Below are 57,116 nucleotides of genomic sequence, written 5' to 3'. Positions count from 1 at the left end.
GAGCATGTCTGGATTGGAGTTGCTGATCCTACGCCTCAGGCAGCAGGGGGAGCTGCACGTCTTCAGGAAATGCCGGGAGGACGTGATGTCACATTCCTGAAGGATGTTCCGGAACTGGCAGATCTTTATCGCGACTGCCGTGCATTGCTGGCCCCTTTTCAGAGCCGCGTAACGCGCCATCGGCCCTGGATCAGCGTGAAGCAGGCTTTGGACAGAGACAGCTCCATGATCCCCCCTGTCGGTCAGACGACTTTTACGTCCGAGGCCTCCCTGATGCTTGCACACAGGCTTCGCCGCGCAACAGATGCCATCATCACGGGCGTCGGCACGGTCCTTGCGGACAAGCCGCGCTTCACGGTGCGTCGGGTTCAGGACCATGTCGGTCGTGCAAAACGTCTGCTGGTCGTGTGCGACCGGCATGGACGCCTTCCAGCGGACTGGAAAGCCGAAATGGAGCAGTCCGGGTTCGATGTTCTGACCAGTACGGACCTTCTGGCTGTTCCCGCCATGCTGGCGGATCGCGGTGTGAACTGGGCCATGGTGGAAGCTGGACCAGCTCTTCTGAAAACCGTGTCGGAGGCTGGTCTCTGGGATGACTGGCTAACCATTCGCAAGGATGGCGACACCGATCACATTACACTTCAATCGCGGGACGAGAGCCCGCTTCGACTGCTGAGGGAAAACGCATGTTCTCTGGAATCGTAGAGCGTCTGGGCACTGTCCGATCCGTCTCCCTCCGGGACAAGGCCATGGACCTGACCATCGAGACGGGCTTTCCCGATCTGGAACTCGGTGAGAGCGTGGCGATCAATGGTGTCTGCCTGACGGTCGAGACATTCGATGCCACTGGGCTCGCAACATTCCATCTGAGTGGCGAAACATTATCCCGCACGCCGCTGGATCAGCTCAAGGCCGGCTCGAAGGTCAATCTCGAGCGTGCCGTTGCAGCCAGCACCCGACTTTCCGGGCATATCGTGCAGGGGCATGTCGATAATGTCGCGACCCTCGCCAGTATCCAGAAAGCTGGCGATTCCTATGCTCTGCGCGTCTTTGTGCCACAGGATCTGCGGCAGTACGTCGTGGAGAAAGGGTCCATCACCTTTGATGGTATCAGCCTGACGGTCAACGAACTACATGACGGAATTGTCCGGGGAAACCAGACGGGGTTCGAGGTGGGTCTGACCATCATTCCCCATACCTGGGAACACACAAACCTCTCTTCCCTGGAAATCGGTACCCGGATGAATGTGGAGGTCGATGTGCTGTCCAAGTACGTTGAGAACCTGCTCCGCTTCTCTCCTGCATTTGGAAAGGTTGCATCATGAAGCCATCGCTGAAAGCCGCCATTGAGGCAATCCGCGCAGGCGGAATGGTCGTCATGGTGGATGACGAAAACCGCGAGAATGAGGGTGATCTGGTTATGGCGGCACAGTTCGTCACACCGGAAGCCATCAACTTCATGGTGCGCGAAGCGCGCGGACTCGTCTGCCTTCCTCTGGAAGCCGAGCAGGTAGATCGTTTGGGACTGCCCCCAATGGTCAGCCGCAACCGTGACCCACGCGGTACAGCCTTTACGGTTTCCATTGAAGCGGCCACGGGTGTCACAACAGGCATTTCCGCTGCGGATCGTGCCCGGACAATTGTGATCGCGGCCAATCCGGATGCAACAGCTGAGGACGTTGTTTCTCCTGGTCACATCTTTCCCCTTCGCGCTCATCCAGAAGGTGTGGTTGCGCGTAATGGGCACACAGAGGGCTCGATCGACATCGCGCGCCTCGCAGGCCTTGAGCCAGCAGGGGTGATCTGTGAGATCATGGCAGATGACGGCAGCATGATGCGTCTGCCGGAGTTACGGCGGTATGCGGCAAAACACGGCCTGCCGATTGTTAGCATCGCGGATCTTCAGGAATGGTGCCTTGAGCATGGACGTGGTCCTGTAGAAGACGCCCAACTCATCAGCACACCTGTCCCAGCCGCTGGGGAAATGATTGCGGCGTCGGCTCTGCCCAGCATTTTTGGCGGCCATGATCTGCGTATTCATGCCTTCCGGGCCGTTGACGGCGTGGAGCATGTAGCACTGGTGAAGGGCGATCCGTCCAAAGGGGTGCCGCTTGTGCGTCTGCACTCCGAATGTGTAACAGGCGATGCACTTGGCTCCCTGCGTTGCGACTGTGGCGCCCAGCTTCGGGAAGCTCTGGAGCGCATCTCCGCTGCAGAGTGTGGCGTGCTGGTCTATCTGCGAGGCCATGAAGGTCGTGGTATCGGCTTGGCCAACAAGATCCGCGCCTATGAATTACAGGATGCCGGCATGGATACCGTCGAAGCCAATGAAGCTCTCGGTCTGCCTGCCGATGCGCGGGAATGGGATGCCGCAGCCGATCTGCTCCGACATCTGGGCGTGACCTCCCTGCGTCTTCTGACAAACAACCCGGATAAGGAATCCAACCTTGTCCGCTTCGGATTTGACGTTCAGTCTCGTGAACGACTGGAAATCGAAGCCAACCCTTTCAACCGGGCCTATCTCGCTACCAAGCGGACACGGATGGGTCATTTTCTTCAGGAACAACCCGCATGAGCAAGCATATTCCCGTCGCCCCTGACCTGCGCCTTTCGCCTGCACCGAAAATGGCCATCATCGTCAGCCGCTTCAATACAGAGATTACGGGCGGCCTGAAGAACGGCGCGCTTGAGTGGATGGAAGAGCGCGGCATCACAGATGTGGATGTTTATGATGCTCCTGGCGCGTTCGAACTGCCACTTCTGGCGCAAAAGCTGGCAAAGTCGGGAAAGTATGAGGGTGTGATCTGCCTTGGTTGTGTCATCAAGGGCGATACGGCGCATTTTGAATTCATTTCTCTGGGTGCCACCATCGGCATCATGCAGGCCCAGCTTGCAACGGAAGTGCCAATCGCTTTCGGCATTCTGACGACTTACACGGAAGCACAGGCCGTGGCCCGCTCCCGTCATGATGCAGAAAACAAGGGGCGGGAAGCAGCGGCGGCGTGTGTCGAAAGTGTTGCTTTCCTAAGAAATTAATATGACATTTGTAGGGATTCTCTTGTTATTAATTTAACAATAAGAGAATCCCTACTTTATTAGCATACGGCATTACTTATTATTATATTAATATTACTTTATAAACCCAAAAGATTGCGACTCTCTGGAAACCAGATTAATGTAAGATTAATTCGTGCGGTAGTGCCATGGTGAAGCTCCCAAAGCTTCATTCTGGATCAAGGGAAACAAGTAATGTCAGAACGCCTAGCCCTCGCTATATTTGTCAAAAATGAAGAGCGGGATATCGCTTGGTGGTTAGGGTGGCATATCGCCCTCGGGTTCACGACGATCTGCGTTTACGATGATGACTCAACAGACAGGACAGCGGAAATCGTCCGCGCGGCCTCAAAATCGTTTGATGTTCGACTAGAGACATCCGAAAAAGCTGTCCGGTTTAATCACCGTCAAAGATTAACTTACGAGAAAGCAATTTCTGACGCAAAAAACAAGTTTGAATGGCTAATGTTCCTCGATTCAGATGAATATCTTGATCTTGGAAAAGATCAAAATCTTTCTGCTTTTCTAAAAAAATTCCCCGATGCGTCGGCTATTGCAATCAACTGGTGTTGCTTCGGAAGCAATCACCATATCGTTAGGCCAACAAACTCGTCTCCATTGGAATCATATGTACGTAGGTCAAATCCAAATTCTACTGACGCCAACAAAATTGTAAAATCAATATTTAGACTCGATAAAACGAGCAGCAGATACATTAATCCGCATCATTTTGATGTAGATGGGCTGTATATCACTTCAGACGGCACCGAAATACAGTGGGACGCCACCCACCCCGAAAGAACACAGGACTACCCATCTTGGACGAATGCTTGTGTGCGGCATTATGCCTGTCGCAGTCTGGCTGATTTTCTGGATAAGGTTGAACGGCGCAGCGATATTCGCGACCTACCTGATCCAATGAATTATTTCAAAATTTTTGATATCAACGAAACGCTCGACGTACCAGATGAAGGTTTTCTATTAAAGGTCAGAAAAATTGTCCGGCAAATACGCCAAAATTACGAACAGATCCTTTATTCTAAAATAACAAAAAAACAGCCATGGAAAATTTATAACGGTCATGTTGGTTTTGAGATTTGTGAAATCCAAACCGTTCATGGATCTCGTGCGTGTCTGGATCGGGAAAGTGGAAATTTGGTAAGCATTATGGATGGTGCAAACGCTGATCGTTTTGCACCTATCTATGGGATTTTAGTAAATGATGACCCCGACACTCTCTATCTAACCACCGCGACAGAAACAGACATTCTTCATGTGCCTTTTGACGATCGTTTTGGAACAATCATTCCATTCAAGATCGAAACAACAGGAGAAGGTACATCTGATATCGGGCTGCGCAATCCTCATTCAGGTCGCGCTATCTGTTGGCTCCTTCCAGATCAGGAAACACGTTCAGGAGCCATTGAATGTGATCGACAGTGGATGCATGGATGGGAGATGATCCACCTCCACAAGCTAGATATATTTCCAAACAGACTTGCAGAGATAGTTGCGAAACTAACACATTTTTCTTTGCCGAATGCATACTCGAATGAGGTATATACCAACGATATGGATATAGCATTTGCATTTTTGTCATCCAGAACTCAAAGTGAACAGAACATTTGGGCTCAGGAAAATAATGTGACGTTGCCAACCTGGATGACAAATGCCCCCAAAATCACACTTTAGATATGAATATCGCTAACAAAATGTTTCAAAAAATTCTTAATTATAGATAAAGAATTACCTTGCCCTGAGCATCCTATTTTGTTAGAAAGCAGTATTATCAAATTCAACTAATTTTATTTCTCAGCCACCTCAAAGAGGTGGCTTTTTTTTTGCGAGTTTGAGTCATGAAAAAAAATGCCATTCTGACGTATATTTTGAGCATTCTTTTTTTTCCCGGGATCTGTCTGGCTTCCCCTCAGACAACATACCGCGATAACTCCGGAGCTACTAAATCCATCCTGTTTACGACGTCTCTTAGCAATACCAATCTTATGAAATCATTATCTTACAAAGATAATACAGGGCAATGGAAACCTGTCACTGTTACACAACAAATATGTGGAACCGATGGCAATAATTATCCCGTAATATGTAACCCTTTAGAAAAAAACATGATTGGCACAGCCAATGGAGTTGCGGGACTAGATGAAAATGCACGAGTTACTTCTTCTATTCTTGGAGAATCTATTATTACTGGACCTCGTATCAGCGGTATAGTTCTTCCTACCGTATATAACAATGTCAATCCACAGTTGACAGCAAACGGCAAAGGACCATTTTACTGGTGGGACGGAAATTCCACGATGCGCGTTGGCGGAACTCCTATTACCCTACCTCATAGCCCATATGGAAATCAGGCTGGGACCTACGAAAGCCTTGTTCTGAACGGCGTTCCAACTGGTGGCTATACGGCTGGTTGTGTATTATGCCTTTTCATGGAGCCTAGTGACATCAAGCAGGCAGCCGTATCAGCCGTAAATGTTCAAGGTGGAACCATCCCTAGCGCCGATGGTGTTCAGCTTTATGCAGGTCCAGTAAATGCAAATTTTGATCTAATCCTGCCAGCTGCCACATACACAGCTACAAGCGTTACCCTTGCCGGGACTTTGACTGCGGCTGAACTTGCTCATATTCAACCCATGATGACGATTTTCACCAACTCTCAAATTCCAGGTATTTCGGCATCGAACAACGAAATAGCTGATTACTACATGGGTGTGATTAAATCTATTTCTACCGATAAAAATGTAACTACAATCACTGTCTATGGTTGGGGACAACAACTTACACAGTCTACTGGAGCCATCCCTTCCACAACATCTCTGGAAAGCTATTTCTGGGCTAATCAGACAACGCCCGTTGTGGGAATTGGCGGATTTAACAAAACTTTCGCCCGTAATATATTCATGAGCTACGATGGCGCAAAATCTGGCGCAACAGGTAATGCGGCGACTTCTCTCATTCATTCTTTTGCTGGTGAGGAACTTGATTTCAACGTTCGTAACGAAACCCGTAAAGGTGCTGTTCAGTTTACCGGCTACACACTTAACGTGAGCATGGATCCACTCCATACGAATTCTTTAACCCATAACAGTCTCGGATTTTATGCGGGAGGCAACACGCCTCATCACTTCCTTGCAGGAGACAGTTGTTATCCGGACGCCTCAGGTTATTATGACCAGAGTGCTTTTGAAAGTGCAGGCTCCTGGATTGGTGGAGGATGCCGTCTCGGAGAGTTGGAAACAGTTCTCAAACGACAGGACCAAGAAATCTTTGAATTCGATGGCTTAACGCAACAGTCTCCAAACTGGCGGTTAATGTACCACCTGGCAGAGCGTGTTTCGGGAGAAGGAACCGGGATTCAAAACGTGACCCCGAAATTTGGCATTGTTCTGGATGGTGAGAAAGGCGCAGGGGTCAGTTACGGTTCTCAACAGGCCGATTTTGAATGGAATTGGAACGGCTATTGGGGTGGGCTGGCTCTTTGTGGTTATGGCACAAATTGTGGCTTCATAATGGATGGTAACGGGGTGTCGCACATGGCACCGCTAGGTCTGACAGGTGGAAACGCTCTGACGATTGGCACACAGCCGTCAGGACACGTCGCAGGATTAGGCGAATATGTGGACGCAACCTATAGTAATAATCTGCTTGAAATTATGCGAGGAACAACCGCTAACCTTAGCCTTGACGCAAATGGTAATTTAACTTTATCGGGAAATATCGCTGCAGGTGCGGGCGGACAATTTATCTTGGCCCCCGCAAGCGGGGCAGGAGCGGGTGTAGGAAATTACATGACCACAGATGGCTATGCCAACCTGACGGTTCACGCCTCCAACGGTGGAACGGCCACGATAAGTGCAGGTCATATAATTGAAACTACGACTTATTCACTAAATTCCATGCCTAACGCGTCTCAGGACGGAGAACATGTATGGTGTTCTGACTGCAAACTAAACGGTATCATAGGCGTTGAAGCCTACTGGCACAGTTCAGCATCCAAATGGACAGATAGCCAGAATAATGATCTGGCTAAATAATTTTTGATATCTAGGATTTTGATAACACTTTATTTAAAGACACCATTTGAAAAAGAAAAATTTATGATATATTAAAAGTAATTGAAATTTTGGATTAAACTTTAGGAAGCTCCATAATGTCAGAAGTCATTCTTGATAACGATAACTATGAAGTTTCCTATTGGAACAGAGAATCCTGCAATGTCACTATTGTTTTCTCCAGCGCTGGAGCATTGGCTTTAGCGCAGCCTGTAGAAGAATTTAAAAATACCATAAAAAACTTTAATACATCTTATATTTTCGTTAGATCAAAACATCTAGATTGGTACAATAACATAAATTCTATTAAAATGTTCCGTTTTCTTAGTTATTTTTGTAAAAAATACCAATTTATTTACTCTATGGGCGAAAGTCTTGGCGCATCTGGAGCACTTTTATTTTCAAAATACTGTGAAAAAATCACCCGAATACTGGCTTTTAGCCCGCAGTATTCCGCGCTTCCAGCTTTTTGTAAATGGTTCGGGCCGCTTAGTCCTCTGGATGGTGCCATTAGCACATTCGCATTTTCTGATTACGCTCCAGAAAGTGCCGCCTCTAAAGCTGTTTTAATTTACCCCTCATGTTCATATGAAGATAATCTTCATGCAAAATTTTATAAATCTGAGAATTTTAATGTTGTTACCATTAACACTCGCCATCATGATATCGCCAGGCATCTTAAAAAAGATTATGGTACCAATTATCTAAATATAGTTCTTGATGCTTTCTATAATAATAGGATAGATTTTTCTGCCGATACATTTGAAAAAATTCTATGCAATATTGTAGAATATAGCCCAAAATCTTTTGTGAAATGGATTGGGGATCAAACATTTAAATATGATCATTTTATCGAAATACCAAATTTTCATCTAGTCTCTCATGATGGGAAAGCTACACAAAGTAGTGTCTGCGAATACTCATTTCACAGAGACAGTACTGAGGCAGAAGCACAACGAGCAATTGATGAGCCTCTGCGTATGATTCCAGCGTTCCATACAGGTTTCGAAAAAAATCCTTGGTGGAGCATTGAACTGAAACAACCTGCTCATATCAAGCAGATCATCATTTTTAACCGTTGCGATAATGAAGAGTTTGCGCGCAGATTTAACAAATTCTCCTTACTCAAGTCAGATGATGGTATATACTGGGAGGAATTTTACGAAAAAAATGATGCGCGATACATTGGAGGTGAGTTTGGAGAGCCTCTTCAAATAGAGACCGATTTTACGGCTCGATATATCAAAATTTTTCTAAACGAAACCAATTTTCTTCATCTCAGCAGAGTCAGTATTTATGGAAACTATCTCTGATAGTTTCCATAAATTTTTAAAAACGCCGATAAAATAATGTGTCTTTCGGAACACCATTATTATCAGCAATTTTCACTATCTGCTCATGAAACGGCGACTGGCTGCACACCGGATCCATGTTCGCCGCATCTCCTGTCAATGCTAGAGCCTGACAACGACATCCGCCCCAGTCGATTTCCCGACGATCACAGGCGCGACAGGCTTCCGGCATCCACTCTGTTCCACGGAACATGTTGAACAGGTGGGAGTTGTTCCAGATATCCGCCAAAGACTCATCTCGAACATTGGGAAACGTGACGTTCGGGATGATTTCTGCCGCGTGACAGGGAAGAACACGCCCCGACGGCGAGATATTCACAAACCTTTGCCCCCAACCGCCCATGCAAGGCTTGGGCCTGTCTGCGTGATAATCAGGCGTTACATAATCGATGGCGAGGCCACCTTTAGCGCGCTCTGCCTCAACCGACCGGGTAGATTCCTCAAGCTGCTCCCGGCTTGGTAAAAGAGCATCGCGGTTCTTCAGGCCCCAGCCATAATATTGGGTATGCGCAATTTCGACGCGGCCAGCTTTCAACTCACGGGCCAGCTCAAACATCTGCGGAATCCGGGCCACATTTTCCCGATGAACGACGAAATTCAACGTCATGGGAATGCCGGATTCCTGAATAAGCCTAGCGGCCTTCAATTTGCGCTCCTGCGCGCCCTTCAAGCCACCAATGCGCTCAGCGCCCTCTGTCGTGACATCCTGAAATGAGAGCTGGATATGATCTAGTCCGGCCTTATCCAGAGCCTCCAGCTTGCTCGCATCCAGCAGGACGCCGGATGTAATGAGATTGGTGTAAAGGTTCAGCTTTCGCGCCAGCGTGACCAGTTCGACCAGATCCGACCGCGCCATAGGTTCGCCGCCAGAGAAATGGACCTGTAGAACGCCCATCTCCGCTGCCTGCTCCAACACCCGACGCCACCCAGCCGTATCCAGCTCTGCCGCCTTCCGCTCCAGATCCAATGGATTAGAACAATAAGGGCAGGCAAGCGGGCAGCGGTGAGTCAGCTCAGCCAGAAGGCTCATCGGAGGCTGGGGTAAGGTCATGCGCGAAGAACGCCCTTTTCCGTCAGATCAGAAAGAAGCGCGAGAACGTCCGTTGAGATGACCTCGCGGGGAGCGGAGAACTGTTCCGTCAATACCTCAATGATCGTACCGACAGTCCTCTCTCCGTCCACAAGACCCAAAATATGTGGGGCGGCACCTTCGATAATAAAAGCCTTCTCGGGAGCCTGGACGAGCCAGAGATCCCGAACGCGGTCTTGTTGAAGGCGATGACCGCGCGCGAAAGACAGCACGGTGTCTTCCGTCACACTCATGGGACAAAAGCACCCGGCGGGATATGATCTTCCACATACGCATAATCCAGCGCATCCAGCATGGACCACAGAACGGAACACTTGAACTCCAGAGCGCCCAGAACTTCGCGCTGTTGTTCCGGTGTAAGAGCATTTTCCCGCACATAGGCTAACGCGAAATCGGAATCCCGAGGAGCCTGCGTGAGACGCGGCGTGAAATAGGCCAGCGTTTCTTCGGAAATGAAGTCGTAGTGACGCAGCATCCCCGAAACCCGTTCGCTGATAATCGTCGGGGAAAACAGCTCGGTCAGTGAGGAGGCAATGGCGGCCAGTATGGACTGGTCCCGTACGAAATTCACATACGCATCCACGGCAAAGCGCGTCGCGGGCAACAGGCCCTCGGTGCTCTCTACATAGTCCCGATCAAGACCCAGACCATCCGTGAGCACAAGCCACCGGGCAACACCGCCTGTTCCAGGCTCCGTACCGTCATGATCCTCGATACGGCGACGCCATTCGCGGCGCAGCTCGGCGGTCGGCAGGCGAGCAAGGAGCGTGGCATCCTTAGCCGGGATCTTTGCCTGATAATAATAGCGGTTAAGAGCCCAAGCCTGAACCTGCTGCTTCGTCAGCAGACCGTCATGCAGCTTGCGGTGGAACGGATGACGGTTGTGATAGCGCTCAGCCCCGATCTGACGGAGGCGGGCTTCAAGCTGGTCAGGGGTCAGGAGTGTCATGGTGTTTCCAGTCTGAAAGTCATGCCATCTTCGGACACGGTCCACCCCGCGTTCTCGATGTCTTTGTGTTCCGGACTGTCTTCCATCAGAACCGGGTTCGAGTTGTTGATGTGAATCAAGACTTTACGCGGTTTTGAACAGGACGCGAAACTCTCGACAGGGCCACCGCTGTCGCGAATAGAAACATGCCCCATACGCTGACCTGTTTTCGGGCTCAGACCGGCACGAATCATTTCATCATCGCGCCAGAGCGTTCCATCGAAAAACAGGAGATCCGCCTGAGACGCACGCTCTATGATGTCTGGGGTAATGTGAGCACAGCCGGGAATGAAAAGAACCGTTTGCGTCCCATCCGTGATCGAGACACCCAAAGTTTCATCAGGCCGCGACCCTTCAGCCTCAGCGTAAAGCGGGGCCTTCCCCGGGACTGCGAAGGCCGTCAGCGTCAGGCCAGACGGAGTGCCATCTTTCAGGTTGAGTGCTGTCGGTACGTCCAGCTTGAGAGTCACACGCGGGACAATCGCAGGGTCAAGCGCGCCGAAAATAGGATTGGCGGCCAGTTGGTCCAGCGTGGACTCGCTGCCCATCAGCGTGAAAGGCTCACGCTCACGCAGGGTTAGCAAGCCCGTGATGGCGTCGATTTCACCGCAGGTCAGGATGACACTCTGGATCGGCGTGCCACGAAGACTGCCCTGATGATGAAGGGCTGGCGTCTCGATGATCTGCTGTCGCAGGTCCGGGGAGGCATTGAGAACAAACCAGTGTTCTCCATCAGCACTCACGGCGATAGAGGCCTGAGTGCGAGGGCGTGCGCCCTGTCGCGTGCGGGCGGCAACACATCCCGGCGCTGCGGAGTTCCATTGGGGGAATCCACCGCCGGCCGCGGAGCCGAGCACGATGACATCAATCATTTTTCAGAAAACCGTCTGGTAGGCGTCAACAGAAAAACGGCCGCCCCTGTGGGAGGCGGCCGCCATTTTCCCCGAAAAGGGAAAGATGATTACTTCTTCTCGCCGCAGACGTACGAGTTGATTTCTGCGCCCAGCGGAATTTCGGTAACTTTCGGCGTGTTCCAAGCCATGGCTGTTCTCCTAGCTCCAGGTTCGCCAACGGGCAGGGTCCCGTTAGCTCTGATCATTATTTAGTGACCTGTTCCTACTGGAGTTCAAGAGGGTTTTTGGGCAGAACACGCAACTGTGTCCTCTGTCAGGTCTTCTCACCTGAACATCATCTCCTCCGATTCAGGCACCAAACATGTCCGGCCGTTCGACTGAGCCTTCCGCACTTCCCAGCCAGAAAGGCTCTCTTCCGCCGGAAGATGACGCCCCTTGTCCTCTTTCGGACCTTGTTAAAGAAGACGAGGATCTGCCGGACCCCACGCTGGATCGTGACATATTGCGTCAACATCTGAACGTCCGGGATATCTGTGTTCTAATCCTGACGATTCTGGCCGTTTTCTATTCTTTGTATTTCACAGCGCCCATTCTTCTGCCTTTCGTCTTCGCACTGGTGGTCAATCTCATGATGATTGCCCCGATGCGTTTCCTTCGACAGAAGCTCCACCTCCCCAAGCATTTGGCTGCGTTGCTTCTGATCGTCGCCATGTTTGGTGTGGTGGGTGGTATTGCCACGACGATCTCCGTTCCTGCAGCTGGCTGGATCTCCCGTGCTCCACAGACTCTTCCGGCACTTCAGAGCAAACTGGCCGTTCTGCGTGGCCCTATTGAAATGATGCAGCGGGACTATCAACGACTGTCCGGAGTGTTTGGCGGGTACCGGCCATCAGGCTCTCATGCCGTCGCTGCCCCTATTGGCGGAGAGACAGCGTTGAGCAAGTTGGGCACCTCTGTTCTTGCTGGCACACGGGAAGTCGCCGGAGGATTTTTCTCCATGCTGCTGATGCTGTTCTTCCTCATGACAGAAGGAGACACGCTGCTCCGGCGTATCGTGGAAATCATGCCGACTTTTCGGAAGAAGCGCCGGCTGGTTCAGATCACAACCCAGATTGAGCGGAACGTATCGCTTTATCTGGCGACCATCACCATGATGAATTTTCTGGTCGGTCTGGCGAACATGATCCAGTGCTGGGCGACAGGAATGCCCAACCCTCTGCTCTGGGGTGTTTTGGCTTTTCTATTGAACTATATCCCCATCATCGGCCCGCTTACGGGTGTTGTGGTATATTTTTTCGTAGGGCTCTTTACCTTTCCATCCCTGCTTTATGCACTTGTTCCCCCATCCATCTACCTGCTGATCCATGTGCTGGAAGGCGAAACGATTACGCCGATGCTGCTGGCGCGCCGTTTTACCCTTAACCCCGTTTTTGTTATGGGATCACTGCTCTTCTGGGACTGGATGTGGGGAATTTCTGGCGCGTTCCTGTCCGTTCCAATGCTCGCGGTCTTCAAGATTGTCTGTGACCATATCGAAGTCCTTGCCCCGCTTGGACATATTCTGGGCGGCTCCCGCAGACGGTCACTCAGCAGCGCCATCACGGCACAACTTCAGTCCGAACCCTGAGAAGGCTGATTTGAGGAACATCTGGTCAGACAGGGGGTTTTCAGGGTAGAGGCTGCGGCATTGTCCGGCACAGGAACCATCTCAAGGAGACCTCCATGACCCAACAGTCCCGACGCGGCGTCTGTCTGGTGATCTCAGCCCCCTCCGGTGCGGGCAAATCCACGATCGCCAATGCCCTGCGTGCGTCAGAACCCAGCCTCAAGCATTCTGTCTCTGTGACAACGCGGAGCCCTCGCCCCGGTGAAGTGGAGGGCATTCACTATCACTTCCGGGATATCGAAGCCTTTCGTGCGATGGCTGAGGGCGGCGACCTTCTCGAATGGGCAGAAGTCTTCGGCCGTGGATACGGCACTCCTCGGTCCCCCGTAGAGGAAGCCCTGGATGCTGGTTATGACATGGTGTTCGACATCGACTGGCAGGGTCACCGTCAATTGCGTGAAGCGCTTCCAGAGGATGTAGTCAGTCTCTTCGTTCTCCCTCCGTCATTGGAAGAACTGGAGCGTCGCCTAAACAAGCGTGCTTCTGACGATCCTGCAGAAATTGAGAAGCGTATGAAAGCGGCCCTCAACGAAATTTCACATTGGGCAGAATTCGATCATACCATCATCAATTCCGATCTTGATACAGCAATTTCTCAGGCGCGTTCCGTTTTGATTTCGGCACGATTGACGACCCGTCGGCAACGTAATCTCGTCAATGTAGTGGCCGGCTTTAATCCCACTCGTTAGCGTCCTATGCACATAGAAAGATTTTCGAAGGGCTGCCATTATTTGATGGCAGCCTTTTTTGTTACCAAATCAAGAAATGACAAAATATTTCCAGCGTGGAATTACCATAGCTAACCGTAACAGTTTCGTTATGAACTGTTTTGGCAGCAGCAACGCTGATTCAGATCTTCATTCCGGGAGTCGCCAGCATGTCATCAAGACGCCTCTTTTTCCTTGCAACCACATCAATTCTGGCTTCTTCACTGGAAACTCAGGCTCTCGCGGCATCAACACCAGCGACAACATCGCACGCCGTGCAGCACACTCCTGTTCATGGGGCAAAAAAACCGATCCCAACAAAACAACAGGTTGTTCGGAGGCGTAGTGCGCCAGCAGGCGGCAATGAGACCATGATCGTTACGGGAACGCACGCAAGCAACAAGCATGCGCGTGAAAGCACGAGTCCGGTGACTGTCGTAACAGCCGCTACACTTCGTCGTTCAGGTCAAATGAATCTGGCTGACGCACTGACACGGACCTATGCTTCGATCAACGTTTCTGCCAAGGGAAGCGATACGGCTGCTCTGACCTCCTCTATCCGGATGCGCGGCCTAAATCCAAACCAGGTTCTGATCCTGATTGATGGAAAGCGTCGTCACGTCACGGCCAATATTGTGCAGAATGCTGGGCCGCAGTTTGGTTCGACGCCTGTTGATCTCAACATGATCCCGGCCAATATGATCGACCATATCGAAGTTCTCGAAGATGGTGCCGCAGCAATGTATGGGTCGGACGCGATTGCTGGCGTGGTGAATATTATCACTAAAAAGCAGGACCATGGTCTGAACATGTCCGCACAGACTGGTGCCAATGCCTATAACGGTGATGGATGGCAGTACCAGCTCAATGCAGATGGTGGCTTCAAGCTTGGCCATGACGGTTTTATGCACATCAGCGGACAGGTCTATCATACAGATCATTTCGTTGCAGGAGCAAAAGATCATCGTCTTCTGGGGTACTGGCCTGCAGGTGCCAACACGAACGGTTATTACACCGGCGTTGTGGCTAACGCGCGAAGCGTGCCCACAGACTCCAATAAAATCATGAGCACCCCGGAAGAAACCCGTGAAAATCTGGGTATTGATTTCGGAAAACCCATTACAGAGAAAATCGATTTCTACGGGCAGGTCACATATGCCCACCGTCATGCCGAAGCCATTCAGAATTATCGCGTTCCTAGCATTGCGCCAACACTTTACCCATCCGGCTTCTCGCCACTCGAAGTCATTGACGAAGATGACTATGCAGGAGAACTCGGTCTCAAAGGGCACGATTTTTATGGCTTCGACTGGGATCTGAGCACCGTTTATGGTGCCGATCAGGACAAAATCAGCAACAAGAACACAGCCAATACCGGTATGCTGGGATCGACCTGCAATAACGGCAACGTGGCCAATTATTCCTCCAGCGGGTGTGGCTGGTCTCCAACGACTGTTCGTGCACTGAACTATCGTAACGCGCAGTGGACCAACAATCTGGACTTCCGACGCAAGATCAACATTTTCAATACGGTGCCAATGGTTCTGGCTTTTGGTGGCGAACATCGTCTGGAAATGTATGACATCGTTGCGGGCGAACCCGCATCCTATGAAGTTGGCGGAACGCAGGGTTATGCCGGTCTGCGCCCCCAGAACGCAGGCTCCTGGAGCCGTAACATCTGGGCCGCCTATATCGATGGTGACTTCCATCCGTTGAAGCACTGGGATCTCGATTTCGCAGGACGCTTTGAACACTACACAGATGTTGGCAATGCCCAGAACGGCAAGGTCTCAACACGTTATGATGCGACACCGTGGCTGGCATTCCGCGGTACGATCAGCACCGGCTTCCGTGCTCCAACGCTTGCGGAACAGCACTACAGCACCATGAGCGTTAGCCCGACCAGCGCCAGTGGTCTGCTTCCCGTCAGTTCTGCTGCTGCCCGCATTCTTGGTGCCAGCCCACTCAAGCCGGAATATTCTGTCAGTTCCAGCGGTGGTGTTGTGGTGGAACCTGTGAAAGGCTTCCATGTGGAAGCGGACGTCTACCAGATCAATCTGCGTAACCGTATTTCACAGGGTGGTACGACCAAGGGTCAAGCGGCCGTCGACGCCATTCAGGCTATGGGTTATGCTCTACCGGTCAATTCGTTTGATATAAGCAATGTTTCTGCGTATTATTTCGCAAACGTAGCGAGCACTCGCACACAAGGTCTCGATATTAAAGCGGATTATACATTTCACCTGCACCGTTATGGCAATCTCGCACTGAGCATGGCGCTAGACCTGAACCGTACCCGCATGCATCATGTCGCAAGTGATACGAATGGCAGCCCGCTGCTTAATGCACAGACGATCGGCTACCTCACAACAGGCTATCCGCGCAGCAAGATTATCCTCAACGCTTATTATACTATTGGAAAATGGGATCTAAATGTTCGTCAGACCCGTTACGGTGAAACAACATCCATGATGACGTATCAAGACTGGACGCCAGCTTCCGCAACGTGCCCCGCATCCGGTGGAGCGCTCCGCTACTCCAACACCTGCTTCGCTCAGTTCAAGAATACCCCTCGCTGGCTGACAGACCTTGAAGTCGGTTATCGCTTCAACGAACATTGGCATGTCGCTGTTGGTGGCAACAACGTCTTTAACATTCGTCCGCGCAAGCTGCCTGAAGAGCTAAGCTCCTACGGTGCTGCTGTCTATGACTCAAACTCGGCACAAGTGCCGATCAACGGCGGTTACTATTACGGTCGTATCAACGCGACATTCTAATGCCCAACAGGACCGGTGAGGAAAATATCCTCACCGGTTTTTTCTTATTTGGTCGTATAGCCACCATTCACGAGAATGGTCTGACCCGTCATCCACCATCCATCAGACACAAGCATCCGCACAAACGGCACAACATCCTCAATATCTGTCAGACCCGTTTTACTCAGTCCTGATAAAGCCGCCGCTGTCTTGTGGTATGCCACGGCATCCGCGCCTTCCTGTCCATAAAAGAAGGGCGTATCCATTGGTCCAGGGCCAATGGCATTTACGGAAATACCACGCGCTCCATATTCCTTGGACGCCGCACGGGTAAAATGCTCCACCGCTGCCTTGCTGCCTGCATAAGTGGAATAGAATGGCGTGTAGGCTCCCAGAAGGGATGTGACGAGCGTTAAAAGCTTACCATTGTCTTTGAGATGCAAGCCGGCTTCCTTGATGAAAAAGAACGCCGACTTCGTATTCACATCGAACATCTCGTCAAATTCAGCTTCAGACGTCTCGGCGATCGGTTTTTTCAAAACCTTTCCGACGGTATTGATGGCAATATCCGGCTGGCCAATCGCCGCCACAGTCTCTCTGAACAGGTCCGCGTTTCCGGCGGCTGTTCTCAGATCTTTCTGGAAGGCTACGGCCTCGGCGCCAGCCTGCCTGAGTGCGGCAAGAGTTTCATCCGCAGCGCCTTTTGTTTCTGCGCTATTATAGTGAATGGCAATGGCACGCACACCTTCAGCCGCAAGGTCCCGGGCAATAAGGCCACCAAGATTTTTGGCACCACCGGCGATAAGAGCCGTTTTTCCCTTCAGCGTATGATCTGCCATGATTGGGGTCTCCATCTTTCGCAATTAAGGCCCACAGGCTACCGTCCTGCGAAACAGGACCAAGACCCTATTCCTGATCACACCTGTCAGGAATTTCGAACAAACCTTCCCCAATATGACGAGGTTCTCTTGGATCGGATCGACCTTTTCCGCATTTTCATCAGAGTGGTTGAAACATCCAGTTTCACACGGGCCGCTGACATGTTGAACATGCCTCGATCCACTGTGTCCACAGCCATCCGGGATCTGGAAATCCGGACAGGAACCCGGCTTCTGGCCAGAACCACCCGCGCTGTTTCTCCCACGCAGGATGGCAAAAAACTCTATGAGCACTGTCTGCGCCTTGTCGCAGATGTGGAAGACATCGATACTTTGTTTCGAAAAAAAACCGATGGGCTTTCAGGTGTTCTACGCGTCAATCTTCCAGGCCGGATCGGACGGTTGATCGTTACACCGGCACTGCCAGACTTTTTGTCCTGTCACCCCGACCTCTCCATCGAACTGGGCATGACGGACCGTGCCGTCAATCTCGTAAAGGAGCAGACAGACTGCGTCCTGAGGGTCGGGCCACTTCAGGACTCAGAACTTATCAGTCGCAGGATAGGCGAACTCAGCCTTCTGAATGTCGCAAGCCCCGCTTATCTGGAGCAGTCTGGCACCCCGGAGCACCCGGATGACCTGACCCGTCATCATGTTATCCGCTACGCATCTCCTGTGACGGGCCGTGTAGAACCCTGGGAATGGATGGAGAATGGCGTAAATAAATCTGCCCTTCCTCCAGCCCGCATCACGGTTGATAATGCGGAAGCCCTGATTGCAGGTTGCCTTGCAGGGATGGGATTAATCCAGGTTCCTGCCTATGACGTGCAAGAGCATCTTCGAAACGGAGAGCTTGTGAGCGTCATGCCAGAATGGTGCGCAGAGCCCTTGCCGATGTCCATTCTCTACCCGCATAAGCATCATACAACTGACAGAGTTACAACGTTCGTGGAGTGGCTGGAGCGCCTTCTCAAACGTCATATACTCCCAGACTGACGTTACTCTGCGGTCGTGTCACGATCCGTTTGCGCTGCGGCCTGAACAGCCGCCGCGAAAGCCGTGGCATTCCCCATCGCATCCGCCATTGTCGTCGGCATCAGGATGGTCGTCCCGCGGTTCTTGTTCATTTCAAAAACGCGATTGATCTGAAGAATCTGGAGCGCGATGGGCGAGGCTTCATACGTCTTAGCCGCAGCGGCCAGTTCCACAGCCACCTGTCGTTCCGCACTTGCAAGCGTTACCCGGGCTGCACGCTCACGTTCAGCCTGCGCCTGTCGACTCATGGCGTCCTGCAGATTGTCAGGCAACTGAACATCGCGGATTTCCACGGCCTGAACCGTAACACCCCATTCCCGGGTCTTAACCTCGATCAGGTCTCGCAATTCATCATCAATGCGTCTGCGATCTTCCAGCAAAACGGCCAGATCCGAACTGCTGACCACTTCGCGCAGGGTCGTCAGCGCCACCATGGAGACCGAGCCTTCATAGTCATCCAGTTCTGTAATAGCCCGCAACGGATCATGCACCATCCAGAATACGACCGCATCCACATCCACGGGTGTTGTATCGCGCGTCAAAGTCTGACGTGTGTGGACAGGCACTGTTCGGATACGCTGGTCGACCACTTCACTGATCTGATCAACAAACGGAATAATCAGAAACAGACCCGGCCCACGCAGTCCCTGGATCTTACCTGCACGAAGAACCAGCGCCCGTTGCCAGGAATTGCACATCTTCAGAGACAGAAGAACAAACGCCCCGACAATCGCGCCAACAATGACAAATCCGATCTGGCGGATCGCAAGCTGAAGACCCACCCCGATTAGAAAGCACAGGATCGCCAGTGCCGCTGCCAGCCCGTTGAAGGGCAACCCACGACCTCTCCGGGATGAGGGCGACGGAAATGTTGGATACTGAATCATGACTGTCCCTTTCCGGCGCCCGACACTGGCGCAATAGAAGATGAAGACTCCAGAAGTGTCTTCATCGCCTGAAGAACATGGTCTGGCTCAAGCCCCAGAGCATGGCTTCGGGCAATCGTCGAAGCTGCGAGATCCATGACCTCGCGCTCCCTCAGACCCGGATCTGGCGGGGGCGGATGGTTGCTGACAAAACTGCCACGCGCCCGAAATGTCTCGATGGCTCCAAGTCGCTCCAGTTCCGCATAGGCACGCTGCACCGTATTAAGGTCGACCTGGAGGTGGACGGAGAGCGCCCGCATTGTCGGCAACCGGTCTCCGGGTTTGAGCAGCCCGGACCCGACGGCCGTCAGAATACGCTCCCGCATCTGAACACGAAGCGGCAAACCTCCGGTCATCAGAAGCGGCGTGGGAAACAGTAGTGTCTCTATGTTTGCAGACATACATACAAGATAGTCATCATCGCAATCTTTCCGTCAAGAAATTTTGGAAGACCGGCGCTTCGTGATATGCGCTGCTGTTCTCTTTTCATTGGCTGCGGACAGCAAGGACAGACGCCTCATGACAGCGCCTCAGACCGGAACGGACACTTCAGACCGGAGCGGCTCTCCGCTGATCCTCGCCCTCCCGAAAGGGCGGATTCTCAAGGCGCTGGCCCCTGTTCTGAAACGAACCGGTATCGAGCCGGATGCGGATTGCCTTGAAGAAAGCAGCCGCCGCCTGCGGTTCGGAACATCCTACCCCAATCTGGATGTCGTCCGCGTCCGCTCTTTCGACGTGGCGACCTTCGTGGCTTATGGCGGCGCGCACATTGGCGTCTGTGGGGCTGATGTTCTCATGGAATTCGATTATCCAGACATCTATGCGCCGCTGGATCTCGGGATCGGCGGCTGCCGTATCTCCGTCGCACGCCCCAAAACTGTGACCGAAGATCCGGCCGCCTCTCAGTCCCGCCTGCGTGTCGCAACAAAATATCCGACCATTGCCCGCCGTCACTTCGCCTCCCGCGCCATCAATGCAGAAATTGTACATCTGAACGGTGCCATGGAACTTGCACCGACCCTTGATCTGGCCAGTGTCATCGTGGATCTCGTGGATACCGGCTCCACCCTCCGCGCCAATGGTCTGATGGAGACAGAGACCATCGCACACGTCACAAGCCGTCTGATCGTCAACCGCGTGGCTCTCAAGACACGGCCCGAGGAAATTGGCCTTCTGATCGAACGGTTCCGTGCCGCCCTGAGCGAAGAAGCAGCAGCGAAATGAAGCGTCTCAACACTCTCAACGCCGGTTTCGAAAACGATTTTGCCAGTCTGATGGCTGATCGCAGCAGTGAGGAACGGAGCGTCGCCGAGCCGGTCCGTGCCATTCTGGCGGATGTCCGTGCCCGTGGGGACGAAGCGCTGTGTGACTATACAGCCCGTTTTGATCGTCTGACGCTTCCGGCTGACAAACTACGGATCAGCGCGGAAGAGATTGCCCGCGAGGCAGACCGTGTGCCTGCGGATCTGATGGAAGCTCTCAAAACGGCCGCCCGCCGCATCGAAGCCTTCCATGCAGCCCAGATGCCAAAAGATCTGGATTTCACGGATGACGAGGGCATTCGTCTTGGCATGCGCTGGACCGCCCTGGATGCTGTCGGCCTCTATGTTCCTGGTGGCAAGGCAGCCTATCCGTCCTCCGTTCTGATGAATGCGCTACCCGCTCGTGTTGCAGGTGTGCAGCGCGTGGCCATATGCGTTCCCTCGCCCGATGGTGTGCTGAATCCACTGGTTCTGGCCGCCGCCCGTCTGTGTGGTGTTGAAGAAATCTATCGCATTGGCGGCGCGCAGGCTGTGGGCGCCATGGCTTACGGCACTGAGCGTATTGCTCCGGTTGATCGTATCGTCGGACCGGGCAACGCCTTCGTGGCCGAAGCCAAGCGTCAGGTCTTCGGGCACGTTGGCATCGACAGCATCGCCGGGCCGTCAGAAGTCGTCGTCGTGGCGGACGGCAACAACGATCCACGTCTGGCCGCAATCGATCTGCTTGCACAGGCCGAACATGACGAGCAGGCTCAGGCTATTCTTATTACGACCGATGCCGCTTTTGGGGACGCTGTCAGTCAGGCCGTTCTGACGGAACTTCAGACACTCCCCCGCACAGCCATCGCAGCAAAAAGCTGGGCTGACCACGGCGCCGTCATTGTCGTGAAGGATCTGAACGAAGCCGCACGCATCGTAAACCAGTTGGCCCCTGAACATCTGGAAGTTCTGCTGGACGAACCCCGCGCCTTCAGTGCGCTCGTACGCCATGTAGGCGCCATCTTCATGGGACGGTACTGCCCGGAAGCCGTAGGCGACTATGTCGGTGGCCCCAATCACGTTCTGCCCACAAGCCGCACAGCCCGCTTTGCATCCGGCCTGTCCGTCTTCGACTTCATCAAGCGTACGACAACCATTGAAGCCGACGAAGCCGGCCTGCAAAAGATCGGTCCGGCAGGCGTTGCTCTAGCACAGGCCGAAGGTCTGGACGCGCATGCCCTGAGCCTCAGCCTGCGTCTGGACCAGCTTGGAATTTGAGACACTTTCGTCTACCGACCAGTAGGGTCGGTAGACTTTCAGGCCATCAACAGTTCAATGGCGGGGACCCAGTCATGTCACATGCGTGTCTCCGCACTATCCCCCTTTGATCGGCAGGCGTTTTCCTGCGTTAAAACAAAAATCATCGTACTCGAATTTTCTAACATGATGAGCCGGATACGGCCCTGACACGATATTGATCCCGTGGCCGGAACAGCAGCGGACATCTTTTCCTGCAAAAATGCCCCAAAAGCTGCGTCAAGCTTGACGTTTGGCCCGACAGTCCGCACATAGCGGAACTGGATTTTCAGGCTCCCATCGGCGCCACTGCCTCGCGCAGACCTCTACCCTGTCTCTGTACCAAGGATTCTCATGTCAAAAGAAGACCTCATCGAGTTCACCGGCACCGTCATGGAACTGCTGCCAAACGCCATGTTCCGCGTCACGCTCGACAACGAGCACACCATTCTCGCTCATACGAGCGGCAAGATGCGCAAGAACCGTATTCGTGTTCTGGCCGGTGACCGCGTGAACGTTGAAATGACGCCATACGATCTCTCCAAGGGCCGGATCACCTTCCGCTTCAAGTAAGAGACTGCGGCGCATGGCCCCCTCCCAGCCTTCACTGTCGGACTCTGACAGTCTGAAGCGCCCGGCGCTTGTCCTGGCTTCGGCCTCTCCCCGTCGCCTCGCTCTTCTGGGCCAGATCGGTATCGTGCCAGATGATGTCGTCAGCACGGACGTGGATGAAGAGCCCCGCCCAGGTGAACTGCCCCGTGCGCTGGCGCAGCGTCTGGCCCGCGAGAAGGCGGACCATGCAGCATCACAGCGTCAGGATGCCGCTCTGATCATCGGGGCCGATACCGTCGTGGCTGTAGGTCGGCGGATTCTTCCCAAGGCAGAAGACGAGAAGACAGCCCGCGCCTGTCTCCGCCTCCTGTCTGGCCGGAACCACAAGGTTTTGACGGCTGTTGCCCTTCGCCCGACCGTGGGCTGGGTGGACGGCGTGGCCAACGAGCGTCTGGTGGAAACGTCCGTTACGTTCCACCGCCTGACAGACAGTCAAATTGATGCCCTGATTGCCAATGGTGACTGGCAGGGCAAAGCTGGCGGGTATGCCATTCAGGGCGCCGCAGCAGCACATATCCGCCAGATCGGTGGCAGCTACTCCGCCGTGGTCGGGCTTCCGCTGTTTGAAACTGCACAGCTTCTCCGCGGGCAGCCTCGTCGTCAGGGTGGGTGGATCGCGTGATTGAAATCCGCGCCGCCTGTTCCCCGGGCGAGGTACGGATTGCTGTCACGGATCAGGATACGCTGCTCGATGTCGGGATCTGGCGACCAGGGCGCCCCGATGGTCTCGACGACTGGCATATCGCACGCGTTCAGACGGTAGCTCCGGCACTGGGTGGGGCCTTCGTCACGCTCTATGACGGGGAAAGCGGTTTTCTTTCCAGCCGCGATACATTGGTACAGGGACAATCTGTCTCCGTCCGTGTCAGTCGCTCTGCGCAAAACGGGAAAGGCCTGCGGTTTCGCAAGGCAGAAGAGCCTCCTCAGGACAGCAACAATACATCACGCCTCATCGCCCGAGGCTCGACGCCTCTGGAAGAGCTGGCAGACCGGTATCCCGATGCGCCGCTTCACATTGATGACCCCGGCATTGCGGCCCGACTATCTGCGCGACTGCGCCCAAGACTCCAACGATGCCAGCGGGCCTTTGACAGCACCCAGGAGAGCGAGTTCGAGGAATTGGGTTCTGAAACGGCTGACCTGGGCCTGTTAACCGCCAGCTTTTTCCCCACACCAGCGCTGATTGCGATTGATCTCGATAGTAATGCCAACCCGGATTTCAAAGGAAATATCGCCAGCTTCCCTGCCTTGAGCCAGCAGATTCAGCTCAGAAATCTCTCCGGCACGCTGCTCATCGACCCCGCAGGCGTCAAGACACGCAAAAGACCTGCGCTGGTCAGCTTTCTTCGAGACGCCATGGCGCTGGACCCGCTCAAGCCTCAGGTTCTGGGCACAACACCGTCGGGCCTGCTTGAAGTCATCCGCCCACGCAAACGTCCACCCTTACATGAACTGCTGTCCTCCCCACATGGCAGGGCGCTGGCAGCGTTACGCACCATTCTGCGGGAAGAGCGGAAAGGCCGCGTGCTGACGGCATCCATTCCCCTCATCCGGGCACTGGAAAGTGACCCGGATGCCTTGAACGATTTCATATTCCGCCGCGCCGCTCCAATAGAGCTGGTTCTGAACCCGAACGCGGCGCCTGAAAGCTGGAGCCTTTCATGAGTGCAACCTGCCCCATCTGTCATCGCCCCACGGAACCCGCCTTCCGGCCGTTCTGCTCCCGCCACTGCGCAGACGTAGATCTGGGCCGCTGGTTCAGTGGAAATTACCGCGTTCCCTCTTTCAGACAGGATAATGAAGAAGAGCTGAACGATAATCCTGAATCGAAGGGTTGATCCCAAACGAATCATGAGCTACACCCCGTTTCCGCAGCGGGTGTTTCACCTTAAGCCCGGTGCCCAAGTAGCTCAGTTGGTAGAGCATGCGACTGAAAATCGCAGTGTCACTGGTTCGATCCCGGTCTTGGGCACCATTTATCCCTTAAAATTTGATAAGATTTTCAATCGACATTTTTAGCGTCTGGTTCGCAGCAGGAAAAGCCAGCATCGTGAAGGCCAGACGGCCGTCTCCAAGAAATACCTCAATGCCAAACGGCTTTACGATTACGCTGGGCAGCATAGGGATTCTGCATGACGACGCTATGAAAGCTGTAGCACCGCCTCCGGTCTGTGGAGTACCACAAGGCCGTTTTCTGAACATGATGCGCCGTCCAGGTCACCAGATCCGACGAGGTCATGAGAAACCATTCGGTGTCGTTTTTTGAGGCCACAGGATTAGGCGAGAACTGGGAATTGTACAGAAAATACAGACACCCCAGGCCGCTCTCCCGATCATAGACGGCACGCTGCGGATCATTCAGCCAATTGGGCATCAAAGGATATTCCGTTCTCTGATTTATTCCCGATCCACAGGTTCAATCTGCGGCGGCAGGCGGCCATCAATCCATTTGACCAGCACACGCAAAACCGTATTCGCGCCAAGAATGAAGACAGTCAGCAACGCTGCCTCCGCAATCATGTCGCATCCCGTGCAGGCTCCGATCGCTGCCGAACACCAAAGCGTGGCTGCCGTATTCAGACCACGGACATTCTGGCCATCCTTCATGATGACCCCTGCCCCAAGAAACCCCACACCGGAAACGACATAAGCAATCACGCGGATGGCAGAGGCATCTCCACCAATCCGCTCGGCCAGATCCACGAATGCAGCCGCCCCAATAGCAACGAGAGCATTCGTGCGCAGGCCAGCCGTACGTTGGCGGAACTGTCGCTCTGCGCCGATCATCGTTCCGAACACAAAGGCCGCAAGATAGCTTCCGAAAGTATCCAGAAAAGAATGAGCATCAAATGTATGGGTAAAATGCACGTCCCTCTCCCTTCGAAACGCCAGACCCATCCCCTACATCGCCGTAGGACGATTCATGGTCTTACGAAGCGGATACAAACTGAGGTCTTCAACCATTGCACCCGCATTGGTCGCCTGAAGGCTTAGTGTATCCAGTGGACTTGATGGGAATACAAGCGCCGTCCCGACAGACAGGCCATCATTGGCAAAAATTTCCAAGGCGCAGGCATCCAGAACAATCTTCATGGAAAAGCGTCTGCTGTTGGCAGTCAGAGGCGTGGAAAACCGCTCCGTAAAGAATGGCTGTGAGAAGCCATGCAGATCACCACGATCCAGCCAGAGCTGCGCGGAGAAAGCATCAAACCCGATTGAGAGAGTTTCCCCCTGTCCATTGGAAAAGACAATAAGAAAGCGTCCGGCACGCCCCTTGTTACCATCAGGTTGTGGGTTTTTACGCTCGTCCACCGTGACCGTCAGAGACAGTTCAATGGCCTGCCCAGTGGGGATAGAAACCTGAACACCGCTTTGGGCCCCGATCCGTCCGACCTTGAACGGAATAGCCTCTCCCCGAAGCTGTTCCAGCCCCTTGGGTCTCTGTACAAGCCGAAGCCAATTCATATCATCACGACGAAGCGAGAGTGTACGGGGAACAGTCATGAGACCACGCCAGCTTCGGTTCGGAACCTCCTCGCAATACTGCCAGTTTCCAAACCACGCGAAATACACGGCATCATTGAGAGGCAGGTTTTCATAAACCTGCATCGCATAGCTATCCTTGGCAAAATCCGTCAGGCCAATGACCGTATTTTCCGGAATAAATCGCTCGCCGTCGAAGTCACCGACGAAATACTGCGTGACGCTCCCTCCCTGCGGACCACCCGGATTGACGGAAACGAACAGCACCCAGCGTGTATTTTTCCCGTCCTCTTCAATCGGCAGTTCGATCAGATTGGGGCATTCATAATCTACACCAAACAGGCCAGCTGGCCCGAAATCGCTCAGAGGCATCCAGTGCTTTAAATCAATCGACCCATAAAATGCGACTTTATGAGCCCTCGCCTTCACAACGACCATGACCCATTTGCCACTTGGCTCATGCCAGAAGACCTTGGGGTCACGGAATGAATTCAGACCAATATCGAGAACCGGGTTGTGCGCGTAGTCAATGAAGCGTTTCCCACCATCGGGACTCCAGGCCAGATACTGTGTTTGCTGTTGGGGCGTAGCGCGGGTGTAAAGTGCGACCAGACCGCCCGCCATCGGTGGCAACGTGGAAGCCGGTGGCGTGACGGGGGGCAGGTCAGTTGTTGTCGGAGGATCAAAGACATGCCCGAACGGCGCAGCGGCACTCGGACCCAACGCATCCATGTTCTCCGGGGATAAGGGAACATCGGATGATGCTTTTCCAAGACTGGGCGTCAGCGCGTCAATGGCGGCCTGAGTGGCAGTTGCCGGACCTCTCGCGTGCGTTTCTGACGGATCAGTAGCCTTTTGGACGGGAAAGAGACCGGACACATTATCCCGGTCGAGTACGACACAACCTGAATAGGCCTCCCCTGCGGCTGTCTGATCAATCGCAATCGGCTGATCCTCCCAAGTATAAAGGTCTGTACTCGTCGCATGCCCCCAGTGCACCTGCCCCGCATATGGAGCGAAAGGGTCGTACTGGTAGTAAAGATGGAAGGTGTGACCATCGAAAATCAAACCGTTCGGATCATTCATGAAGCCGGTTTCTGGTGAAAAATGAATGGTCGGCCGGTAAAGATAATCGCTCTGCGTTCTGACGACAGGCTGGCTCGCTACCGCAGAATGGTTCCCCGGCTCCTGATGAGAGTTGCTTGGCTCATCATGATGAGGTGTCATTGCTGATACAGGTGTCTCTTCAGCTGCACGGGCAACGCGGACTGCACTGACTGAGGCTCCCGCTGCTAGAATTGAAGCCAAAGCACTACGGCGCCCTAATGAAGGCCTGTCATTTTGATCCGTCATACCCGGCAGCATACAGAACCTCACCGCATCCGGAACCCTTTCATGAAAATGCCTATCTTCTTATCAAAGGGCTAATTGCATGTTCATTACAAATACAGACATATGTGTCCCATGAAGCGCTTTGACCCTTTCCTGATGGCCCTGATCTGCGCGATCATTCTGGCCTCTATTCTGCCCTGCCGGGGTCAGATGCAACATCTTCTCCAACAGGTCGTGACCGTTTTGATCACCCTGATGTTCTTCTTTCAGGGCGCCAAACTTCAGCGTCATGCGATTATCGAGAGCGTGCGGGACTGGCGACTGCAAGGGACAGTGCTTCTCTGCACCTTTGCTCTGTTCCCTCTTCTAGGGATCGGGCTGCACCTACTTTTCAAAAGTCTTTTCTCTGACGCTCTTTTTGGCGAAGACCTGTGGTCAGGCATTCTTTTCCTCTGCTGCCTTCCTTCTACAGTCCAGTCCTCCATCGCGCTCACGTCCATCGCGCGCGGCAATGTTCCGGCAGCAATCTGTGCCGCTACGGTTTCAAACATTGCTGGTATCGCCCTCACCCCTCTTTTGACGGGTCTTGTTCTCGGCCACGTGGGCGCTGGGCACTCCCCACTGGACAGCGTGCTGGACGTCGCCAAAGAGTTGTTGCTTCCTTTTCTTCTCGGTCAGATCCTGCAATCATGGGTGGGGCCAATTGTCCGGCGGCACAAATTTCTCATCTCCTTCACCGATCGCGGCTCTATTGTCGTCGTCGTTTACACAGCTTTCAGTTCAGCCGTGGTTGAAGGAATCTGGCACCGCGTTTCGATGGCACATCTGGCTGAGGTTGCTCTTCTGGATAGCGCTCTGCTCGCGCTTGTTCTGTTTCTCTCCCATGCCATGGGCAAGGGCATGCAACAGTCTGTTGAGAACAGTATTACCTTGCAGTTCTGTGGTTCAAAAAAATCTCTGGCCTCCGGCGTTCCAATGGCCAGTGTCATTTTCCCCGCAGCATCCGTGGGCATTATCGTACTTCCCCTGATGATTTATCATCAGATTCAACTTTTTACCTGCACCCTTCTGGCAAGACATTATAGCCGACGGACAGAAATAGAGAAAAATGCTTCTTTCCATGTCTGACGTTTTATTTTTTGAAAATTGATAATTTTATAACTAAATTGTCAAAGACGTTTCTTTTCGTCACGAGACGGTCTTTGACCACCGTGTATCCGTCCTTCAGTGTCACCCCAGTTTTAGAACTGGGGCTTTCACAGAATGCTATCACATTCCTCGCTGATCGAAATGCAGGTTGCAGATCAGAAAGAGTCTCCGTCTGCACCAGATGGTTTTCCTCAGTCTCTTCTCTGCCAGTTCTTTCGTGTCAAACAGTTCAATGACATTCATGAACGTGCCGCAGAACTCCGTCTTCTTCTCCCACTCGGAAAGAAACGTCTGAACCGTATCGCGCGTATTCGGGAAGCCGGAGCGCTCTTTATTCATGTTCCAAAAAATGGCGGCACGTCTGTCTGCAATCAGCTTTATGGATGTTCCATGATGCATCAGACGATCCGATATTACCGGCACGTCACGCCAGATCTTTGCCGAGACCTGCCAAGCTTCGCCATCTGGCGTGATCCGGTAGAACGCTTTGTGTCTGCCTGGGCTTTCGCCAGAAAGGGCGGAACATCAACAGTCAAAATTCATCCATCCCTCAACAGTCTTTATAGATCGTTCCACACACTCGATGATGCTCTTTCTCACGTGGAAAACCAGTCTTCGCTCTACGCTGTAGATCATGTGTTTCGTCCTCAGTCCTGGTATGTCTGCGGGAAAGATGGGCGCCTGGCTGTTGACACCCTTTTCCCAATGGAAAAAATCATGCAGATTCCTGATCTGGTTCCAGCCATGGCCGGACAAACCATCCCACATTTGAATCAGAACCCACATCAGCACGACGTTACTGCTGATCAGGTCCGCAGAATCCGTAAACTCTATGAGCAGGATGAAGCGTTACGCCCCTGACAGACAAAAAGAGAAATGTTCTAGTATTTCGCCAAACTGTCACAAAACGTATGGGTATCCCTGTATAAATCGCTACTTCCCAAAGACTTTGTGGCTAAATTGTCATACCCGCCACATGTCATAATGTGACTGTCATCATCTAATTGATAGTGTGAACAAACCATGGTTTTCCTTGGCCAAACAAACCTGTCTGGCCGAGAAAGACCCAACAGACGATGCGCCTTACACGCCTCCTCTCGACCTCTGCGCTGATTGCATTCGGTACAATGCCGGCGCTTGCGGCTCCCGCTTCGGATGTTTCTGATACGAAACATCACAAAGCCAAGCCCAAAACGGAAATTGCTGCTCCATCCATGATGGGCAATACGGCTCCAACCGACGTACATGAAGAGCATGTGTCTGTCAGTGGCCATCACGCCTTCGACGGCGTCACCCGTCGTGCGGTCGGTGGCGGCCTGATGGAGAAGCAGGACAGCGCGAAGTCTGTCTCGGCCGTTTCCCGCGACTTCATTGAAAAGCAGGTGCCAGGCGCTGACCCGATGCAGCTGATTTCGCTGCTCCCGGGCGCAAACGTGTCGTCCGGTGACCCGGCAGGTCTGACGGGTAGCTCCATGAGCATGCGCGGTCTCGACCAGTCCCAGATCGGCTTCACACTTGAAGGCTTCCCGATCAACGATATCGGTAACTTCGCAGTCTATTCTCAGGAAATCGTGGACTCCGAAAACCTGCGCACAGTTCGCGTTGCCCAGGGTTCGGCTGACCTCGACAGCCCGCACATCAGCTCAACAGGCGGTGTGGTCGACATGTACATGATCGACCCGCAGATGAAAGCTGGCGGCCGTCTCGGCGTCAGCTATGGTTCCTACGATTACACCCGTGGCTTCCTGCGTCTCGACACAGGCAAGATTGGTAACACCAATCTGCGCGCCTACTTCTCCGGTTCTTATGCGACGGAAGGCGTCAACAACAGCGACGCGACAAACCGCAAGCTGCACGCCGAAACCAAGATCGTGAACGACTGGGGCGACGGCAACCGCGTCTCTCTCGCCATCGTTGGTAACCGCCTTTACAACTACCTGACTCCCAACGTGAACATGGCCTCCTGGGATGCCTATGGTCGCGGGATCAAGGATCGCTATGTTGCTCCGGGCAAGAATGCTGCTGGCCAGAACATTTCCAACACGGTCTGGAATTCGACCTATAATCCAAATGCTTCTGACCACGGTGCATCGTATTACAAGCTGCACCAGAACCCGTTCACCAATATTTATGCCAGCGCACCTTCTACCTTTAAGCTAGCAGATCACCTTGTCCTGACAGAAACACCATATTTCTGGTACGGCGACGGTAACGGCGGCAGTGCGTACTGGACGAATATGGACAAAATCAATTACGGAAGCACATCACTTAAAGGGACCCTTGAAGGAAAAGGCGGTGGCTACCGTCTTCTTTACAATCCCTCCAACACTCAGACCTATCGTCCTGGCGCTGTCACGAAGTTGACACTGACGACGGGAAACAACCGTCTTATGGTTGGTTACTGGTTTGAGTATGCCAAACAGCTTCAGTCAGGCCCATATTCGGGTGTCGGGCAAGACGGAAATCCATGGGATGTTTGGGGGGCTGCGGCAAACGTCGTACTCTCGAACGGTCAGACCTATATGTACCGTAACACCATTACCCAGACGCGCGTTCACACCATGTTCATAGGTGACACGCTGTCTCTGCTGAACAACAAACTGACGATCGATGCCGGTTTGAAATACTCCATCGTGATGCGCAGCGGCACTAACATGCTGCCGGATACGTCAACCGGGCGGAACACCAGCAAAACCTATTATGAACCCCTGCCAACCGTTGCGATCCGTTATCAGATCAATCCTGAGAACCAGATCTTCGTTTCCGGCGCGACCAACTTCCGTATGCCGACCAATTACTCACTTTACGATGCTGGCGCTTATTATGCTGGCTCCGGATATGCAACCCACGCCAACCTAAACCAAAATCCTGAAATTTCGATTTCGGAAGAAGTAGGCTACCGTTACACCGGTAAGACGATCATGGGATCGATCACCTACTTCCATTACGACTTTACAAACCGCCTGATGTCTTCCAGCCAGTGCGCAGACGAACGCTGTGACAACTATTTCACCACCAACGTCAACGCTGGCGGCCAGACGACCAACGGCGTCGATGCTGAAATCGGTACCCGCCCGATCTTCCGTTACTTCCGCCCATATGTATCTTTTGAATATGTTGATGCCCGCCTTGGCAGCAATCTTCAGGCTGGCAGCGGCTCCGGCATTGACTATCTGCGCACCAAGGGCAAGTTCGCTCCGGAAACGCCAAAGTTCCAGGTCGGCTTCAACCTTGACTACGACGACGGTCACCTCTTCGGGGGCTACAACCTGAAGTATGTGTCACGCCAGTACTCCACGTTCATGAACGACCAGTCCATTCCGGGCTATGTTCTGATGAACGCAAACATTGGCTACCGCTTCAGCAACCTCGGATTCCTTCAGGCTCCGAACGTTCGCATCAACTTCTCTAACCTGACAGACAAAGCCTATCTGGGCTTTGTTAAGGGTATCCAGACTAACGCAACACAGCAGACCGGTATCTTCGGCAAGACGGTTAGTGGCTCAACACCAACCTATGCTATCGCCGCTCCGTTCGCAGCAATCGCAAGCGTCAGCGCTGGCTTCTGATCTTTCAGAAAGCAGCGAGTTCCAATCCCCATGTCAGTTCTCTGGCATGGGGATTTTTTATAGACTACAAACAGCATATGCCCGCCGTTGACAGAACCCTTGTCCTGCACGGATATAAGATAAAACCCCGTCGTTACGACGTTAGAGGACTCTCATGGCCAGCAAAACTAAGTCCGCAGAAAAATCCGTAGTAGATATTTATCTGGAGCGGCTGCAGGATCACCTGTCCATTGAAACCAAAACAATTGAAACTGTTCTTTCCGAACTACCTAGTTGTGCGCGTTATGAAACCCTGTGCAACCAGATGCGGCAGGATCTCAGCATGCGACGTGCACACGCTGAAGACATTAGAATGCTATTGAGCCGACATGGGCACCCTGCTCCAGCAGCTCATGAAACGGTCTCTTCAATCCTGAACACGGTCTCCAGCCTTTTCCATGGCGGAGAAGATAACGACCTTATTAAGAGTATCCTCACAGATATCAGCTATCGATCCTATCAGATCGCTTCCTTGGATATTCTCATACTGCTGGCGGATCGCTTGGGCTTTACGAGTGACGTTGCAATGCTCAAGCGCCTGCATACGGAGGAAAACGTATCCATTGATCTCCTTCGTACAAATTTACCTAATACGTTCGCAGAATACCTCCAAAAATCTTTATGAAATTAAAATACTTATAGGAAAGTAATTAACCAGACATTCAGGAATAAGTGGTTTTTCAAAAATAATTTAATCTGAATTTTTATGTTTCTTTTTCGAAGAAAAAACTTCAAATGTCTTACTGCGGTTCACTGAACACATCTCTCGTACATTTATCTGGCACAATAGTCCCCTTATAAAGACAGCTCTCCTGCCGCATTGGGAGTTTCCTTAGAGTTTTTTTGCTATGTCCAAAGATGAGCGTTCATCGGAGTTGCCCGCTCGCATTATTCCACTTGCTACACTTCCCGCCCCTTCACGCGGCTTTGAACCTATTGTGCAGCACGTCCCTGCCTCCTGGCTTCACGAGCAAGACCTCCTTACACAATGCTTTGCGCAAAAGAGAGCACTCTTCCTCCTCACTCGTCGGAATGGCGGAATTCTCTATTTGAGTGCTGGCCATCTTTCAGCTGCACCTAAAGATGACGCTGTTCAAACAGACCTTCTTTCCCTTCCGGAAAATGTATTTCTGGCCCTTTCTGTCCGAAAAGAAGCACTACTCACTCAGCTTCCGGTTTTATCCGGCCTGCCTCCCGTCACAATTCAGACGCGATCTGGCCCAGGCCATTTACTGTTTATGACCTGTGATCTTATCGCTCAGGATATGTTGATTTCCTCCTCGCCACAGACTCAAACACGCATCCGTCAACACTTAACGAATCTGCTTCTCACCACAGTTCTGGACGCGCTTGATCTTGACCTTTCAACAGAAGGACGTCGGCGCCATCGCCAAAAGCATGTCCGTGCTTATATCGAATCCCGCTTGCATGAAGCTGATCTGACACCGCAGCTTATCGCACAAGCTTATGGTATCTCGACCAGGGCACTTTATCTTCTGTTCGATGGAGAACCGGGAGCCGTTTCTGGATGGATTTTGAACAGACGCCTTGAGCGTATTTACGAAGACCTTCAGTCCCTGGATTTCGCTTCAATGGCTATCGCTGAGATTGCTCTCAAACATGGCTTCAGAAACGCCGCGCATTTTTCGAGGCGTTTCCGTCAAAAATTTGGCTTATCTCCCAGAGAAGCACGACCAAAACGACTTACTGGGTAAGGCTGAAGTCAGGCATAACCCGTCTTGTCCATATTTTGAATAAGACGGGTTGTGGATTGTCCATTCACAAGATCGACCAGAGCCACACGGCCCCCGCATGATTTTACGAAATCACCGCCAACGACCTGATCTTCGGTATAATCTGATCCCTTAACCAGAACGTCTGGTTTGATTGCCCGAATAGCTTCCAATGGTGTCTCTTCATCAAACAGAATAACAAGATCTACGGCACGTAACGCACCAATAACCGTAGCTCGTGCCTCTTCTTTTTGAATGGGTCGACTTGCCCCCTTCAAAGCGGCAACCGACCGATCCGTATTCAGAGCAACGATCAGTTTGTCTCCATGACGCGCTGCTGCTTGCAACAAAGAAATATGGCCCGGATGAACGAGATCAAAACATCCATTTGTAAAGACAACCCGGGCCCCATGCCGCCGCCAATTTTCCGCGATACGCGTTGCTTCCTGCACGGTAACCAATGCCCCATTCTCTGGAATTTCCTGTCCCAGCTCGCGCGAAAGCTCTTCTTTCGAAACTGTTGCTGTTCCAAGTTTTCCTACCGAAAGAGAGGCTGCTGCCGTTGCTATGACCACAGCCGTTTCCAGGTCCTCCCCAGCGGAAAGAACAGATGCGACCGTCGCAACGACCGTATCACCAGCTCCAGACACATCGAACACTTCTGATTTCCGCGCGGCCACATGCTGATACGTTCCATCACGACGCCACAGGGTCATGCCATCTTCCGACCGGGTAATCAGAACATCCCCACCAAACTGACCTGACAAAGCCTTTGCAACAGTCAGAACCTCTGCATCTGTCCGCGCAGACTGTCCCGTCGCCTGTTCGGCCTCAAGCCTGTTAGGCGTAACCAAAGTTGCGCCAGCATAAGCTTCCAGCGTGCGCCGCTTGGGATCAACAAGAACGGGAATCCCTTTTTCTCGTCCGGCCGCAATAACAGCTTTCAGAACAGCGTCATCAAGAACGCCTTTTGCGTAATCTGAACAGACCACAACGTCCGTATCTTCTATGGCTTTTTTGGCAGCCTGAATCAGACGCTGGCGAACATCTTCGTTCAGAGGAACGACTTTTTCCACGTCGATGCGAACAATCTGTTGTAAGCCACTGACAACCCGCGTTTTTGTAATTGTTGTCCAACCAGGCGATGAAATAATTCCCTCCTGATGAACAGACGGCCATTCATCCAGAGCATTTTTAAGCTGTTCCGCAGCCTCATCATGACCAACAAGACCAATCAGTCTGACTTCTACGCCCAGAGCAGCCGCATTGACTGCCACGTTGGCAGCGCCACCGGGGACACGTCGGATTCCATCATTCAGAAGAACCGGCACAGGCGCTTCCGGAGAAATCCGACTGACACTTCCTGAGACATATTGGTCCAGAAGAAGGTCTCCAATGACCGTAATGCGGCCGAAGCGGAAATCGTCGATCAAGGCCTATCTCTCCAGAACATGGAATGGTTCGAGCCCAGCAGTCTCACAGTGCCTTACAAAAGAAAAGAGCGGAGGATTCATCCCCCGCCCCTATTTTATTGCTCTCTATTATCCAGCCAGATGATCAGGCTGCCGCTGAACCAGCAAGAAGACCTGCCAGAAGACGCGCAAACCCAGTTGGATCAGGAAGAGGCTCACCTTCCTGAACACGTGCCAGATCTAGCAGAACGCGCGCCAGGTCCTTGATGCTCTCGCCTTTCGACACCCGCTCAGAAAGAGCTTTGATCAACGGATGCCTTGGATTGATTTCCAAAATAGGCGGAGCTTCTGGAAGAGACTGACCCGATCGACGCATCAGACGCTGCATAGCCAGATCCGGACCTCCCTCAGACGTAATGACGACAGCACTGTCCGTCAGGCGTACTGTTCCACGCACATCCTTGACGGTATCGCCCAATGCTTCCTTGAGAGCAGGAACCAGCTTTTCCAGATCGGCAGGTTCGATGGTTTCATCCGTATCTGTCTGGAATTTTTCCAGATCACCATGCGAATACACGACAGATCGCAGGATCTTATCATTGTAAGAATGGAGGCGTTCCGGCCAGAATCCGTCAACAGGATCTGACAAAAGAAGAACCTCCAGGCCCCGAGCCCGGAATCCTTCAAGCTGTGCAGAAGCCTTCAACGCATCAAGATTATCACCCGTCAGGAAGTAAATGACCTCCTGACCATCCTTCATACGCGCGATATAGTCATCAAGCGTGGTCAGATCATCACTCTGAGTCGTGTGGAAACGAGCGAAACCAGCGATTTCCTGACGGTGCTCGCTGTCTTCCCACAGACCTTCCTTGATAACTGCGCCGAAGTTCTCCCAGAATGCCGTGAAAGCATCATCAGCTGTCTTCGCGCGGTTCTTGATTTCAGTAAGAACACGCTTGGTAACAGCCTTGCGAATACGGGCAAGAACAGGAGTTGCCTGAAGCATCTCACGAGAGACATTCAGCGGCAGATCTTCCGTATCTACGACGCCCTGAACGAAGCGCATCCAGCTTGGGAGAAGGTCGGCTTCATCTGTAATGAACATACGGCGGACATGAAGGTGAATCCGACTTTCCCGCGACTGCTCCATGAAATCAAATGGTCGGGCACTCGGCAGAAACAGCAGAGCCGTAAACTCCGTTGTGCCTTCAGCATGCCAGTGCATGGTCGCATACGGCTCGTCAAAAGCACGAGCAATGTGACGATAGAATTCCGTATACTGCTCAGGCGTAATTTCTGACTTTGGTTTACGCCACAGGGCTGTGCCCTCATTGGCAGCTTTATCTTCCGTCGTGCCGTCTTCCTTGGTTTCCCTCAGAGTAATAGGCCAGGAGATATGGTCAGCCCATTTGCGGATAATCGACCTTAGACGCCAACTGTCCAGAAACTCATCAGCATCGTCCTTCATATGAAGAACGATATCTGTGCCCGGCGCAGAACGGGTTGAAGGCGTCAGGGTAAAAGAGCCCTTCCCGTCCGAAGACCACGTCCATGCTTCATCAGAACCGGCCTTGCGGGATGTGACATCAACACTGTCTGCAACCATGAATGCGGCATAGAACCCTACGCCGAACTGCCCAATCAGGCTTGGGCGGTCTTCTGCCTTTGCTGAACTCAGCTTTTCGCCAAAAGCACGGGTTCCGGACCGGGCGATCGTCCCCAGATTTTGAGCAAGCTCATCATGGGTCATGCCGACGCCATCGTCAGAAATGACTAGCTCTTTCCTGTCCTTTTCTGGCGTAATGCGGATACCCGCATTTTCCGGCAGAGCAAGAGCTGAGTCTGTCAGAGCTTCAAAACGACGCTTGTCGGTTGCATCCGCAGCATTGGCGACGAGTTCGCGGAGAAAGATCTCACGATCCGAGTAAAGGGCATGAACAACGAGATCGAGCAGACGTCCGACCTCGGCACTGAATTCATGCTTTTCAGCCTGACCCTGGGTTGCATTCATGGTTACAAATCTCCTTTCAGGAAAGTAATCTTGATATGCGACGTCAGGTCGAGTTTTTCAACGCTCCTTAAAGATAACTTGCAAGGGTCATCCCCTTCATGTCTGCAATGATGGAATAAGACGCCTGTAACTGATTGTTGGTATCATTAATCTGAACTGAAACCTGTGCGAGATCAGCGTCTTTTGTTGTTCCCAACTGCGTCGTCAGCGCGGATTTCATCTGCTCAAGCATAGCACTCTGGGTGGTCAGACTGTTCTGCTGAATACCAAGCGTTCCACTTATATCCGATAGCCCATCTATCGCTGCTGTATTTGTATTCTGAAGGCCTTGAATAAGCTGTGTATAATTGGCTCCCTCAGAATCCACTGACCCAAGCGCTGCGACAACCATCAGGTTTCGCATCAAATCCCGAATAGGCGAACCTGTGGAACTTCCAGAAGACGCGTTTCCCTGCGTTGCAACTATTCCTGCCGTCGCTATCTCATTTTTTCCCGTCACAATCTGCAAATTCTGTGCTGATGCTGTTGTAGGGTCTGTCGAAAGCGATGAGGAAAATGGCTGATTGTCAGCAGTGTTACCCGCCAATGCCAAGGTTGATGACAGAACTGAGGACGCATCTCCTGTTCCCAGTTGGTTCACTGCCTGAGAAATGGATGACGCCAGATCAGAGTTTCCCGGATCACCGCTCACCGGTGCTTCTGAAGACTCTAAACCGGAGAATATATAGCTGTCTCCCTGCTGGGTATTAAGCAGATTACCAAGAGACGTAAGAGCTGTTTTAGCCTGCTGAGCGGCAGTGCCTATTGTGCTTGAGGACATACTCCCGGCGAGGGTGGACAGTGTTTCGTTCAGATCACTGGCAATGGTCGAAATCTGGCTCAGAACAGACTGCGTTGTGGTTAGCCTGTTCTGAACAGTCGTAATATTACCACTCCATGCACTGATCTGAGTGATAGCAGGCTGAAGCGCCAAAGCCTGTGCCCGCGAATTTCCAAGCCCTGCATAACTGTCTGACAATACACCTGTAGAAGCCTGTGCCTGCAAACCATCCTTTTTCTGAGACAGTGACGTCAGATTCAACGTCTGCTGAAGAGAAACGCCGCCATACCCAAAAGAAGTCACTGTTCCTGTCATTTTCAGCTTCCAACCGCGTTCAGAAGTGCCGTAAACATACTTTGCACAGAGGAAATAACTTTCGCATTTGCAGAATAGGCATTCTGTAGCGTCACGATATTGGCCATTTCTGTATCTACAGAAACGCCGGATGTTCCAGAGAGACTTGAAGACAAGCTGCTCTGTGTTGTCTGAGCAAGAGAAAGGTTACTGCTGGCTGTATTGGCCGTTGCCGCTTGGTTAGCAGTCAACGATGTCGCAAGCCCGATGAGACTTTGAGAACCACTGTACCCCGTGGATAACTGACCCGTCACTCCAAGGCCGGTACTCGGTGCTTCCGTCTGGCTACTCCCATCTGACTGGGTTGTACCAAATGCATACGACAAAACGTTCTGGACAACACTCGTACTACCAGAAACAAGCAGGGACGGATCATCCTGATAGGCTTGAGAAACCTGGATATCCTGTGCAAACCCTGCACTTCCTGCCGGGGTTATCTCTGTTTGGGATGCTCCAGGAACAGTGCCATTGGAGGTAGTAAACAATGTCATTCCCTGCGCGCTGAAACGACTGGCCGCCGTATAAGCCAGGGAATCAAGTTGAGCCTGCATTGTCGGAAGCGTTGTATCACGCAGAGTGATATTACCCCCCAAGGTTCCCCCTGTCAGATGTCCGGTAATATCTTTTCCGTTCAATGTAATAGCCGGAATGGAATTAACGTCTGAAGTTCCTGGATAGCTCATACTGGTCGAAATCTGAGCTTTTGAGGTCGTCAGAGGCCATGTGCTGGATACAGCATTGGTCGCTCCTGATGTCGTATTATGCGTTGGCAATGTCAGCCCGTCTGATGTCGTAATAGACATGTCGCCGTTGGCTGATACTTTCCATGAAACGCTCAAATCACTGGAAAGCGAAGATAATGCCGTGAACCGTTGGTTTTCCAGATCAGCTGTATCAAGACCCTGACTTTTCAACGTCATGATTTTTGTTGAAAGATTTCCGATCGTTGTCAGGTTGGTGTTGATATCTGACACAGATGAAACAACAGCATCCTGTGCATTTTGACGCTGAGTCTGCGTCGCTTCTGCCAGGGAATTAAGCGATTGGGCAAAACTACTGGCAGCAGCAAGAACTGTACTTTGGGCTGTCGAACTGGAGGACGTTGCCGTTAGGGAGGTCAATGCTGATTGAAGATTTCCCAGTTGGTCTGAAAGCGTGCCACTACTGCCCGACGTAGCAGATGTAGACCCCTGAAGAGCGATGATGGCTGAAAGGGAATTGCTGGTCGTTGTATATTCTGCCACGTCAGCATTCTGTGAATACAGGGCGGCCTGAATATTCGTATTCGTCGCCAGAGTCGTCGTTGCCCGGCGAACACCACCCCCTGTTCCATCATTGACAACAGACTGAACGTTGGCGACTTCCTTGATATAGCCACCTGTGGATGCATTAGCGACATTCTGGGAGGCCGTGGACATTCCATACTGCACAGCCTGCAGGCCAGATGCAGCAATAGAAAGTGAATCCGTCAAACCCATGATTCAGATCTTCCTTCCATGCAGCCTTACTGGATCATCGCCAGAGTGGTCTGAAGAAGCTGGTTGGCTGTGGTGACAATCTTTGTATTAGCGCCATAGGCCTGCTGGGCTACGATCAGTTTGGTCAGATCGCTGGTGAGATCTGTCGTGGAGCTTTCGGTAGAACTGGTGCTCAGTGTGCCTGCGCCATTTGTATTAACGGCATTGACAACCGGTGCCCCTGAAGATGCTGTAGCGGTATAGGCCTGTCCGTTCTGGGCCGAGAGACCATTCGGGTCTGCGAACGTGGTCAGTGGAATCTTGGCCAGCAGTTGAGACAGACCATTATCAAACGTCGCCATGACCGAGCCATCTGTCTGCATCGAAAGACCGGTAAATGTTCCGCTTGTTACACTGTTCGTCGTCATGGTCGGATTTGTGCTGTAGCTTCCGCCGTCCGTCGAAAGGCTAACTCCTGAACTGCTTCCAATGGTTCCAAGACTGACCGTCATGTCTTGAGGCGACCCTGTGTAAGAAAATGTCGCTGCAGATCCTGTTGACTGGGCGGCTCCGTTTACGGAGGCCAGTGTGCCGTCACTATTGAATGTTACGGTCGCCGAGTTGCTGGCATCCGCCGAATTACTGACAGTCCATGTCAGAGGGTCTGAACTGGATTGCGCCCAGTTCAGGCTAACAGTCTGGGCATTTCCCTGACTGTCATAGGCCGTTGCTGTTGAGGTGTTGCTTTGGCCTGTTCCTGTCGTGCTGCCGATAGCCGCAGAAAGCGACATCGTCGTACTTTTCGTGGGCTGGAATGCAACCGAGTCCGGGATATGGATCGGAGCCAGCGTGCTGCCCAACGCACCTGTCGACCCCACCTGATAACCCTCAAGGTAATAGCCGGATGTGTTGACCAGATAGCCTTGATTATTCTTGGAAAAATCACCGTTCCGGGTATAAAATTGCTGGCTGTTAAATGTAGGGGCCGTACTAGAGCCCGTACTCCCCGTTGGCTGCACAACATTGAAAAATCCGTTCCCGGAAATCGCAAGAGAGAGCGTATTGGTCGAGGAAACAACCATACCCTGCGTATCTGTATGCTGCCGGGTTGTTGCGGTGACGCTGTCGCTGAGAGACTGCCCGTCACTCGCCAGGTCATTACTCGTCACATAATCCGCAAAACTTGTCGTGGTGGCCTTGTAACCCGTCGTCTGGCTGTTTGCGATGTTGTTGGAAAGATCGCTGAACGCATGAGACTGGGCGTTGAGGCCACTGACAGCTGTGTTGAGAGAATTGATGATCGACATGGCGGACTCCGACAGAACTGAGGCTTCGGGCCACGCGCCCGATTGGTATCTGGTCTGACAGTTCCACAGGAAGCGTTAATGAAACCCTTACATGCTGGCTTTTTCCCAGAAGGCTTGGCCCTTTCCCTTGCTGATACTCTTCGAGAGCTCCACCAAACAAAGCATGATGACCTACTGGCTCTTTGGGCTGGAACAAGGCAATATATGAAGACATGCCAGTGCCATCCGATGACTCCTCGAAGCCCAGAATCCCTGACGATTCTCCCGTAAAACCTGCAAGATTTGTGCAGGGCAGCATCATGCGCCACGTCATCACGATGGCTGGGACAGGCGCTATCGGTCTGATGGCTGTTTTTGCGGTCGATCTTCTCAATTATTTCTACATTTCCCATCTGCACGACCCTGCCCTGACGGCAGCCATCGCCTTTGCGACGTCTCTGAGTTACGTGCAAATCTCGGTCTCAATTGGCATGACCATTGGTCTAGGGGCCTGCATCGGGCGTCTAATTGGTGCCCGACAGCACGCTGAAGCCCGGCGACTGGCTTCAGCCTTTATTGCCGTCATGGTCGCCATTGCAGCTGTTCTCGGTCTTCTGACGGCGATTTTTGCAACGCCGCTTCTTCAGCTTCTTGGCGCACGGGGAACTGCTCTTCAAAGCGCCGCCACATTTCTTCACGTTGTTTCCCCGGCTTTGCCTCTGGTCTGTCTGGGAATGGCACTTTCCGCACTTCTTCGCGCGGTTGGCGATGCGAAGCGTTCAATGCGCATTACCCTCACCGGCGCGCTGGTTTCCGCCATTCTCGACCCTCTGATGATCTTTGTACTGCACCTTGGCCTGGAAGGTGCAGCGATCAGCACCATCCTGTCCCGGTGCGCCATTACGGCCAGCGGTTTCCTGAATCTTCGGGGGCACGCCATGCTTGAGTGGCCAAAGCGCGACGCTTTTGCCCCGGCTCTGCAGAAAATCGGCGGCATTGCCGTTCCTGCTATTGCGACAAATCTGGCTACCCCTACAGGAGCACTGTTCGTCACCCATGCGATGGCGCAGTTCGGGTTAAACGCTGTCTCCGGCCAGGCGACTATCGACAGGATTGTCCCTGTCGCTTTTTCTCTTGTTTTTGCTCTGACCGGATCTGTAGGGCCAATCATGGCGCAGAATCTGGGCGCAAGACAGTTCGACCGCGTACGCGAAGCCCTGATGGCAGCCCTTAAACTCACCGCCCTGTGCGTCGGAACGACCTGGTTCGTTCTTGCCGCCGGGCACAATATCATCCTGCATATGTTCAACGTGCAGGGCATTGGCGCAGAAATTGTTCGGTTATTCTGCTGTTGGCTGGTGCTCAGCTATATGTTCGTTGGGCTGCTCTTTGTTGCGAATACAGCCTTCAATAACCTTGGCCATCCCTTTTACTCGACAGGCTTCAACTGGGGACGAGCAACTCTTGGCACCATCCCCTTCGTGTGGCTGGGGTCAGGCTATGGCCCTATCGGCATTCTGGTAGGACAGTCTCTTGGTGTCGTAATTTTCGGAACATTGGCTGTTCTGACCGCATTCCGCGTCATTGGCCGTTTGGGGCATAACCCTGCAACACACTGACATACGGAGGCACTCGGCCTCCGTATTCATACACTGTCAGGGTGCAGGATTGGAATGCACCTGATGGATCTGGTTGATCTTCGCTTCCAGTTCCGGCGTGATCTCAAGATCAACAGAACCAAGAATGGTCTTCAACTGCTCTGTACTTGTCGCACCAATAATATTGGACGTTACAAACGGGCGCGATGTTACAAAAGCAATGGCTAACTGGACAGGATCCAGCCCTTCTGCCTGCGCCAGTGCATGGTAGGCCTCAATTGCAACATCTACCCCAGGCTTCTCATAACGCTGTCCACGATTGAACAGCGTCGTACGCGCTCCAGCCGGCCGAGCCCCGTTGAGGTATTTTCCGGTCAGATACCCCTGAGTCAGTGGAGAGTAAGCCAGAAGTCCCACATTTTCCCGCAGGCACATTTCTGCAAGACCGATCTCGAAGGTCCGATTAATCAGATTGTAGGCGTTCTGAATGGAAGCAACGCGCGGGAGCCCGGTTTTTGAGGCAGCCAAAAACTGCGACACCCCCCAAGCCGTCTCATTGGACAGCCCAACGTGCCGGATTTTACCCTCTGCAACCAGATCTGCCAGAGCGCCAAGGGTCTCATCAACAGGCACTTCATCAGCATCTGGAAGGTCACGAAATGTCGTCCCGCCTTCCCCGAACAGGCCTACTTTCCGGTCAGGCCAGTGAAGCTGGTAAAGATCCAGATAGTCTGTTCCCAGCCGACCCAAAGAGCCTTCAATGGCATAACGGATCTGAGCAGGCGTCAGCCGCGCTTCTTCCCCACCAGGCCGGAACCAAGGCGAAGAGCTGCGGCCGACAACCTTACTGGCAAGAATTATCTTGTCTCGTCCCCCGCGAGCTTTCAGCCAACTTCCGACAATGGTTTCCGTCGCACCATAGGTCTCGGCGCGCGGCGGAATAGAATACAGTTCGGCGGTATCGATAAAATTGATACCGCTCTCAAGCGCCATATCGAGTTGGGCATGACCTTCAGCTTCAGTGTTTTGCTGTCCAAAGGTCATCGTCCCAAGGCAGATTTCACTGACTTTAATGCCAGTGCGTCCAAGTTCACGCTGTTTCATGTAGGAGCCTGATAAAAATATACAGAAGGATGAAGTGCGATGTTTAGCACAGCCAGACCAGTGACTCATCCTTGAGAAACTCTTGATTACCGTGACAAGAGCTCGTCATCTGATCGTACTATTTCTGTTCGAAAACCCTTTGGTAAAAATTCAGCTCTCTTACCAGAGCATCTTCAACAGCATTGCGATCCCGAAATCCATGCCCTTCCTCTGGATAAACATGCAATTCTGACTGTTCGAGTTTTGTGCTCATTGCCTCAGCCTGTGATAGAGGCACAACCTTATCTGCCCCTCCATGCAGGAACAGGACCGGAACATTGATTTTGGCAGCATGCGTTATGGGAGAACGTTCGAGGTACACAGCCTCGTCTTCTGGATAGCGCCCAATCAGACCATCCAGATACCGAGCTTCAAACTTATGCGTTTCTTCAGCCAGCGCCCGAAGATCCGTCACGCCGTAAAGCGACGCTCCGGCAGCGAACAGGTCTGAATGAGCCAGCGCAGCCAGAACAGTCAGGCCACCAGCACTACTGCCCCGGATGACACATCTGTCGGGATCCACCAGCTTACGCTCAATCACCGCCCGCACACCAGCCAGACAGTCTTCCACGTCCGCAATGCCCCACTGCAAATCCAGAGCCTGCCGGTATTGACGCCCGAACCCTGTTGAGCCTCGGTAATTCACATCAAGAACGGCAAAACCGCGCGATGTCCACCATTGAATCTTGAAGGCAAAAGACGGATTGGCTCGTCCCGTCGGACCACCATGGGCCATTACGACCAACGGAGGTTTTTCGTCTTCCGCAAGACTGAACGAACTACTCGCCGGTGGATAGAAAAGAGCATGAGCTTCCTTACCGTCTGCCGTCGGGAAGGAAAGTGGCTCAGGTTTAGACAGATCGTCCTGCGTAACACCGTCGGGAAAAGAAATGCTTGAACGAAAATATTCACAAGCACCCCTCATATCGCCAACGGCAAGAGCAGGAGCGGCATCTTCCGCAGCATTGATCCAGGCGAAATCACCATTCGTCAGTGGCTCCGGGACATTAACCGGAGCCCCCATCGAAACATCGCGCCACTGGCCTTCTGAGAAATACAGAACACAATTCCGGCCCTGACGAATCCCCAGCGCCAGGAGTTCTCCATGTGCGAGCGGCAAAAGCGTTCTTTGGCCAAAGACCCAATGTGGAAGACCGATTTCTGCATCTACCGGAGGCAGAAAACAGCCCGTCCAACTGTCCCCCTCACGAATGAACCGGAGAGGCGACCAGCGTCCACAGGCATCGGATGTTGCATAAAGTGTTCCATCCTCCGCCCATCTTGGTTCGATAATGCTGCATTTCTCGTCTCCACTCAGATCCGTCGCCAGGCCTAGCGTCAAACTGCTTCGATCCAGAGACGCCACATTCAGCGTTGTCACCGTCCAGGGCATTTCCGGATTCTGCCATGAAAACCATGCCAGAAAAGCACCGTCAGGAGAGGGACGCGGTGCAGCATAGAAGTCTGCTCCTTCTGCAAACACTCTCTCCGTTCCCGTCAGATCAACATGGACAAGCGCGGCGACAGGTATTCCGATGCCATGCGTCTCCCGAACACAGAAAACGCCGTTTTCCCCCGGATCCCATGTCAGATCGGCATAGCGCCGTTCTGGCACGCATTGCCCATAAAGCACCCGCAAACAGCCCGCTCCATTACTGACCCAAAGGCCACCTGTTTTCCGATCACTAAAGACCACTTCTGGTTTGCCGTTGTTCAGACGAACATCCCACGCACCACCGCCATATTCATGAACACGGGTGCCAACACTCCGCTCAGAAGGCGTCAGGTCCACCAGAATGCCATCAGGTCTGCGACCCACAATGACCGATCGTCCCTGTTCTTCAGGCCGGGTCTCCAGCCAGAAAATCCAGTCCCCCGCAGTTTTCAGTTCAGCGAATGACAGCGTCCGTCCGGCAACAAGGTCGGGGCCGACCCAGGAAGGCCAGTTTCCAGCAGCGGGGGAGTGGCAAAGCTCAGTCATTTTTCATCCTGTGTCTGATGTCCTAGTATCGTAACCGGCGGCTTTGTCTTCTGCCATCTTCTCTACGGGATCACGACACTGTTTCACCTCACGCAATTTCTCGATCATCTGCTCCAGCAATATGGTTATGGCGTCATTGGCGTGACGGTCATGCTGGAAAGCATGGGTTTGCCGCTTCCCGCAGAGAGTATCATCATCGCAGCCTCCCTGTATGCAGGCAGCACGCACCACCTTCATATCGAGTGGATCGCATTGGCTGCGGTCACCGGTGCCATTATGGGGGATAATTTCGGATATCTGCTGGGCCATCATTTTGGTTACAGCATTCTGAAAAAGCACGGCAAAAAAGTCGGCTTGACGGAAGAGCGTCTCATGCTGGGACGATATCTTTTCCGCAAACATGGCGGCATTGTTGTTTTCCTTGGACGCTTCGTTGCCATCCTACGGGTTTTCGTTGCCCTTCTGGCCGGAGCAAACCGAATGCCCTGGCATTCGTTTCTCTTTTTCAATGCCTTAGGTGGACTGTTCTGGGCTGGCGGCTATGCCTTCATCACTTACGAGTTGGGAAAGCAGATTGAAAAGATCACCGGACCGGTTGGCATCGGGCTCGCGGCCATCGGAGTCTGCTGTTTGATTGGAGCATTTCTCTTTCTCAAGAAGAACGAAAAACGCCTAACGGATGAAGCCATGAAGCAGGCTGAAGAAGAGGAAAAGCATTCACATTCGAATGCGAAAGACAAAGGAAAACACGAATGACACGCTCCCCTCACGCTGCCTGGTCTCTTGACACGCTGGAGCGTCTGGATGGCCGGACCGCTCTCATTACCGGCTCAACAGGGGGGCTTGGATTTGAAGTGGCCTGTGGTCTGGCACAACGGGGGGCCTTCATTATTCTGAGTGGGCGCAACCTTGAGAAAGGTCGTGCTGCTCTGAACCGTCTGTATGAGCGAGTGCCCAGCGTTCAGGGACGCTTCGAAGTTCTGGATCTTGCTTCCCTTGCTTCTGTCGCCAAATTTGCAACGGCTTTACGAGACAGGGGTCAACCGATCCATCTGCTGGCCAACAATGCAGGTATTATGGCCCCCGCATCCCGACTGACAACAAAAGACGGGTTCGAACTGCAATTTGGCACAAACCATCTTGGTCATTTCGCTTTAACAGGCCGGTTATTGCCCCTGCTGGCTGCTGGCAATGCTACTGTCATGACCGTAGCCTCCCTCGCCGCCCTCAAGGGAGAACTACCGTTTGGGGATCTGAACGCACGCCACCAATACAGCCCCATGGCGCGCTACAGACAAAGCAAACTATCCAACCTTCTCTTCGCTGCTGAGCTGAACCGCCGGGCTCATAAGGCTCCATGGCCTATTCACTCACGGGCAGCCCATCCGGGCTGGGCCGCCAGCAATATCGTTGCCAATAATGGTGCACTGGATACAGCAGGCAATCCACTTAGCCGTTGGGGACGTCGCATTGCCCGCAATTTTGCGGGACCTGTATTTCACGCTCTGGGGCAAACGGTAGAGGAAGGAGCCTGGCCGCTTCTTTATGCTTTAGCATCGCCAGAAGCCCTGGATGGAGAATATTATGGTCCACAGGGAAAAGGCGAACGCACAGGCATACCAGGAGAGGCAATCTGGCCAGAACTGGCTCAGGATCATCAACTGGCCGCACGGCTTTGGTCAGTGTCTGAAGAGATGACAGGCGTCAAATATGGTCTCATGTGAGACCATATTCTGACTTTCAATCCCCATAGCCATCCGGATGGGCCTTGCGCCATCGAAAGGCAGTCTCAACGATTTGGTCCAGCGTTCCGAATTTCGGCTTCCACCCAGTTTCTTTCTGAAGTGTGGTGGAATCAGCAATCAATACTGCCGGATCGCCCTGCCTGCGTGGAGCAACTTCCCAAGGAACTTTCCGACCACTGACCCGCTCAATGCTCTGAATGACTTCAAAATTGGAATACCCGCGACCATCACCAATATTGTAGGTAACGCTCCGTGTCTCAATCTGCTCAAGCGCAAGGATATGAGCATCAGCCAGATCCGTTACATGAATATAATCCCGCACGCATGACCCATCTGAAGTGGGATAATCTGTTCCAAACAGCTTAAGGGGAGGGCGACGCCCAAGAACGGCATCAATTGTCAAAGGAATGAGATGCGTCTCAGGCCGATGATCTTCACCGGCTCGACCCTCTGCATCTGCTCCGGCAGCATTGAAGTAGCGAAGGCATGCACTTCGCAAACCATAAATAGAGTCTGCCCAATGCAGAACACGCTCAATCAGAAACTTGCTCTCTCCATAGGGGGATCCAGGCTCAATGAGAGCAGCCTCGGGAATCGGTTCAGAGCGTTCAGGTCCACCAAACAAAGCTGACGTAGATGAAAAAACAAGTTTTTTGACGCCTGCTTCCGTACAAGCCTGAATCAAATTCAGGCCGGTCAAATAGTTCTGTCGCAAATAATGAAACGGCGCTCTTACGCTTTCTCCTACCAGAGACAGGGCTGCAAAATGCAGAACGCCATCCCATTTATGCTGAGCAACAACGGAACGGGTCGCATCATAGTCCATCAAATCAATCTGATGAAACGGAACACTTTGTGGAATGGCTTCCCGATGCCCTGTGCTAAGATTATCAAGGACAACGACCTCATGCCCAGCGTCCAGAAGTGCCAGAACGACATGACTGCCAACAAATCCCGCACCACCGGTAACAAGATAACGCATGAGCTAAGCCAACCTCTTCCTGCCCCCTGAATTTCAGGCCGTATATGCCTCAAATTGTTTTCGACTTCGAGAACGGATTTACAGGGTAGGAAAGCTGTTTTTTTGTCCTGTAGTCAGTCTCGTGAACTGTATTCGGCCATTCTCCGATTTCTATCACAAGCCTAAGGGCCTGTTTTAGGACATCTGTGGAATGTGGTTTATTTTTTGGATGTGACTACCTGAGCAAAAGATTAGTCCGAAAGATGCCAGTATCCACATGATCCTGGACAAGATCCGTAAGCGCTGTATCTGGATTTCGTCGTCGAGATCACCCACCACTGTAATTCTGGATGGTCTGACTGTATGTTCCCCACTAACGCCAACTTATACTCTATGACGCATCGCACGTTGATGCGTCATAGGCCACACTTCTCGTTGTCATGAGGGTCAGTCTCATGTGCAAGAAGCCCACCCTTGTTTTTACAAACAGGCTTTTCTTTCGTTTATAGGGCAAAATCATAATTTTCGACCCTCTATCGATACTCAAACAAACGTCCAAAGCAGTCCTGGAACACGATATGAAATCTCCTCTCTAACTGAAAGAGGAACGGAAGCAAGAACTCGCAGAAACTCTTCTGCAGTTGGTGCAACTGCAGCGCTTACGAGCCACACGAGAATATCGTGAGAAGTTGTCTCTTTCCCGGGAACAAAAGAAAGCGGAGCACGATTAGAACCGTAGAAAATATTCTCAACAGGAAGCAGCGTGAATTTCTCCCATCCGCCTACTTCACGACGTTCTGCCGCGACCTGCTCAATACCCTGCGGTTGATTTTCAGTCGGGTTAGGAATGAAAACAAGATGTAGATTAGTGACAGGGTTATAAGCAGCGTATTGCCCTTCTCCAAAGGACCGAAGACTATAGACGAGTTCGCTTGCAAGACGATCATCTCGCTGCATGCGAATAAGACGATGAGTTCCGGGTTGTCCATCTTCCTCGTAAAAGAATGTCACAGCATTTGGCGTATCGTCGTGGACGGCCGCATAAACCGGAATCAGATGACTTTGTTCAGCAATCTCTGCCGTTGTGTGCATGATACGGTTTTCATGAGGGAGAAGGTAGAGACTGGTATCAAAAGCTGACTTCACCTGAAAAACCGTTGCTGCTCCATCTCCGCGAGGAGAGAACATGTTTCCGCCTTCGACCTTGTACCAGGTATCCCGTAGCGTCGAGATGGCACGGTCAAGCATTACACGGTAAATATCTCGCAATATACGGTGAGTTTGACCGATGAAGCGCAACGGCTCGTAGTCCGCCAGTTCATTGCGATTAAAGTGTTCCCAGTACACCGTGGAATCGCCAACGTCAGCATTCAACCGTCTTTTAATCCGCTGGATATAATGTTCCATGCTTCGGCAGATGTAATGCATGACAAAGGCATCATTCCAATCGATGTCCTGGTTTGCATCCTGTCCATTGACCAAACGGCCGTCAGGTCTGACGTAACGATCTACGGGAATGTCATACCAATGAGGATTATGATAATGGCTCCCCATCTTTTCAGGACGCACAAAGCTTTTGATCAGCCGATTATCGCCCAATTCAGGTGTTGAGTGCTGAACAAACGCTTCAACTGTCGTGACTTTGGGTCTTACAACCCGGCCAGAACTTCCTTGAATACGCCAGGACAGAGCAACTGCGTCAGCATGGTCGAATTTTGAAAAAAACTCGGGCAAGCTGTCCTGACGCTTCAGATAGACATACTCGTCACCATCAAGAAATCCTATCCAGTCGTACTGACCTTTGGCCATTTCAGCCGCGGCCATGAAGCTTTTCCGCTGCCTCTGATAGAAATCAGGCTCCTCAATAGGATCTGTCCGCATAGCTCTGATATCGCAGACAGATGCGGCAGATTGGATAATTTCCCAAGTTCCGTCTGAAGAATGATCATCAAAAATGAAAAAAGTTTTGACGCCCAGAGCTCTGTGCCAGGCAATCCATCCCGCAATGTCAGAAAACTCATTTTTGACAAAAAGCGCTATTGCTACGGTTGGAAAAGCCGTCATCTGCCTAGATCCACTTCAAAATGACCAACACGGTAAGTCTGATTACATTAACACCTAAGTGGGAAAAACCATATCACTCAGGTCTCATTAACCCAAATGCGGCCTTAAAACCGTAATCGGTTTGTATTTTTTTTACGAAATATAATATTTTTAAATTATGGTCTAACAATGATCATAACAACAATAATAACCATAAGAATAGTTGGAACTTCATTCGCTATTCTATAATATTTTTCTGAATGGGTATTCTGATCCTTGAGAAATAATTTTCTCCATTGACTGCATGCACCATGAAAACCCATCAGAGCAACAACGCAGAGCAGTTTCGTCCACCACCAGCCACTGTGCCAATCTACCAGACCTGGAACAGATGCCATAAGACCACCAACAAGAACCGTGACGATCATTGCCGGTGTCATGATTTGCCGAAGAAGCTTGCGTTCCATGATCTTGAAACGCTCACTTTCAGGGGTACCCGGGATTGTCTGTGTATGGTACACAAACAACCGGGGTAGATAGAATGTTCCCGCCATCCATGCCGTAAACGCCATGATATGCAGGGAAAGAAACCAACTCAGATGCGTGGCAACAAAATCTGTCATGCCTGCTTCTGGCTTTCAACCACGTCACTAAGCAGTGGTACCAACTGAGACAGGTGGGTAATTCTCACAAAACCTGGCGAAGGCCAGAATGGGGGGAGCGGCAGATCTTCTGAGCGAAGTAATATACAACTCATACCAGCCCGACGCGCAGCCTCCGCACCTGTATCGCTATCCTCGATCACGACACAGTTTTCTGGCAGAACACCTTCTCTCTTTGCTGCGTACAGGTACACTTCCGGAGACGGCTTTGGCTCATCCATGTCATTCGCTGAATGAACCCGGTTTTCTGGGAAAAAATCTGCCATCCCCGCACGTTCAAACTTGACTTCCATCTCTGTGATCGAAGAATTTGAACCAACACGAAATGGCATTCCCAAAGACCGTATTTTCTGCATCATTTCTGGCGCTCCCTCTACAGGTTCCGCCATTTTCTTCATAATGCGTACAAGATTATCCCGCATTTTGAATGCCGTATTTTCTGGGAGAGCATGTCCCAGTTCAGTCTCCAGTTCTTCTACAATCTGCGGCAAGGCTTTCCCCGCAAAACGATCGTGAGCAGCTTCATCCGAAATAGCCAAACCAAGGGAACGGGCAAATTCTGCTGTTGCCTGACAGGAAGCCCGCTCACTGTCCACGAGCACGCCATCGCAATCAAAAATCACCAGTTTTAACTGGCCTTCTACGTCAAGAGCTGTCGTCATACAGCCCTCACCGCATCAACAAGAGCCCCAACATTCTCAGGTGGCGTATGCTGCATGACGCCGTGACCCAGATTGAACACATGAGGTCGGCCTTTCAATGCATCCCGAATAGCCTTTGCTTCGCGTATCATGGCTTCTCCGCCCGAGAAAAGAGCCATGGGATCCAGATTACCCTGAAGGGTGATCTCGGGTACCAGTTCTGCAATCTGGGCCGGGTCCGCTACGGTATCCAGAGCTAGCGTATTTACGCCGGTCTGTTCTGCGTACTCCCGCACCATGATTCCTCCCAGACGCGGGAAACCGATGATCGGCGTCCCTGGATGCTTCTCCCGGATATGACGCACAATCTGGCGGGTTGGTTCAATAACATAGCGTCGGAATGCTGTCGGCGGCAGAATCCCTGCCCAGGAATCGAAGAGCATGACAGCTTCTGCGCCTGCTTCGATCTGACCACAAAGCATCTCTGCAGTACTGACTGTGAGAGTTTCAATCAGTCGATCAAAAAGCATCGGCTCGGTCTGCATCATCTGCCGTGTCGCTGCAAAATCGCGCGATCCGCCGCCTTCAACCATGTAGCACGCCACAGTGAAAGGACTTCCGGCAAATCCTAGCAAAGTCGTGACCTCAGGGAGGGACTTGCTCAGACGAGAAAGGGTTTCCCTTACAGGGGCCGTCGCCTCCAGAACGCGTTTCGGATCCAGTCTTTGCAGATCTGCCGCAGATCGAATTGCCCCCAGAACTGGCCCACGACCTTCAATAAATTCGAGCGACTGCCCCATGGCCCAGGGCAGAATCAGAATATCTGAAAACAGGATAGCTCCATCCATGCCATAGCGACGAATGGGTTGAAGCGTCAGTTCTTCCGCCATGTCTGGTGTCATGCAACGTGTCAGAAAGTCAGCCTTATCCCGCATGGCACGGAATTCCGGAAGGTAACGACCAGCCTGACGCATGAGCCAGATTGGCGGTGGCCATACGGCTTCACCCTTGAGCGCTCTGAGAAGCGGTTTGGAAGAGGGGGAGAGGGGTGCGTTTTCCGAATTCATGCCGCTCACTAACCATGAAAGAAAAAAGAAAGAAATCCTGGAGGATAGGATGATCCCTGTGGAAACTGGGGTACCCGGCTTTCTAAAAATGTACCCCGTCTTACTCACACTGTGTACAACTCCGAAAACCGCAGCGATGCAAGGGGCCCAGGATTCTATCCCGTTTTACTCACAGACCCCCTGTGTACAACCCCCAGTTTCAGAGGGTGTACCCAACAATCCACGGTACTCGGTACCTCATCCGGGGACTCCGAGTACTGTCCCCATGTACCCCAGTACTGACACAATCTTTTCACCGGGTCATACGCAGTACTCGCACAGACACGTGCCGTCGATAGTTTGGAGTCGCATCTTATGACCACACTGAGTACTTCCTTAATTCTCGCGAGCGGATCTTTGGCACGACGAGTACTTCTGGAAGAAAGCGGTCTGACACTCCATCTGCGACCCGTGGACGTAAATGAAGAGGATTTGCGAAAGACCTGTGAAGCAGAAGGCAAGTCTCTTGGTCAGACGGCAATAATCCTGGCAGACGCAAAGGCATTGAAAGCAGCGGACGCAGGATTGGAGACAGATTTCATCATCGCGGCAGACCAGATTCTTGACCTCGACGGAATAGCATTTGCCAAACCAAAGACATTGGAAGAGGCAAAGCATCATCTAAGAGCCTTAAGAGGCCGGACACATCGCCTTCAAACGGCGGTAGTGCTTTATCGAGGCATGCAAAAAATCTGGGCGAACCTGGCTGTTCCGGAACTGACCATGCGAGAGTTCTCGGAGGTTTTTCTGGAGACCTATCTCGAACAGGAAGGGGAGGCTCTTTTGGGCTGCGTTGGGGCTTATAGGCTTGAAGGGCTTGGCGTTCAGTTGTTTTCCCGAATTGTTGGAGATCACGATGCTGTTCTCGGTTTGCAGCGTCTTCCTCTTTTGCAGGCCCTGAGAGCCCAGAAAATAATTCTGACTTAAAAAGTGCTTTTTTTGGCTTGTCAGCGGAAAAACATCCTTATATACCGCCCACATCCGACCTCACCCCAATGAGGTCGCAGATGAAACAGTGGGGCCATAGCTCAGTTGGGAGAGCGCTTGAATGGCATTCAAGAGGTCGTCGGTTCGATCCCGATTGGCTCCACCAGTTTCCCTAAAATTTTCCATAAGAATATATAGTGTAGCCATAGTATGATTATGGTTTGGCATAGGTCAGCCAGGTGGCTTGACCAGATCAGCAATCATGCCCCCTGTTGCCAGTAACGCATCCTGAGGAGCCAGCTCCAGGAGGAGGCCACGGTCTCCACCGTTTATAACAACGGGTGGTCCGTCCATGGCGCTTTGTTCGAAAGCTGTTGGTACGACGCTGCGTTGACCGAACGGACTGACACCTCCGATCCTGTAACCTGTTCTCTGCTCGGCATCCTGACGCGAAAGCATCTTGGCTTTTCTTCCACCAAAAGCTGTCGCTACGCGCACAAAATCCAGTTCACGATCTGCGGGAAGAACAACGCAGGCGGGACGTCCGTCGATCTGCACCATCAGGGTTTTCAGCACATGATCAGGTGCCAGGCCTAGCGCAGTGGCAGCAGCCACCCCCAGCTTTCCGGCAGACGGGTCGTAATCGTAGATGCGGCGTTGGTAAGCGATCCCCAGAGCATCCAGAGTTAATGTGGCTGATGTGTCCTGTTCGCTCATTTAGAAAGTCTCATTCTTTGACATTTTCCTGAAGGATGACACCTCGGGTGAGGGGATGCTAGGGTCGTGATCTCTTCAAAAGAAAGAACAGGATGTTATGGCTGCTGCTATTCTGGCCTGCATGCTGGCATCTGCCATGCATTACCGGCTTCCACCTCGTGTTCTACCCGCTATCCAGCGGGTTGAAGGCGGTGTGATGGGGAAAGTCAGCCAGAATACAGATGGATCTGTCGATATTGGCCTCATGCAGATCAATTCACGATGGATCCTGCCCATTGCTTCCATGACGCATCAGACACCATCACAGGTTGCGGCCAGACTGGCTCTGGAACCGTGTTTCAATGTCGCGGCGGCGGCAATGATTTTGAGAACAGCTCTGGATAACGAGCATGGTAATCTGCTGCGCGCAATCGGGGATTATCACTCCCGAACCCTTCCTCTGAACATGGCGTATCAGCGCAAGGTTATTGCTGCCGCCACCGAACTTTACGTCAGACAGCCTTCCCGAGGATAGCCAGACGGAAGATGTTATCTTATAACGTCCGTCCTTCTGGCTCCGTCGGGGAAACTCATGCATCGTTTCCGAACCCTGTGTCTGGTCGGTTCGCTGCTGACTGCACCTGTTGCTTCTGCCGCAACCATGCCTGTGGTCTGCGTTGAATCTGTCTGGTGTAATATTGTTGCTCAGATTGGCGGATCTGAAATTACGACGCAGGCTTTGATCTCAACGCCCGGTATTGATCCTCATGAACTGACGCCGACTCCCTCAATGGCACGTCAGACGGCGCATGCGGCACTCGTTGTGCTCAACGGCGCAACTTATGATGACTGGGCGCTTCCATTCGTTTCGTCTTCTGCATCTCGCATTATTGCTGCGCAGGAAGCTGGGTGGAAAGTGGGTGACAATCCGCATCTGTTTCTCAATCCAATGGCCGTTCGTAAGGTTGCTCTGGCTACAGCACGTGCTTTGATCAAGCAGGGGCTGAATCAAGAAGCGGTTCAACAGCGCTTGGATATTTTCCTAAAACAGATTGATGATCTGGAAACACGTAGTGAAAAACTGCGTCAAAATTACGAGGGAACAGCCATCGCTGCGATGGAGCCAGTCGGGGCTGATCTTATCCAGAATATGGGGTTACATATTGTGGATACAGGTTTTGCTCTGGCTGCCATGCATCATGCAGAGCCTACTCCCCAAGATGTAGCAGCGCTTGAAACTGCGCTGGATAAGAAGACCGTCAAGCTGCTGATTGTAAACCCTGCTGTAAGGTCGCCGCAAATTGACCGAATGGTGGAGAAGGCCAAAGAGCGTGGTATGCCCATCGCTGTGATTGGGGAAACATTGCCTCCGGGATTGTCATGGCAGGACTGGGTGTCTTCAATTATTGAGTCTGTTCAGAAGGCCCTTGATGGCGCATCCAGATAACCTTTTCCTTGACGGGGTTACGCTCTGTGCAGGGCACAAAACCATTCTGGACCATGTCACGCTGACAGTTCCCATAACGGGAATGACACTTCTTGCAGGTCGAAACGGTTCCGGAAAATCGACTTTTCTAAAAGCCTGTCTTGGTCTTGTTCGCCTGCAAAATGGGGTCCTTCTTGTCAAAGGGCAGCCGCCTGAAACGGCCTGTAAACAGATTGGCTACATGCCTCAGGGCCTGAATGATGCTGCTCTGATGATCCCGGCAATCAGTCATGTCATGGCCGCGATGAACGGTGCACAATGGGGGGTTTCTCTCCCGTCTCGCAACCGGCGGGAGAATGCTGAACGCTTGCTGGCTCTGACGGGTGCGCTGTCTTTTGCCCGGCGGCCTCTTGGTCTGCTGTCGGGGGGCGAGCGCCAAAGGGTCTGTCTTGCCCAAGCCCTGACAGACAACCCGAAGACGTTGCTTTTGGATGAACCTTTGGCAGCGCTGGATCACGAGGCGCAGCATCAGATTGTATCTTTGTTGGATACCCTGACACGGGAGCTCGGAATTTCCATTCTCATGACGTCTCATGAGACGGAAGCTCTGGATGGGAAAGTGTCGCGTATTCTGAAGCTGGAAAATGGCAGTCTGCATGTTTGAGTTCGAATTCATGCAACATGCATTTCTGGGATGCACGATTGTTTCTGTGCTGGCCGGAACAGTGGGATGGTTTCTGATTCTGCGGCGTCAGGCTTTTGCAGCCCACGCTTTGTCTCATATTGGCTTCAGTGGAGCGGCCGGGGCGGTCTGGCTGGGCGTTTCGCCTCTTTATGGCATGATTGCTTTCAGTCTGCTCGCCGGTCTTGCGATGGGGAGTGAAGCAAAAGGCGTTGTTCTATCGCCCCACCGGGACAGCATGATTGGCCTCGTTCTTGCTGCCAGTCTTGGTCTGGGCACATGGTTTCTGCACGAAGCGAACGGTGCTTCCAGCATGGCAACAACGCTTCTATTTG

54 protein-coding genes and 2 tRNA genes (2 of these 56 running past the window's edge) are annotated in these 57,116 nt (G+C 52.3%); 32 read left to right on the top strand and 24 right to left on the bottom strand.

Annotation, left to right across the window (positions count from 1 at the left end; all coding sequences use genetic code 11):
- The 7 genes from ribD to GJA01_RS06235 form a co-directional block, all read left to right on the top strand.
- Nucleotides 1–705: the 3' portion of a bifunctional diaminohydroxyphosphoribosylaminopyrimidine deaminase/5-amino-6-(5-phosphoribosylamino)uracil reductase RibD gene (ribD, locus tag GJA01_RS06265; RefSeq protein WP_062505044.1), read on the top strand. It extends 330 nt beyond the left edge of the window; only the last 705 of its 1,035 coding nucleotides appear in the window; its start codon lies off the left edge, out of view; it ends in the stop codon at nt 703–705.
- Nucleotides 687–1,325: a riboflavin synthase gene (locus GJA01_RS06260; RefSeq protein ID WP_062505043.1), complete on the top strand. Its 639-nt coding sequence runs from the start codon at nt 687–689 to the stop codon at nt 1,323–1,325. Before ribD ends, GJA01_RS06260 begins: the two co-directional genes overlap by 19 nt.
- Nucleotides 1,322–2,575, top strand: coding sequence for a bifunctional 3,4-dihydroxy-2-butanone-4-phosphate synthase/GTP cyclohydrolase II (locus tag GJA01_RS06255; RefSeq protein WP_062505041.1), 1,254 nt, complete (start codon nt 1,322–1,324; stop codon nt 2,573–2,575). The genes GJA01_RS06260 and GJA01_RS06255 overlap by 4 nt, the downstream gene beginning before the upstream one ends.
- Nucleotides 2,572–3,036 (top strand): 6,7-dimethyl-8-ribityllumazine synthase, encoded by a 465-nt coding sequence (gene ribH / locus GJA01_RS06250; RefSeq protein ID WP_061931344.1) that lies wholly within the window; start codon nt 2,572–2,574, stop codon nt 3,034–3,036. Before GJA01_RS06255 ends, ribH begins: the two co-directional genes overlap by 4 nt.
- Nucleotides 3,037–3,249: 213 nt before the next feature.
- On the top strand, nt 3,250–4,746 hold the full coding sequence (locus GJA01_RS06245; RefSeq protein WP_062505039.1) for a glycosyltransferase family 2 protein: 1,497 nt from the start codon (nt 3,250–3,252) through the stop codon (nt 4,744–4,746).
- A gap of 164 nt (nt 4,747–4,910) precedes the next feature.
- Entirely contained in the window at nt 4,911–7,106 is a 2,196-nt protein-coding gene (locus GJA01_RS06240; RefSeq protein WP_145993782.1) for a hypothetical protein, read from the top strand.
- Between the two features lie 116 nt (nt 7,107–7,222).
- Complete coding sequence (locus tag GJA01_RS06235; RefSeq protein ID WP_082785307.1) at nt 7,223–8,437, top strand: discoidin domain-containing protein; 1,215 nt, start codon at nt 7,223–7,225, stop codon at nt 8,435–8,437.
- Nucleotides 8,438–8,453: 16 nt separating this feature from the next.
- Here the strand turns inward: GJA01_RS06235 and pqqE are convergent, their stop codons facing one another.
- The 5 genes from pqqE to pqqA form a co-directional block, all read right to left on the bottom strand.
- On the bottom strand, nt 8,454–9,527 hold the full coding sequence (gene pqqE / locus GJA01_RS06230; RefSeq protein ID WP_062505038.1) for a pyrroloquinoline quinone biosynthesis protein PqqE: 1,074 nt from the start codon (nt 9,525–9,527) through the stop codon (nt 8,454–8,456).
- Entirely contained in the window at nt 9,524–9,799 is a 276-nt protein-coding gene (pqqD, locus tag GJA01_RS06225) for a pyrroloquinoline quinone biosynthesis peptide chaperone PqqD (RefSeq protein WP_010503004.1), read from the bottom strand. Before pqqD ends, pqqE begins: the two co-directional genes overlap by 4 nt.
- Nucleotides 9,796–10,515: a pyrroloquinoline-quinone synthase PqqC gene (gene pqqC / locus GJA01_RS06220; protein WP_010503002.1), complete on the bottom strand. Its 720-nt coding sequence runs from the start codon at nt 10,513–10,515 to the stop codon at nt 9,796–9,798. Before pqqC ends, pqqD begins: the two co-directional genes overlap by 4 nt.
- On the bottom strand, nt 10,512–11,426 hold the full coding sequence (pqqB, locus tag GJA01_RS06215) for a pyrroloquinoline quinone biosynthesis protein PqqB (protein WP_062505036.1): 915 nt from the start codon (nt 11,424–11,426) through the stop codon (nt 10,512–10,514). The genes pqqC and pqqB overlap by 4 nt, the downstream gene beginning before the upstream one ends.
- Before the next feature lie 89 nt (nt 11,427–11,515).
- The gene (pqqA, locus tag GJA01_RS06210; protein ID WP_010502998.1) at nt 11,516–11,596 is read right to left on the bottom strand and encodes a pyrroloquinoline quinone precursor peptide PqqA; all 81 of its coding nucleotides are present in this window, start codon (nt 11,594–11,596) and stop codon (nt 11,516–11,518) included.
- A 173-nt stretch (nt 11,597–11,769) separates the two neighbouring features.
- Here pqqA and GJA01_RS06205 point away from each other — a divergent pair, with 173 nt between their 5' ends.
- The 3 genes from GJA01_RS06205 (at nt 11,770) to GJA01_RS06195 (ending at nt 16,558) form a co-directional block, all read left to right on the top strand.
- On the top strand, nt 11,770–13,035 hold the full coding sequence (locus GJA01_RS06205; RefSeq protein ID WP_061931327.1) for an AI-2E family transporter: 1,266 nt from the start codon (nt 11,770–11,772) through the stop codon (nt 13,033–13,035).
- Nucleotides 13,036–13,130: 95 nt separating this feature from the next.
- A complete protein-coding gene (gene gmk, locus GJA01_RS06200; protein WP_062023550.1) occupies nt 13,131–13,763 on the top strand; it encodes a guanylate kinase in 633 nt (210 codons plus the stop codon).
- Nucleotides 13,764–13,951: 188 nt separating this feature from the next.
- Nucleotides 13,952–16,558 carry a TonB-dependent receptor plug domain-containing protein gene (locus tag GJA01_RS06195; protein ID WP_062505069.1) on the top strand — a complete coding sequence of 869 codons (2,607 nt, stop codon included), beginning with the start codon at nt 13,952–13,954 and terminating at the stop codon, nt 16,556–16,558.
- A gap of 44 nt (nt 16,559–16,602) precedes the next feature.
- Here GJA01_RS06195 and GJA01_RS06190 read toward each other — a convergent pair whose 3' ends face one another.
- Nucleotides 16,603–17,376 carry an SDR family oxidoreductase gene (locus tag GJA01_RS06190; RefSeq protein ID WP_062505067.1) on the bottom strand — a complete coding sequence of 258 codons (774 nt, stop codon included), beginning with the start codon at nt 17,374–17,376 and terminating at the stop codon, nt 16,603–16,605.
- A gap of 129 nt (nt 17,377–17,505) precedes the next feature.
- Here GJA01_RS06190 and GJA01_RS06185 point away from each other — a divergent pair, with 129 nt between their 5' ends.
- A complete protein-coding gene (locus GJA01_RS06185) occupies nt 17,506–18,411 on the top strand; it encodes a LysR family transcriptional regulator (RefSeq protein WP_062505034.1) in 906 nt (301 codons plus the stop codon).
- A 2-nt stretch (nt 18,412–18,413) separates the two neighbouring features.
- On the opposite strand, the gene GJA01_RS06180 is transcribed toward GJA01_RS06185, so the two are convergent.
- Together GJA01_RS06180 and GJA01_RS06175 are read right to left on the bottom strand one after the other, a co-directional pair.
- On the bottom strand, nt 18,414–19,337 hold the full coding sequence (locus GJA01_RS06180) for an SPFH domain-containing protein (protein WP_062505032.1): 924 nt from the start codon (nt 19,335–19,337) through the stop codon (nt 18,414–18,416).
- Nucleotides 19,334–19,777 (bottom strand): GntR family transcriptional regulator, encoded by a 444-nt coding sequence (locus tag GJA01_RS06175; protein WP_062505030.1) that lies wholly within the window; start codon nt 19,775–19,777, stop codon nt 19,334–19,336. The genes GJA01_RS06180 and GJA01_RS06175 overlap by 4 nt, the downstream gene beginning before the upstream one ends.
- Nucleotides 19,778–19,895: 118 nt before the next feature.
- On the opposite strand from GJA01_RS06175, the gene hisG reads away from it, so the two are divergent.
- The 7 genes from hisG to GJA01_RS06135 all read left to right on the top strand — a co-directional run bounded on the left by hisG (nt 19,896) and on the right by GJA01_RS06135 (nt 24,500).
- Entirely contained in the window at nt 19,896–20,600 is a 705-nt protein-coding gene (gene hisG, locus GJA01_RS06170; RefSeq protein ID WP_010502982.1) for an ATP phosphoribosyltransferase, read from the top strand.
- Nucleotides 20,597–21,895, top strand: a complete 1,299-nt coding sequence (gene hisD, locus GJA01_RS06165; RefSeq protein WP_062505028.1) for a histidinol dehydrogenase — start codon at nt 20,597–20,599, stop codon at nt 21,893–21,895. Before hisG ends, hisD begins: the two co-directional genes overlap by 4 nt.
- A 372-nt stretch (nt 21,896–22,267) precedes the next feature.
- Nucleotides 22,268–22,486 (top strand): translation initiation factor IF-1, encoded by a 219-nt coding sequence (gene infA / locus GJA01_RS06155; protein ID WP_007282896.1) that lies wholly within the window; start codon nt 22,268–22,270, stop codon nt 22,484–22,486.
- Nucleotides 22,487–22,499: 13 nt separating this feature from the next.
- Nucleotides 22,500–23,147 carry a Maf family protein gene (locus GJA01_RS06150; protein WP_062505026.1) on the top strand — a complete coding sequence of 216 codons (648 nt, stop codon included), beginning with the start codon at nt 22,500–22,502 and terminating at the stop codon, nt 23,145–23,147.
- A complete protein-coding gene (locus GJA01_RS06145) occupies nt 23,144–24,190 on the top strand; it encodes a ribonuclease E/G (protein ID WP_062505065.1) in 1,047 nt (348 codons plus the stop codon). Before GJA01_RS06150 ends, GJA01_RS06145 begins: the two co-directional genes overlap by 4 nt.
- Nucleotides 24,187–24,363, top strand: coding sequence for a DNA gyrase inhibitor YacG (locus GJA01_RS06140; RefSeq protein ID WP_061931307.1), 177 nt, complete (start codon nt 24,187–24,189; stop codon nt 24,361–24,363). Before GJA01_RS06145 ends, GJA01_RS06140 begins: the two co-directional genes overlap by 4 nt.
- Nucleotides 24,364–24,424: 61 nt before the next feature.
- Nucleotides 24,425–24,500: transfer RNA gene (locus GJA01_RS06135), tRNA-Phe, on the top strand.
- Between the two features lie 108 nt (nt 24,501–24,608).
- On the opposite strand, the gene GJA01_RS06130 is transcribed toward GJA01_RS06135, so the two are convergent.
- From GJA01_RS06130 to GJA01_RS06120, 3 genes are read right to left on the bottom strand one after another with little or no spacing between them, the layout of a single operon-like run.
- Entirely contained in the window at nt 24,609–24,899 is a 291-nt protein-coding gene (locus tag GJA01_RS06130) for a glycoside hydrolase family protein (RefSeq protein WP_099282305.1), read from the bottom strand.
- Nucleotides 24,900–24,922: 23 nt separating this feature from the next.
- Nucleotides 24,923–25,393 (bottom strand): MgtC/SapB family protein, encoded by a 471-nt coding sequence (locus GJA01_RS06125; protein WP_062023539.1) that lies wholly within the window; start codon nt 25,391–25,393, stop codon nt 24,923–24,925.
- A 33-nt stretch (nt 25,394–25,426) separates the two neighbouring features.
- Nucleotides 25,427–27,373, bottom strand: coding sequence for a glycoside hydrolase family 32 protein (locus GJA01_RS06120; RefSeq protein WP_062505024.1), 1,947 nt, complete (start codon nt 27,371–27,373; stop codon nt 25,427–25,429).
- A 99-nt stretch (nt 27,374–27,472) separates the two neighbouring features.
- Between GJA01_RS06120 and GJA01_RS06115 the strand changes: the two genes are divergently transcribed.
- The 5 genes from GJA01_RS06115 (at nt 27,473) to GJA01_RS06095 (ending at nt 33,812) form a co-directional block, all read left to right on the top strand.
- Nucleotides 27,473–28,468 carry a bile acid:sodium symporter family protein gene (locus GJA01_RS06115; protein ID WP_062505022.1) on the top strand — a complete coding sequence of 332 codons (996 nt, stop codon included), beginning with the start codon at nt 27,473–27,475 and terminating at the stop codon, nt 28,466–28,468.
- Between the two features lie 135 nt (nt 28,469–28,603).
- Nucleotides 28,604–29,350 carry a sulfotransferase family 2 domain-containing protein gene (locus GJA01_RS06110; protein WP_062505020.1) on the top strand — a complete coding sequence of 249 codons (747 nt, stop codon included), beginning with the start codon at nt 28,604–28,606 and terminating at the stop codon, nt 29,348–29,350.
- 215 nt (nt 29,351–29,565) lie between these two features.
- Nucleotides 29,566–32,058 carry a TonB-dependent receptor gene (locus tag GJA01_RS06105; RefSeq protein WP_062505019.1) on the top strand — a complete coding sequence of 831 codons (2,493 nt, stop codon included), beginning with the start codon at nt 29,566–29,568 and terminating at the stop codon, nt 32,056–32,058.
- Nucleotides 32,059–32,212: 154 nt separating this feature from the next.
- Entirely contained in the window at nt 32,213–32,722 is a 510-nt protein-coding gene (locus tag GJA01_RS06100; protein ID WP_010502956.1) for a DUF892 family protein, read from the top strand.
- 223 nt (nt 32,723–32,945) lie between these two features.
- Nucleotides 32,946–33,812, top strand: coding sequence for a helix-turn-helix domain-containing protein (locus tag GJA01_RS06095; RefSeq protein ID WP_062505017.1), 867 nt, complete (start codon nt 32,946–32,948; stop codon nt 33,810–33,812).
- A gap of 8 nt (nt 33,813–33,820) precedes the next feature.
- Here GJA01_RS06095 and rfaE1 read toward each other — a convergent pair whose 3' ends face one another.
- The 5 genes from rfaE1 to flgE all read right to left on the bottom strand — a co-directional run bounded on the left by rfaE1 (nt 33,821) and on the right by flgE (nt 41,191).
- Nucleotides 33,821–35,263 carry a D-glycero-beta-D-manno-heptose-7-phosphate kinase gene (rfaE1, locus tag GJA01_RS06090; protein ID WP_062505015.1) on the bottom strand — a complete coding sequence of 481 codons (1,443 nt, stop codon included), beginning with the start codon at nt 35,261–35,263 and terminating at the stop codon, nt 33,821–33,823.
- 124 nt (nt 35,264–35,387) lie between these two features.
- Entirely contained in the window at nt 35,388–37,253 is a 1,866-nt protein-coding gene (gene htpG / locus GJA01_RS06085) for a molecular chaperone HtpG (protein WP_062505013.1), read from the bottom strand.
- Nucleotides 37,254–37,320: 67 nt separating this feature from the next.
- Nucleotides 37,321–38,388, bottom strand: coding sequence for a flagellin (locus GJA01_RS06080; RefSeq protein WP_062505011.1), 1,068 nt, complete (start codon nt 38,386–38,388; stop codon nt 37,321–37,323).
- A 2-nt stretch (nt 38,389–38,390) separates the two neighbouring features.
- A complete protein-coding gene (gene flgK / locus GJA01_RS06075) occupies nt 38,391–39,905 on the bottom strand; it encodes a flagellar hook-associated protein FlgK (protein ID WP_062505008.1) in 1,515 nt (504 codons plus the stop codon).
- Nucleotides 39,906–39,931: 26 nt separating this feature from the next.
- Complete coding sequence (gene flgE, locus GJA01_RS06070) at nt 39,932–41,191, bottom strand: flagellar hook protein FlgE (RefSeq protein WP_062505006.1); 1,260 nt, start codon at nt 41,189–41,191, stop codon at nt 39,932–39,934.
- Between the two features lie 299 nt (nt 41,192–41,490).
- On the opposite strand from flgE, the gene GJA01_RS06065 reads away from it, so the two are divergent.
- Entirely contained in the window at nt 41,491–42,789 is a 1,299-nt protein-coding gene (locus tag GJA01_RS06065) for an MATE family efflux transporter (RefSeq protein WP_253783392.1), read from the top strand.
- A 36-nt stretch (nt 42,790–42,825) separates the two neighbouring features.
- Here GJA01_RS06065 and GJA01_RS06060 read toward each other — a convergent pair whose 3' ends face one another.
- Both GJA01_RS06060 and GJA01_RS06055 read right to left on the bottom strand, forming a co-directional pair.
- Nucleotides 42,826–43,872 (bottom strand): aldo/keto reductase, encoded by a 1,047-nt coding sequence (locus GJA01_RS06060; RefSeq protein ID WP_062505002.1) that lies wholly within the window; start codon nt 43,870–43,872, stop codon nt 42,826–42,828.
- A 118-nt stretch (nt 43,873–43,990) separates the two neighbouring features.
- Nucleotides 43,991–45,892, bottom strand: a complete 1,902-nt coding sequence (locus tag GJA01_RS06055; protein WP_062505000.1) for an alpha/beta hydrolase family protein — start codon at nt 45,890–45,892, stop codon at nt 43,991–43,993.
- Nucleotides 45,893–46,042: 150 nt separating this feature from the next.
- Here GJA01_RS06055 and GJA01_RS06050 point away from each other — a divergent pair, with 150 nt between their 5' ends.
- Together GJA01_RS06050 and GJA01_RS06045 are read left to right on the top strand one after the other, a co-directional pair.
- Nucleotides 46,043–46,648: a DedA family protein gene (locus tag GJA01_RS06050; RefSeq protein WP_010502943.1), complete on the top strand. Its 606-nt coding sequence runs from the start codon at nt 46,043–46,045 to the stop codon at nt 46,646–46,648.
- Nucleotides 46,645–47,616 (top strand): SDR family oxidoreductase, encoded by a 972-nt coding sequence (locus GJA01_RS06045; protein WP_062504997.1) that lies wholly within the window; start codon nt 46,645–46,647, stop codon nt 47,614–47,616. The genes GJA01_RS06050 and GJA01_RS06045 overlap by 4 nt, the downstream gene beginning before the upstream one ends.
- A gap of 16 nt (nt 47,617–47,632) precedes the next feature.
- Here GJA01_RS06045 and galE read toward each other — a convergent pair whose 3' ends face one another.
- From galE to hemE, 5 genes are all read right to left on the bottom strand, one after another.
- Nucleotides 47,633–48,619 carry a UDP-glucose 4-epimerase GalE gene (gene galE, locus GJA01_RS06040; protein ID WP_062504992.1) on the bottom strand — a complete coding sequence of 329 codons (987 nt, stop codon included), beginning with the start codon at nt 48,617–48,619 and terminating at the stop codon, nt 47,633–47,635.
- Nucleotides 48,620–49,141: 522 nt separating this feature from the next.
- Nucleotides 49,142–50,662: a glycosyltransferase family 2 protein gene (locus GJA01_RS06035; protein ID WP_010502939.1), complete on the bottom strand. Its 1,521-nt coding sequence runs from the start codon at nt 50,660–50,662 to the stop codon at nt 49,142–49,144.
- Nucleotides 50,663–50,817: 155 nt separating this feature from the next.
- Entirely contained in the window at nt 50,818–51,264 is a 447-nt protein-coding gene (gene hemJ / locus GJA01_RS06030; RefSeq protein ID WP_062504991.1) for a protoporphyrinogen oxidase HemJ, read from the bottom strand.
- Nucleotides 51,261–51,965 carry an HAD family hydrolase gene (locus GJA01_RS06025; protein WP_062504990.1) on the bottom strand — a complete coding sequence of 235 codons (705 nt, stop codon included), beginning with the start codon at nt 51,963–51,965 and terminating at the stop codon, nt 51,261–51,263. The genes hemJ and GJA01_RS06025 overlap by 4 nt, the downstream gene beginning before the upstream one ends.
- Nucleotides 51,962–53,011 (bottom strand): uroporphyrinogen decarboxylase, encoded by a 1,050-nt coding sequence (hemE, locus tag GJA01_RS06020; RefSeq protein WP_062505063.1) that lies wholly within the window; start codon nt 53,009–53,011, stop codon nt 51,962–51,964. The genes GJA01_RS06025 and hemE overlap by 4 nt, the downstream gene beginning before the upstream one ends.
- A 354-nt stretch (nt 53,012–53,365) precedes the next feature.
- On the opposite strand from hemE, the gene GJA01_RS06015 reads away from it, so the two are divergent.
- Together GJA01_RS06015 and GJA01_RS06010 are read left to right on the top strand one after the other, a co-directional pair.
- The gene (locus GJA01_RS06015) at nt 53,366–53,977 is read left to right on the top strand and encodes a Maf family protein (protein ID WP_062504989.1); all 612 of its coding nucleotides are present in this window, start codon (nt 53,366–53,368) and stop codon (nt 53,975–53,977) included.
- 90 nt (nt 53,978–54,067) lie between these two features.
- A tRNA-Ala gene (locus GJA01_RS06010) sits at nt 54,068–54,143 on the top strand.
- A gap of 65 nt (nt 54,144–54,208) precedes the next feature.
- Here GJA01_RS06010 and GJA01_RS06005 read toward each other — a convergent pair.
- The gene (locus tag GJA01_RS06005) at nt 54,209–54,694 is read right to left on the bottom strand and encodes an aminoacyl-tRNA deacylase (RefSeq protein ID WP_062016557.1); all 486 of its coding nucleotides are present in this window, start codon (nt 54,692–54,694) and stop codon (nt 54,209–54,211) included.
- A gap of 97 nt (nt 54,695–54,791) precedes the next feature.
- Here GJA01_RS06005 and GJA01_RS06000 point away from each other — a divergent pair, with 97 nt between their 5' ends.
- The 4 genes in view from GJA01_RS06000 to GJA01_RS05985 are tightly spaced (at most 57 nt apart) and all read left to right on the top strand, a layout consistent with a single transcriptional unit that may run on beyond the window.
- Complete coding sequence (locus GJA01_RS06000; protein WP_010502927.1) at nt 54,792–55,208, top strand: lytic transglycosylase domain-containing protein; 417 nt, start codon at nt 54,792–54,794, stop codon at nt 55,206–55,208.
- A gap of 57 nt (nt 55,209–55,265) precedes the next feature.
- Entirely contained in the window at nt 55,266–56,120 is an 855-nt protein-coding gene (locus GJA01_RS05995; RefSeq protein ID WP_062504988.1) for a metal ABC transporter solute-binding protein, Zn/Mn family, read from the top strand.
- Nucleotides 56,104–56,763: a metal ABC transporter ATP-binding protein gene (locus tag GJA01_RS05990; protein ID WP_062504987.1), complete on the top strand. Its 660-nt coding sequence runs from the start codon at nt 56,104–56,106 to the stop codon at nt 56,761–56,763. The genes GJA01_RS05995 and GJA01_RS05990 overlap by 17 nt, the downstream gene beginning before the upstream one ends.
- Nucleotides 56,756–57,116 carry the beginning of a metal ABC transporter permease gene (locus tag GJA01_RS05985; protein WP_062504984.1) on the top strand. The gene runs 431 nt beyond the window's last position, so only the first 361 of its 792 coding nucleotides appear in the window; the start codon lies at nt 56,756–56,758; its stop codon lies beyond the right edge, outside the window. The genes GJA01_RS05990 and GJA01_RS05985 overlap by 8 nt, the downstream gene beginning before the upstream one ends.

Source organism: Gluconobacter japonicus (assembly GCF_002723975.1).
Classification (GTDB): domain Bacteria; phylum Pseudomonadota; class Alphaproteobacteria; order Acetobacterales; family Acetobacteraceae; genus Gluconobacter; species Gluconobacter japonicus.
The sequence above is the reverse complement of the archived record's forward strand: the minus strand, read 5'-3'. Positions and strand labels throughout refer to the sequence as shown.

What these genes read in the sequence shown, in the direction of transcription:
- GJA01_RS06260 (WP_062505043.1), top strand. Translation starts at nt 687, where the DNA reads ATGTTCTCTGGAATCGTAGAGCGTCTGGGCACTGTCCGATCCGTCTCC.
- GJA01_RS06255 (WP_062505041.1), top strand. Translation starts at nt 1,322, where the DNA reads ATGAAGCCATCGCTGAAAGCCGCCATTGAGGCAATCCGCGCAGGCGGA.
- ribH (WP_061931344.1), top strand. Translation starts at nt 2,572, where the DNA reads ATGAGCAAGCATATTCCCGTCGCCCCTGACCTGCGCCTTTCGCCTGCA.
- GJA01_RS06245 (WP_062505039.1), top strand. Translation starts at nt 3,250, where the DNA reads ATGTCAGAACGCCTAGCCCTCGCTATATTTGTCAAAAATGAAGAGCGG.
- GJA01_RS06240 (WP_145993782.1), top strand. Translation starts at nt 4,911, where the DNA reads ATGAAAAAAAATGCCATTCTGACGTATATTTTGAGCATTCTTTTTTTT.
- GJA01_RS06235 (WP_082785307.1), top strand. Translation starts at nt 7,223, where the DNA reads ATGTCAGAAGTCATTCTTGATAACGATAACTATGAAGTTTCCTATTGG.
- pqqE (WP_062505038.1), bottom strand. Translation starts at nt 9,527, where the DNA reads ATGACCTTACCCCAGCCTCCGATGAGCCTTCTGGCTGAGCTGACTCAC.
- pqqD (WP_010503004.1), bottom strand. Translation starts at nt 9,799, where the DNA reads ATGAGTGTGACGGAAGACACCGTGCTGTCTTTCGCGCGCGGTCATCGC.
- pqqC (WP_010503002.1), bottom strand. Translation starts at nt 10,515, where the DNA reads ATGACACTCCTGACCCCTGACCAGCTTGAAGCCCGCCTCCGTCAGATC.
- pqqB (WP_062505036.1), bottom strand. Translation starts at nt 11,426, where the DNA reads ATGATTGATGTCATCGTGCTCGGCTCCGCGGCCGGCGGTGGATTCCCC.
- pqqA (WP_010502998.1), bottom strand. Translation starts at nt 11,596, where the DNA reads ATGGCTTGGAACACGCCGAAAGTTACCGAAATTCCGCTGGGCGCAGAA.
- GJA01_RS06205 (WP_061931327.1), top strand. Translation starts at nt 11,770, where the DNA reads ATGTCCGGCCGTTCGACTGAGCCTTCCGCACTTCCCAGCCAGAAAGGC.
- gmk (WP_062023550.1), top strand. Translation starts at nt 13,131, where the DNA reads ATGACCCAACAGTCCCGACGCGGCGTCTGTCTGGTGATCTCAGCCCCC.
- GJA01_RS06195 (WP_062505069.1), top strand. Translation starts at nt 13,952, where the DNA reads ATGTCATCAAGACGCCTCTTTTTCCTTGCAACCACATCAATTCTGGCT.
- GJA01_RS06190 (WP_062505067.1), bottom strand. Translation starts at nt 17,376, where the DNA reads ATGGCAGATCATACGCTGAAGGGAAAAACGGCTCTTATCGCCGGTGGT.
- GJA01_RS06180 (WP_062505032.1), bottom strand. Translation starts at nt 19,337, where the DNA reads ATGATTCAGTATCCAACATTTCCGTCGCCCTCATCCCGGAGAGGTCGT.
- GJA01_RS06175 (WP_062505030.1), bottom strand. Translation starts at nt 19,777, where the DNA reads ATGTCTGCAAACATAGAGACACTACTGTTTCCCACGCCGCTTCTGATG.
- hisG (WP_010502982.1), top strand. Translation starts at nt 19,896, where the DNA reads ATGACAGCGCCTCAGACCGGAACGGACACTTCAGACCGGAGCGGCTCT.
- hisD (WP_062505028.1), top strand. Translation starts at nt 20,597, where the DNA reads ATGAAGCGTCTCAACACTCTCAACGCCGGTTTCGAAAACGATTTTGCC.
- infA (WP_007282896.1), top strand. Translation starts at nt 22,268, where the DNA reads ATGTCAAAAGAAGACCTCATCGAGTTCACCGGCACCGTCATGGAACTG.
- GJA01_RS06150 (WP_062505026.1), top strand. Translation starts at nt 22,500, where the DNA reads ATGGCCCCCTCCCAGCCTTCACTGTCGGACTCTGACAGTCTGAAGCGC.
- GJA01_RS06140 (WP_061931307.1), top strand. Translation starts at nt 24,187, where the DNA reads ATGAGTGCAACCTGCCCCATCTGTCATCGCCCCACGGAACCCGCCTTC.
- GJA01_RS06130 (WP_099282305.1), bottom strand. Translation starts at nt 24,899, where the DNA reads ATGCCCAATTGGCTGAATGATCCGCAGCGTGCCGTCTATGATCGGGAG.
- GJA01_RS06120 (WP_062505024.1), bottom strand. Translation starts at nt 27,373, where the DNA reads ATGCTGCCGGGTATGACGGATCAAAATGACAGGCCTTCATTAGGGCGC.
- GJA01_RS06115 (WP_062505022.1), top strand. Translation starts at nt 27,473, where the DNA reads ATGAAGCGCTTTGACCCTTTCCTGATGGCCCTGATCTGCGCGATCATT.
- GJA01_RS06110 (WP_062505020.1), top strand. Translation starts at nt 28,604, where the DNA reads ATGCTATCACATTCCTCGCTGATCGAAATGCAGGTTGCAGATCAGAAA.
- GJA01_RS06105 (WP_062505019.1), top strand. Translation starts at nt 29,566, where the DNA reads ATGCGCCTTACACGCCTCCTCTCGACCTCTGCGCTGATTGCATTCGGT.
- GJA01_RS06100 (WP_010502956.1), top strand. Translation starts at nt 32,213, where the DNA reads ATGGCCAGCAAAACTAAGTCCGCAGAAAAATCCGTAGTAGATATTTAT.
- GJA01_RS06095 (WP_062505017.1), top strand. Translation starts at nt 32,946, where the DNA reads ATGTCCAAAGATGAGCGTTCATCGGAGTTGCCCGCTCGCATTATTCCA.
- htpG (WP_062505013.1), bottom strand. Translation starts at nt 37,253, where the DNA reads ATGAATGCAACCCAGGGTCAGGCTGAAAAGCATGAATTCAGTGCCGAG.
- GJA01_RS06080 (WP_062505011.1), bottom strand. Translation starts at nt 38,388, where the DNA reads ATGACAGGAACAGTGACTTCTTTTGGGTATGGCGGCGTTTCTCTTCAG.
- flgK (WP_062505008.1), bottom strand. Translation starts at nt 39,905, where the DNA reads ATGGGTTTGACGGATTCACTTTCTATTGCTGCATCTGGCCTGCAGGCT.
- flgE (WP_062505006.1), bottom strand. Translation starts at nt 41,191, where the DNA reads ATGTCGATCATCAATTCTCTCAACACAGCTGTCAGTGGCCTCAACGCC.
- GJA01_RS06065 (WP_253783392.1), top strand. Translation starts at nt 41,491, where the DNA reads ATGCGCCACGTCATCACGATGGCTGGGACAGGCGCTATCGGTCTGATG.
- GJA01_RS06060 (WP_062505002.1), bottom strand. Translation starts at nt 43,872, where the DNA reads ATGAAACAGCGTGAACTTGGACGCACTGGCATTAAAGTCAGTGAAATC.
- GJA01_RS06055 (WP_062505000.1), bottom strand. Translation starts at nt 45,892, where the DNA reads ATGACTGAGCTTTGCCACTCCCCCGCTGCTGGAAACTGGCCTTCCTGG.
- GJA01_RS06050 (WP_010502943.1), top strand. Translation starts at nt 46,043, where the DNA reads ATGCTGGAAAGCATGGGTTTGCCGCTTCCCGCAGAGAGTATCATCATC.
- GJA01_RS06045 (WP_062504997.1), top strand. Translation starts at nt 46,645, where the DNA reads ATGACACGCTCCCCTCACGCTGCCTGGTCTCTTGACACGCTGGAGCGT.
- galE (WP_062504992.1), bottom strand. Translation starts at nt 48,619, where the DNA reads ATGCGTTATCTTGTTACCGGTGGTGCGGGATTTGTTGGCAGTCATGTC.
- GJA01_RS06035 (WP_010502939.1), bottom strand. Translation starts at nt 50,662, where the DNA reads ATGACGGCTTTTCCAACCGTAGCAATAGCGCTTTTTGTCAAAAATGAG.
- hemJ (WP_062504991.1), bottom strand. Translation starts at nt 51,264, where the DNA reads ATGACAGATTTTGTTGCCACGCATCTGAGTTGGTTTCTTTCCCTGCAT.
- GJA01_RS06025 (WP_062504990.1), bottom strand. Translation starts at nt 51,965, where the DNA reads ATGACGACAGCTCTTGACGTAGAAGGCCAGTTAAAACTGGTGATTTTT.
- hemE (WP_062505063.1), bottom strand. Translation starts at nt 53,011, where the DNA reads ATGAATTCGGAAAACGCACCCCTCTCCCCCTCTTCCAAACCGCTTCTC.
- GJA01_RS06015 (WP_062504989.1), top strand. Translation starts at nt 53,366, where the DNA reads ATGACCACACTGAGTACTTCCTTAATTCTCGCGAGCGGATCTTTGGCA.
- GJA01_RS06005 (WP_062016557.1), bottom strand. Translation starts at nt 54,694, where the DNA reads ATGAGCGAACAGGACACATCAGCCACATTAACTCTGGATGCTCTGGGG.
- GJA01_RS06000 (WP_010502927.1), top strand. Translation starts at nt 54,792, where the DNA reads ATGGCTGCTGCTATTCTGGCCTGCATGCTGGCATCTGCCATGCATTAC.
- GJA01_RS05995 (WP_062504988.1), top strand. Translation starts at nt 55,266, where the DNA reads ATGCATCGTTTCCGAACCCTGTGTCTGGTCGGTTCGCTGCTGACTGCA.
- GJA01_RS05990 (WP_062504987.1), top strand. Translation starts at nt 56,104, where the DNA reads ATGGCGCATCCAGATAACCTTTTCCTTGACGGGGTTACGCTCTGTGCA.